The sequence below is a fragment of the Cytobacillus dafuensis genome, from assembly GCF_007995155.1.
Classification (GTDB): Bacteria; Bacillota; Bacilli; order Bacillales; family Cytobacillaceae; genus Cytobacillus; species Cytobacillus dafuensis.
In genome coordinates this window covers 3,802,678-3,860,348 of record NZ_CP042593.1, presented here as the reverse complement: position 1 = coordinate 3,860,348, position 57,671 = coordinate 3,802,678, and the positions used below count along the sequence as shown (strand labels likewise).

The following is a 57,671-nucleotide window of genomic DNA, read 5'->3' as shown; positions in this document are numbered from 1 at the left end:
TCAACCGTGCTAGTAACTCTGCAGCCACTTTTTGCTTTTATTGGAACTTATTTTTTCTTTAAAGAAAAGTTTTCGTGGAAAGCCATTTTAAGCGGAATTATTGCTGTATTTGGAAGTGTCATAATTAGCTGGGGAGATTTTAAAATTAGTGGTTCAGCTTTATTTGGAGATATCTTAGCCTTGATCGCTTGTGCGTTAGTAACCGCATATTTGATGTTCGGCCAGACAGTCAGAAAAAGATTATCTCTTATTACTTACACTTTTGTTGTATACAGTATCAGTACCATTACACTATTTATTTATGTATTGATAAAACAGGAACCGCTGCTTCCATACGGTACGAGCGACTGGGTATACTTTATCCTTCTTGCTCTCATCCCGACATTATTGGGCCATACCATTTTTAATTGGTCTTTAAAATGGTTAAGTACCTCTACAATTTCTATGGCAATTCTTTTTGAACCAGTAGGTGCGGCTGTTCTCGCGTACTATTTATTACAAGAATCAGTAGTTTGGACACAGCTTCTTGGAGGAGGGATTATCATCATTGGAGTATCTCTTTTCTTACTTGATGAAAGAAGTGTAAGGATGAAGGAAATGAAGAAAAGAAAAGTTTCAGATCAAACTCGTTTAAACTAACGAGAATCATTAGGGAGTGAAGATAATGCACTTTGAAAAAACTTTTGTTGAGTTTCCTGAATTGGAGACAGAAAAAGTTATTTTACGTAAGCTTCAAATGAGTGATGCTCCTAGAATGTTTAGTTATTTTTCAAAGGACGAAGTGACGAAGTTCTATGATCTTGACACGTTTACTTCTGAAAAACAAGCTTCTGATCTAATTGAAAGACTTTTAAATAGATACAATGAAAGAAAACAAATTCGTTGGGCAATCGTTTTAAAAGAAACAGGTCTGTTTATAGGTACTTGCGGATTTCATGCGATTGAAGAGGAACATTGGAAGGCTGAGATTGGTTATGAGCTTCATCCTGACAATTGGGGTCAAGGAATTATGACTGAAGTGATTGGTGCAGTTATTCAATACGGATTTAATGAAATGAAGTTAAATAGAATTGAAGCATTTTATGATCCAAAGAATATTTCCTCTGGCAGAGTTCTTGAGAAAAATGGATTTGTCTATGAAGGGTTATTAAAGAAAAGGTTTTTTGAAAAAGGAAAATTTGTTGATGCAGCCATATCTGCCATTATTAAAGACAATTTTTAAGGAATCCTCTAAAGTTAAGGGGATTCCTTTTCTTTTAGATAAATACATAAGTCAATCCTGAGAAAATAAAACCAGATGTTACTGAAAATATGAAAGTGCCTCCATATATTTTCCCTTCAGAATTTGCTATTTTTATACCTTCTACGTATGCATAAGAGAATAGGTATACTGCCATAAATACTGATAGATATAGTGCAGCTGTTTCCAGTAAGATTCACACCTTTCTCCAAAAGCTAGTGTTAATAGATAGTATGAATTAAATAAGGGTACTATTCCTTATTATTTTTAGTTATTTTCAATTTAGGGCTGTGTATAACTTTGGATTTCTCGCAGTAACTGTGGGTAAAGTGTACAAATTTATCCACAACTTGTGGAAAAGTCAGTGGATTACTTTCGTTTTAATATTTATTTTGTTAATAAGTTTGTGGATGTGAAATAAAAATAGCAATATGTATGGTTTATTCTAGAAATCTTAATTTCTTATCACATATTGAATTTTATATAGCTAAATGATCATCCTGTAGCCCTTTAAGAAAGTTCAGAGGGAGCAATTATTGAAAAATCCCTTGAAGTAACTCTTCTTTTATACACATGTAATGTATCATGAGGACCTAGGGGAGTATAATAGTGTAATTTCTTTATTTGAAGGAAAATGGTGTTTTTTTTTAAATTGAAGCAATTTTATACTATTGTTAGGAAGTGTATTAAGATACTTTAATGCTAAATCTTTTCAAAATAAAATTCTTTATTACTTATAATCCCAAATGACATCATTAACTAATAAAAACTATAGTAGGGAATAGGAAGAAATTATAAAGAAAAAAATAAAAATTATATTGCAAACATTTTTTCTGCATGTTATATTAGAACTCGTCCTCAGGAAATAACTTAAATACGGAAAAAGATTTTCAAAAAAAGTTATTGACTAGTAATGAGGTAATGTGGTAAATTAATAAAGTCGCTTCTGAGCGATAAACAAGAAAAACATTGTTCTTTGAAAACTGAACGAACAAAAACGTCAACGTTAATTCTAAGTCTTTTTATAAGACATTTTTAAGAGCTAATCTTACTCTTTATTGGAGAGTTTGATCCTGGCTCAGGACGAACGCTGGCGGCGTGCCTAATACATGCAAGTCGAGCGGACTTGTGAGAGCTTGCTCTCGCAAGTTAGCGGCGGACGGGTGAGTAACACGTGGGCAACCTGCCTGTAAGACTGGGATAACTTCGGGAAACCGGAGCTAATACCGGATAATTCTTTTCTACACATGTAGGAAAGCTGAAAGATGGCTTCGGCTATCACTTACAGATGGGCCCGCGGCGCATTAGCTAGTTGGTGAGGTAACGGCTCACCAAGGCAACGATGCGTAGCCGACCTGAGAGGGTGATCGGCCACACTGGGACTGAGACACGGCCCAGACTCCTACGGGAGGCAGCAGTAGGGAATCTTCCGCAATGGACGAAAGTCTGACGGAGCAACGCCGCGTGAGTGATGAAGGTTTTCGGATCGTAAAACTCTGTTGTTAGGGAAGAACAAGTACCGTTCGAATAGGGCGGTACCTTGACGGTACCTAACCAGAAAGCCACGGCTAACTACGTGCCAGCAGCCGCGGTAATACGTAGGTGGCAAGCGTTGTCCGGAATTATTGGGCGTAAAGCGCGCGCAGGTGGTTCCTTAAGTCTGATGTGAAAGCCCACGGCTCAACCGTGGAGGGTCATTGGAAACTGGGGAACTTGAGTGCAGAAGAGGAAAGTGGAATTCCACGTGTAGCGGTGAAATGCGTAGAGATGTGGAGGAACACCAGTGGCGAAGGCGACTTTCTGGTCTGTAACTGACACTGAGGCGCGAAAGCGTGGGGAGCGAACAGGATTAGATACCCTGGTAGTCCACGCCGTAAACGATGAGTGCTAAGTGTTAGGGGGTTTCCGCCCCTTAGTGCTGCAGCTAACGCATTAAGCACTCCGCCTGGGGAGTACGGCCGCAAGGCTGAAACTCAAAGGAATTGACGGGGGCCCGCACAAGCGGTGGAGCATGTGGTTTAATTCGAAGCAACGCGAAGAACCTTACCAGGTCTTGACATCCTCTGCCAACCCTAGAGATAGGGCGTTCCCCTTCGGGGGACAGAGTGACAGGTGGTGCATGGTTGTCGTCAGCTCGTGTCGTGAGATGTTGGGTTAAGTCCCGCAACGAGCGCAACCCTTGATCTTAGTTGCCAGCATTCAGTTGGGCACTCTAAGGTGACTGCCGGTGACAAACCGGAGGAAGGTGGGGATGACGTCAAATCATCATGCCCCTTATGACCTGGGCTACACACGTGCTACAATGGATGGTACAAAGGGCTGCGAGACCGCGAGGTTAAGCGAATCCCATAAAACCATTCTCAGTTCGGATTGCAGGCTGCAACTCGCCTGCATGAAGCCGGAATCGCTAGTAATCGCGGATCAGCATGCCGCGGTGAATACGTTCCCGGGCCTTGTACACACCGCCCGTCACACCACGAGAGTTTGTAACACCCGAAGTCGGTGGGGTAACCGTAAGGAGCCAGCCGCCTAAGGTGGGACAGATGATTGGGGTGAAGTCGTAACAAGGTAGCCGTATCGGAAGGTGCGGCTGGATCACCTCCTTTCTAAGGATATATAGAAGTATTTCATACTTCTTAAATAAGACGTTTCTTGTTCGTTCAGTTTTGAGAGAATAATCTCTCAAAACTTTTGTTCTTTGAAAACTAGATAATGAAATGAAGAAGAATAACCGAGTAATCGCCATTTTAGTTTTCTCTCTTATTTATTCATTGAGTAAGAGTACAAACCATGAGGACAACGTTAATCGTTGGCCGAAGTAGGTTAAGTTAGAAAGGGCGCACGGTGAATGCCTAGGCACTAGGAGCCGATGAAGGACGGGACTAACACCGATATGCTTCGGGGAGCTGTAAGTAAGCTTTGATCCGGAGATTTCCGAATGGGGGAACCCCCTATCCGTAATGGGATAGGATCTTTACCTGAATACATAGGGTATTGAAGGCAGACCCGGGGAACTGAAACATCTAAGTACCCGGAGGAAGAGAAAGCAAACGCGATTCCCTGAGTAGCGGCGAGCGAAACGGGATTAGCCCAAACCAAGAGGCTTGCCTCTTGGGGTTGTAGGACACTCTACACGGAGTTACAAAGGAACGAGGTAAATGAACAGGTCTGGAAAGGCCGGCCATAGAAGGTAAAAGCCCTGTAGTTGAAACTTCGTTCCCTCCAGAGTGGATCCTGAGTACGGCGGGACACGTGAAATCCCGTCGGAAGCAGGGAGGACCATCTCCCAAGGCTAAATACTCCCTAGTGACCGATAGTGAACCAGTACCGTGAGGGAAAGGTGAAAAGCACCCCGGAAGGGGAGTGAAAGAGATCCTGAAACCGTGTGCCTACAAGTAGTCAGAGCCCATTAACGGGTGATGGCGTGCCTTTTGTAGAATGAACCGGCGAGTTACGATTACATGCGAGGTTAAGTTGAAGAGACGGAGCCGCAGCGAAAGCGAGTCTGAATAGGGCGAATGAGTATGTGGTCGTAGACCCGAAACCAGGTGACCTACCCATGTCCAGGTTGAAGTCCAGGTAACACTGGATGGAGGACCGAACCCACGCACGTTGAAAAGTGCGGGGATGAGGTGTGGGTAGCGGAGAAATTCCAATCGAACTTGGAGATAGCTGGTTCTCTCCGAAATAGCTTTAGGGCTAGCCTCATGTAGTAAGAGTCTTGGAGGTAGAGCACTGTTTGGACTAGGGGCCCTCATCGGGTTACCGAATTCAGACAAACTCCGAATGCCAAAGACTTATCCATGGGAGTCAGACTGCGAGTGATAAGATCCGTAGTCAAGAGGGAAACAGCCCAGACCACCAGCTAAGGTCCCAAAGTATACGTTAAGTGGAAAAGGATGTGGAGTTGCTTAGACAACCAGGATGTTGGCTTAGAAGCAGCCACCATTTAAAGAGTGCGTAATAGCTCACTGGTCGAGTGACTCTGCGCCGAAAATGTACCGGGGCTAAACGTATCACCGAAGCTGTGGATTGACATCTACGATGTCAGTGGTAGGAGAGCGTTCTAAGGGCGTTGAAGCTAGACCGTAAGGACTGGTGGAGCGCTTAGAAGTGAGAATGCCGGTATGAGTAGCGAAAGATGGGTGAGAATCCCATCCACCGAATGCCTAAGGTTTCCTGAGGAAGGCTCGTCCGCTCAGGGTTAGTCGGGACCTAAGCCGAGGCTGAAAAGCGTAGGCGATGGACAACAGGTTGATATTCCTGTACCACCTCTTTACCGTTTGAGCAATGGGGGGACGCAGGAGGATAGGGTAAGCGCGCTGCTGGAATAGCGCGTCCAAGCAGTTAGGCTGCAAGCGAGGCAAATCCCGCTTGCATAAAGGCTGAGCTGTGACGGCGAGGGAAATAAAGTACCGAAGTTCCTGAATCCACACTGCCAAGAAAAGCCTCTAGCGAGGGAAAAGGTGCCCGTACCGCAAACCGACACAGGTAGGCGAGGAGAGAATCCTAAGGTGAGCGAGAGAACTCTCGTTAAGGAACTCGGCAAAATCACCCCGTAACTTCGGGAGAAGGGGTGCTCATTTGGGTGAATAGCCCGGATGAGCCGCAGTGAATAGGCCCAGGCGACTGTTTAGCAAAAACACAGGTCTCTGCGAAGCCGTAAGGCGAAGTATAGGGGCTGACGCCTGCCCGGTGCTGGAAGGTTAAGAGGAGGGGTTAGCGCAAGCGAAGCTCTGAATTGAAGCCCCAGTAAACGGCGGCCGTAACTATAACGGTCCTAAGGTAGCGAAATTCCTTGTCGGGTAAGTTCCGACCCGCACGAAAGGCGTAACGATCTGGGCACTGTCTCAACGAGAGACTCGGTGAAATTATAGTACCTGTGAAGATGCAGGTTACCCGCGACAGGACGGAAAGACCCCGTGGAGCTTTACTGTAGCCTGATATTGAATTTCGGTACAGCTTGTACAGGATAGGTAGGAGCCTTGGAAGCCGGAGCGCTAGCTTCGGTGGAGGCATCGGTGGGATACTACCCTGGCTGTATTGAAATTCTAACCCGCACCCCTGATCGGGGTGGGAGACAGTGTCAGGTGGGCAGTTTGACTGGGGCGGTCGCCTCCTAAAAAGTAACGGAGGCGCCCAAAGGTTCCCTCAGAATGGTTGGAAATCATTCGAAGAGTGTAAAGGCATAAGGGAGCTTGACTGCGAGACCTACAAGTCGAGCAGGGACGAAAGTCGGGCTTAGTGATCCGGTGGTTCCGCATGGAAGGGCCATCGCTCAACGGATAAAAGCTACCCCGGGGATAACAGGCTTATCTCCCCCAAGAGTCCACATCGACGGGGAGGTTTGGCACCTCGATGTCGGCTCATCGCATCCTGGGGCTGTAGTCGGTCCCAAGGGTTGGGCTGTTCGCCCATTAAAGCGGTACGCGAGCTGGGTTCAGAACGTCGTGAGACAGTTCGGTCCCTATCCGTCGTGGGCGCAGGAAATTTGAGAGGAGCTGTCCTTAGTACGAGAGGACCGGGATGGACGCACCGCTGGTGTACCAGTTGTTCTGCCAAGAGCATCGCTGGGTAGCTATGTGCGGAAGGGATAAGTGCTGAAAGCATCTAAGCATGAAGCCCCCCTCGAGATGAGATTTCCCATAGCGTCAAGCTAGTAAGACCCCTGAAAGATGATCAGGTTGATAGGTTTGAGGTGGAAGCGTGGTGACACGTGGAGCTGACAAATACTAATCGGTCGAGGACTTAACCAAATTGATTACTCGAATTCTTCTTCTACATTATCTAGTTTTGAGAGAATAAAAAATTTCTCTTGAAAAAATTTAAAAAGACGATATAATAAATATTGTCTTTAAAAAATAGTCTGGTGGCGATAGCGAGAAGGTCACACCCGTTCCCATCCCGAACACGGAAGTTAAGCTTCTCAGCGCCGATGGTAGTTTGGGGCTGTCCCCATGTGAGAGTAGGACGTCGCCAGGCGTAAACGGAGGATTAGCTCAGCTGGGAGAGCACCTGCCTTACAAGCAGGGGGTCGGCGGTTCGATCCCGTCATCCTCCACCATATTTGTAATGCCGGCCTAGCTCAATTGGTAGAGCAACTGACTTGTAATCAGTAGGTTGGGGGTTCAAGTCCTCTGGCCGGCACTCTTGAGCAATCATTTTATTATGAGCCATTAGCTCAGTCGGTAGAGCATCTGACTTTTAATCAGAGGGTCGAAGGTTCGAGTCCTTCATGGCTCACCATTTAAATAATGCGGGTGTGGCGGAATTGGCAGACGCACCAGACTTAGGATCTGGCGCCGCAAGGCGTGGGGGTTCGACTCCCTTCACCCGCACCATTTAAATAATGCGGAAGTAGTTCAGTGGTAGAACACCACCTTGCCAAGGTGGGGGTCGCGGGTTCGAATCCCGTCTTCCGCTCCAAAAGTGCCGGGGTGGCGGAACTGGCAGACGCACAGGACTTAAAATCCTGCGGTAGGTGACTACCGTACCGGTTCGATTCCGGTCCTCGGCACCATTTATATTAATAATGCGCCCGTAGCTCAATTGGATAGAGCGTCTGACTACGGATCAGAAGGTTATGGGTTCGACTCCTTTCGGGCGCGCCATAATATCATAAAAAACGGGAAGTAGCTCAGCTTGGTAGAGCACTTGGTTTGGGACCAAGGGGTCGCAGGTTCGAATCCTGTCTTCCCGACCATCTAAAACAATGGGGCCTTAGCTCAGCTGGGAGAGCGCCTGCCTTGCACGCAGGAGGTCAGCGGTTCGATCCCGCTAGGCTCCACCATTAAATAAATATATACAATCATTTGGCGGTGTAGCTCAGCTGGCTAGAGCGTACGGTTCATACCCGTAAGGTCGGGGGTTCGATCCCCTCCGCCGCTACCAAATGTAATATCTATTGCTTAAATATGATGCAATTATGGACCTTTAGCTCAGCTGGTTAGAGCAGACGGCTCATAACCGTCCGGTCGTAGGTTCGAGTCCTACAAGGTCCACCATATTGTTTTTATTCGGAGGAATACCCAAGTCCGGCTGAAGGGATCGGTCTTGAAAACCGACAGGCGGGTCAAACCGCGCAGGGGTTCGAATCCCCTTTCCTCCTCCATTGTTAAATATTTTATTGTCGCGGGGTGGAGCAACGAAGCGTTACTTCACTGAATAAACTGCGAGTTGTACCGATCGAATTGCTGCTTGAATCAGCTTTCTGAGATCGGGACAGTCCTACTACTATTTAGTAGCATAGGATAAATCTTATAAATATTATTGTCGCGGGGTGGAGCAGTCCGGTAGCTCGTCGGGCTCATAACCCGAAGGTCGCAGGTTCAAATCCTGTCCCCGCAATATGGTCCGGTAGTTCAGTTGGTTAGAATGCCTGCCTGTCACGCAGGAGGTCGCGGGTTCGAGTCCCGTCCGGACCGCCATTATTATATTATTTGGCTCAGTAGCTCAGTCGGTAGAGCAAAGGACTGAAAATCCTTGTGTCGGCGGTTCGATTCCGTCCTGAGCCACCATTTATTTTGCCGTTAATTCATACAGCTAATGATGGCGATTGTGGCGAAGTGGTTAACGCATCGGATTGTGGTTCCGACATTCGTGGGTTCGATTCCCATCAGTCGCCCCATATAGATTTGCGGGTGTAGTTTAGTGGTAAAACCTCAGCCTTCCAAGCTGATGATGAGGGTTCGATTCCCTTCACCCGCTCCATAATGTGGGCCTATAGCTCAGCTGGTTAGAGCGCACGCCTGATAAGCGTGAGGTCGATGGTTCGAGTCCATTTAGGCCCACCATTTTTATATATAATTATTCCGCAGTAGCTCAGTGGTAGAGCTATCGGCTGTTAACCGATCGGTCGTAGGTTCGAGTCCTACCTGCGGAGCCATTATGGGGAAGTACTCAAGAGGCTGAAGAGGCGCCCCTGCTAAGGGTGTAGGTCGCGTAAGCGGCGCGAGGGTTCAAATCCCTCCTTCTCCGCCATATTATTGGCCCGTTGGTCAAGCGGTTAAGACACCGCCCTTTCACGGCGGTAACACGGGTTCGAATCCCGTACGGGTCATATAAAAGAGCTGTCAACAATATTGTTGGCAGCTCTTTTATTATAGATTTTTAATATTTCACGATTGTAGCTGATCTAAATGAGCAATTATAATAATTTTGTGGTCCTCAATCAAACTTCTGATCTTTTTCAAGCAGCTTCCTGCCTGGATTTTCTAAATCAAATTCAGATGTAATTCCCGTAGAAGGTCCTCGGAATATTTCACCAGTGGCCATTATTTTTCCATCTGGAGGTCCAAATACAGGAATTTTTATTTCGTTTTTCGTTGCCTCTTTAATTAAAAAATCTTCTTCCCTATTACTCAAATTACTATTCCTCCTTTATATATTTATTATTCCTTTATTCTAATTTGTCATTAAATGCAATAAATTATGTCGAAACGGCGAGATTCATTTTGAATATTTTCGATTATTATCATATCTTCAAAACTGTTGTCAAAATCTTTAGAAAATCTTTACGAGGTCTTTTCTGTAAACAAGCGAATATAATCATGGAAGTGTGGTTTAAAGGAGAGGATTTACATGAATACTGTATCTCCAACCGATTATGAGATGCATTTATTCCATGAAGGTACTTTATATGAAGGTTTTCGACTCTTTGGTTCTCACGTCATTAAGCAGGAGGATAAAGTTAGTACAAGGTTTTGTTTGTGGGCACCAAACGCAGAAATTATCAGATTAGTCGGTGATTTTAATGATTGGAATGGAGAGGGCTATCCCTTACATAGAGTTAATAATGAGGGTATTTGGGTGATCGATATAGATCACAATTTACAAGGAGCGTTATATAAATATGAAATCTTTACAAAAGAAGGTAATCGTTTTTTGAAATCAGATCCCTTTAGTTATTATTCAGAAATTAGACCAGGTACAGCATCTATTGTCTATTCCCTTGAAGATTATAAATGGAATGACCATATTTGGATGCAGAAAAGAGAGAAGAAAAATTTGCTTGCAGAACCTGTTGCGATTTATGAAGTTCATTTAGGCTCTTGGAGGAAACGGGCAGATGGATCATTTCTATCATATAAGGAGTTGGCACATACATTAATTCCTTACGTCGTGGAGCATGGCTTTACACATATTGAATTATTACCCCTTATTGAGCATCCGCTCGACGAATCGTGGGGCTATCAAGGAACTGGATACTATTCTGTTACAAGCAGGTACGGAACTCCGCATGATTTTATGTTTTTTATTGATCAATGCCATCAAAAAGGCATTGGGGTTATACTCGATTGGGTTCCTGGCCATTTTTGCAAGGATGCGAATGGATTACACCAGTTTGATGGTTCATATTTATATGAATATGAAAACGAGTGGGATCGGGAAAATATGATTTGGGGTACGGCAAATTTCGATCTTTCAAAAAACGAAGTGCAAAGCTTTCTAATTTCGAATGCAATTTTTTGGATGGAATATTATCATATCGATGGTTTTCGGTTAGATGCAGTGGCAAATATTTTATTTTGGCCGAATCGTTATGAAAAAAGTGAGAGCCCATTTGGTATTCAGTTTTTGCAAAAATTAAATCAGGTCGTTTACGATCGAGACCCATCCTTCCTTTTGATGGCCGAGGATTCGACTGACTGGCCACAGGTTACGTTTCCTACACAATATGGCGGATTAGGCTTCCATTACAAATGGAATATGGGGTGGATGAATGATGTTCTATGCTATATGGAAACTAGCCCAGAATCAAGGTCTCATGCTCATGGGAAAATGACTTTTTCGTTGTTATATGCGTTTAAAGAAAACTTTGTTCTCCCGCTTTCTCATGATGAAGTTGTTCATGGAAAAAAATCTCTTTTAAACAAAATGCCTGGTGATTACTGGGAAAAGTTTGCACAGATGCGTTTGCTTCTTAGTTATATGATTGCACACCCAGGAAAAAAGCTCCTATTTATGGGGTCTGAATTAGGGCAATTTGCAGAATGGAAGGATAAGGAACAGCTTGATTGGCATTTATTAGATTATGAAATGCATCAAAAAATGAATGTTTTTGTTAAAGAGCTTCTCAAACTATATAGTCGTTCTAGGCCGTTTTATGAATTAGATTTTCTACAGGATGGATTCGAATGGATTGATGTAAATAATTATCAGCAATCAATCTTTTCTTTTATCCGCTTTGGAAAAAGAGAGGATGAGCACCTTGTAGTGATCTGTAATTTTAAAGATCAAGCTTATGATGAATATCAAGTAGGTGTGCCAAAATACGGATCCTATCGGGAAATTTTTAATAGTGACCGAGAAGTATTTGGCGGTTCAAATTGTATTAATAAAAAAGTCTTAAAGACAGAAAATCAAGCGTATCATGGGAAGCCATACTCAGTAAAAATGACAATCGCACCATTTAGCGTATCCATATTACGTCCTGTTAAACATAGGAAGGAGAGGAAGGGAAATGGCAAAGAAAAAGTGTGTAGCCATGTTACTGGCAGGGGGAAAGGGAAGCAGGCTTCATTCATTGACACAAAATCTAGCTAAGCCAGCAGTGCCTTTTGGAGGTAAATATCGAATCATTGATTTTACCTTAAGCAATTGCACGAATTCTGGCATTGATACTGTTGGTGTCCTCACCCAATATCAGCCACTTGTCTTAAATTCCTATATAGGAATCGGCAGTGCATGGGATTTGGATCGTAGAAACGGTGGTGTTACTGTCTTACCCCCATATAGTGAATCGTCTGAAGTAAGGTGGTATACGGGAACAGCAAGTGCGATCTATCAAAATTTAAATTATTTAAAGCAATACGATCCAGAATATGTATTGGTTTTATCAGGTGATCATATTTATAAAATGAATTATGAGCTGATGCTTGATTATCACATAGAAAAAGGGGCAGATGCGACGATCTCGGTCATTGAAGTTCCGTGGGAGGAAGCAAACAGATTTGGCATTATGAACACAAGCGATGATATGAAAATAATCCAATTTGAGGAGAAGCCCACTGGACCGAAAAATAATCTAGCTTCGATGGGAATATATATATTTAATTGGAGGCTCTTAAAAGAATATTTAGAAATAGATGCCTTAAATCCAGATTCAAGTCATGATTTTGGCAAGGATATCATTCCTATGTTGTTAGAAGAAAAGAAACATTTATTTGCCTATCCATTTAAAGGGTATTGGAAGGATGTAGGGACGGTAAAAAGCCTATGGGAAGCAAATATGGATTTATTAGATGAAAAATGTGAATTAAACCTATTTGATTATGACTGGCGGATTTACTCCGTTAACCCTAATCATCCGCCTCAATATATATCCACTGAAGCACGAGTAAAGTGTTCCTTAATCAATGAAGGCTGCACAGTGGAGGGGGAGGTTGAAAAATCCGTCCTCTTTCAAGGGGTAATGATTGGCAAAGGATCGTTTATACGTGAAACAGTCATCATGCCAAATGCAAAAATAGGCCAAAATGTTTTTATCGAAAATGCGATTATTCCATCCAATATGAGTATACCAGATGGAATGGTTATTAGAGGCTCTGAGGAGAAGGATAAGATTGTATTAGTTTCTAATGAAATGCTGCAAAAATTTGTTTCATAAAGTGAAACTTCCATCAGTGGGGGTTTTTCGACGCACAGGACGTGCTAGTGCCGACGTTGCCACAGGACGTGGCGTTCTTAGTCGGCTTCATCCCCACTGATGGTTAGTTGAACCAATCACGCTCAAAACACCACGTCCTGTGTCTTTCGCCTGACTAGGACATCGTGTCAGTCGTCGGGCCTTTACGGGCAGTTGATCCCCAACTTAGGTTTCTTTGATTCTCTCACAACCTTGAAGTAGGGGTCTTACTGCCCGTTAATCTGCGATAAATTTCCCTAAATATACTTTAATAGGCTAGCAGTTTTCTTCTATGCTAGCCTCTAATTCTGACTTCTAAAAATTTACCATCGTTTCTAATAGGAGGGGTTTTGTTTGAAGAATCGTTTGCTTGGTGTAATTGATGCGACAACCTATCATGAAGAATTAGGAGAATTAATGATCCATAGGTCACTTGCTGCACTTCCCTTTGCTGGCAGGTACCGGCTCATTGATTTTGTCCTCTCTAATATGGTGAATTCTGATATTGAAAGTGTTGCGATTTTCCCGAAATTTCAATATCGATCCTTAATGGATCATTTAGGGTCAGGGAAAAACTGGGACCTTAATCGAAAAAGAGATGGCCTCTTCTTTTTTCCCTCTCCAATTGTTGATGGAGAGAAGCATGGAATCGGTTCCTTCAGTCATTTTGCAGCCAATCTCGATTATTTCAAAAAAAGCAGACAGGAATATGCACTCATTTCCAATTGCTATACAGTTTTTAATATGGATTTCAGGCCTGTACTAGACAGGCATATTCAAACAGGCTGTGATATTACGGAAATCCGCAAACATGGAAGATCATTAGAAATGTATTTAATTAAAACATCCTTGCTTATTGAGTTGATTCTAAAGAGGGATATGACCGGCTATTCTTGCATGCATGATGTCGTGTCAAGTTATCATCATTCCTATCAAATATGTACATATGAATATGAAGGCTATGCTGAAATGATTGATACGATTAATAAATATTTCACTATAAACCTAGATCTTCTTCAGCCCCATATATGGAAAAGTTTATTCTTAAGGGATCAGCCCATCTATACAAAGGTGAAAGATGAACCTCCTACAAGGTATTTAAAGGAGGCTTCTGTTCATCATTCAATGATAGCAAATGGATGTCAAATTGAAGGAACAGTTGAAAATTGCATCATTTCACGAGGTGTTAAGATCGGGGTAGGCTCAGTGGTAAGGAATTGCATTATTATGCAAAAGAGCCAAATTGGAGAGAATTGCCGTCTGGATTCAGTCATTTTAGATAAGGATGTCAAGGTGGAATCAGGCACACTGCTAAAAGGCTCAAACGAATCACCCTATGTCATTCGAAAAGGAACGATACAAGGAGCTCTGATGAATTCGTGAAAGTATTATTCGTTGTTTCAGAATGTGTTCCATTTGTTAAATCTGGTGGACTCGCTGATGTTGCTGGTTCTTTGCCAAAGGAGATTATTAAGCAGGGGACTGATATCAGGGTTATACTGCCGAAATATGGGTTGATTTTAAACGAATTTAAATCAAAAATGACTAAAAAAGCAGAATTTACAGTTAAGGTAGGATGGAGAAACCAATACTGCGGGATTGAAGAGATAAAGTATGAAGGGATTACCTATTATTTTATAGATAATGAATATTATTTTAATCGAGAAAAATTGTACGGAGATTACGATGATGGCGAGCGATTTGCTTTTTTTAACAGGGCTGTTTTGGATGCTCTTCCGTATATTCCGTTCTACCCTGATGTTATTCATTGTCATGATTGGCATACAGGGATGATTCCCTTCCTGTTAAGAGTTGAATATCAAGCAAAAAAAGGATATGAATTCATTCGAACTGTATTTACGATTCATAATCTGAAATTTCAGGGAATCATGCCGAAGGAAGCACTAGCTGATTTATTATGTCTTAGTGACCGTCATTTTCATGTTGATCAACTTGAGTTCTATGGCAATATTAACTTTATGAAGGGTGCGATTGTGGCAGCTGATAAAATTACAACAGTCAGCCCCACTTATAAGAATGAAATACAAATGGAGCATTATGGTGAAAATCTGCATCTTCTATTACAGCATCGGTCTTCTGATTTGGAAGGGATATTAAATGGCATTGATGAGACCATTTATAATCCTGAAAACGATTATTTTCTAACCGAAAGCTACCATCATAAAAATTTAAAAAAGAAATCGGCAAATAAGCTACATATACAAGAACAATTTGCTCTTCCGAAAGCTGCTAATATTCCTCTTATTGCCATGGTCACTAGACTGACAGAGCAAAAGGGGCTTGACCTCTTACGCTGTGTTTTTCAAGAGTTGATGTCAGATAACATACAGATGATGATTCTAGGTACAGGTGATGACCAATATGAACAATTTTTTAAAGAGATGGAGTTAGCCTATCCGAATAAATTTAGAGCATATATTGGCTTTGACGAAGGGCTTGCCCATCAGATTTATGCAGCAGCCGATCTTTTTCTGATGCCTTCAAAATTCGAGCCTTGTGGACTCGGTCAGATGATCGCAATGAAATACGGGGCCATTCCAATCGTTAGAGAAACGGGGGGACTGAATGATACAGTTCAGTCATTCAATGAAGGTACAGGGAAAGGAAACGGCTTTTCATTCAAGCATTTTAATGCTCACGATATGCTTTTTACGATACAAAGAGCACTTAGTTTTTATAGGGATGAATCCTGCTGGAACATGATTGTGAAAAATGCGATGACGATGGATTACAGCTGGGCACAGTCTGCTTATCAATATAACAGTCTTTACGCAGAAATCATCTCTAGGAGTGAAAGTCATGTTTTCTAATAAAGAAAATTTTAAACAAGCCTTTTTACAAAAGCTTGAGATGATGTGTGGAAAAAGCTTTGGAGAAAGTACAAAGCGTGATCAATTTTCTACCCTAGGAAATATGGTTAGGGAATATATTAGTACAGAATGGATTAACACAAATGAGTGTTACCGAACTTCAAAAGGAAAGCAGGTTTATTATTTTTCGATTGAATTTTTGCTTGGAAGGCTTCTCTATCATAATTTATTAAATTTAGGGATAGAGGATGTCGTAAAGGATGGCTTAAAGGATTTAGGGATTGATTTATGTGCTCTAGAGGAAATAGAGTCTGATGCTGGGTTAGGAAACGGGGGGCTTGGAAGACTTGCTGCTTGTTTTATGGACTCTTTAGCCTCGTTGAATTTACCGGGACATGGGTGCGGAATTCGCTATAAGCATGGATTGTTTGAGCAAAAAATTGTGGATGGCTACCAAGTAGAGCTGCCTGAGCAGTGGCTTCGGCATGGGCATGTGTGGGAAGTGAGAAGGGAAGATTTAGCAGTAAAGGTACCTTTTTGGGGAAGTGTTGATTGCAAGGAGGAAAATGGGGAGCTTCTTTTTCGCCATATAGATGCTGAAACAATTACAGCTGTTCCTTATGATATGCCGATTGTCGGGTATAAAACGGAAACTGTCAATACGCTTAGGTTATGGAATGCAGAGCCCTCTGCCTATCCAGTGCATAAAGATATATTAAAATATAAGAGAGATACAGAGTTAGTTTCAGAATTTTTATATCCTGATGATACGCATGACGAAGGAAAAATTCTGCGGTTAAAACAGCAGTATTTTCTTGTGTCTGCAAGCCTTCAGTCTATTATCCTCTCCTATAAAAAGCAGCATCAATGCTTACATGCTTTTCATGAGCACATAAGTATTCACATTAACGATACTCACCCCGTTCTTGCAATCCCAGAACTTATGCGAATACTGCTTGATGAGGAGGGCATGGGATGGGATGAGGCCTGGCATATAACTGTAAATACAATTTCCTACACAAATCATACTACATTATCAGAGGCATTAGAAAAATGGCCAGTCCGAATTTTTCAACCATTATTGCCGCGAATTTATATGATTGTAGATGAAATAAATGAGAGATTTTGCCAGCATCTGTGGGAGAAGTATCCTGGGGAGTGGAAGCGAATTGAGAGTATGGCCATTATTGCCCAAGATCAGGTGAAAATGGCTCATCTCGCACTTGTAGGAAGCTATAGTGTGAATGGTGTAGCTGCACTTCATACAGATATTTTAAAAAAGAGGGAAATGAATTCTTTTTATCAGATTTTTCCTGGAAAATTTAATAATAAAACGAATGGCATTACCCATAGAAGATGGCTGTTAAAAGCGAATCCACTTTTAGCAAGCCTTATTTCAGAGGGAATTGGGGATGATTGGATTTGGGAACCGAATAAGCTAATTCAATTAAGAAAATATGAGGAGGATCGCTCCTTTCTACAGCAGCTTTTCCAAGTGAAGCAGCAAAATAAGACAAGGCTAGCTAGTAGGATTAAGGAAAAGACTGGACTTGTAGTGGATACTGCCTCTATTTTTGATATCCACGTGAAAAGGCTTCACGCTTATAAAAGGCAGCTTTTAAATATTTTACATGTAATGTATTTATATAATAGGTTGAAAGAGGACTCAAGCTTCCAAATGCATCCACGCACGTTTATATTCGGTGCTAAAGCTTCACCAGGGTATTATTATGCCAAGAAAATTATTAAGCTCATTAACACTGTAGCAGATAAAGTTAATGAAGATGTGATGACTAAAGAAAAATTAAAGGTTGTATTCCTAGAAAATTATCGGGTTTCATCAGCTGAGGAAGTGTTTCCAGCAGCAGATATTAGCGAGCAAATATCAACTGCTAGTAAAGAAGCATCAGGAACTGGGAATATGAAATTCATGATGAATGGTGCTTTGACTGTTGGGACACTTGATGGAGCAAATGTTGAAATGATGGAAAAGGTAGGATCCGACCATTTATTTATCTTTGGCCTAACTGCAGAAAAGGTAATGGAATATGAACAGCAAGGCGGTTACCATTCACTGGATTATTACCATCATGACAAAAGGATACGTCAAGTAGTAGATCAATTAATAAATGGCTTCTTTTCTGATGTAGATGGTGAGTTTGAGCCAATTGTTGATTCATTGCTTATGGAAAATGATCAATATTTTGTACTTCGTGACTTCGATTCGTATGTAAATATTCAAAAACAGGCAGAAAGAACTTACGAAAATCAAGACCAATGGCTAAAGATGAGCTTAAGAAATATTGCTGCATCTGGCTATTTTTCCAGTGATCGTACAATACGTGAATATGCAGAAGACATCTGGAAAATAAAATCAATTTAGAGGCTTATTGAAAAAGCGGTTTTCGTCTTTGATGACTTTGTTCCTTTAAAATCGGGGTTTATGGTAATCAAAAGGCATCTTTGATGCCCGTCTCATGAAGAAAATGGGGTAGGCGGTAATCAAAAGCGATCATTGATGCCCGTTTCATGAAGAAAATGGCGCTCACGGTCATCAACACTATTCAATTGAAATTTTTATATAATAGTCCTAGAACATGGAACAACAATCTCTTAGGAAAGAGACATTATAAAAGAGCACCAATACTAAGGTGCTCTTCGTTCATTTATTCATTTTCTTCTACATATCCATCTGTTCGTCGATAATGTACATCTCCGAATGGTGTATCGCTGCCAACTTCATCAAGCATGGCTTCGTATTCTTCGTGTTTTTTCGAAGGAAAAATCATTCTTTCTGTCCCTTCTATGTTATTGGCGATGAATGTTTCATAATCCTCTGTGAAGCCTTCATCATCATGTCCTTCATTGTAAAGGGAGTTGTAGTCCTCATAATCGCCTCTTAAGTCAGATGGTGTTTCAGATGTTCCGTATCGCGCAACCTCTTGAAAGCTATCCTCATTATCAATGACTTCCCTGAATTGATGGTGCTGAAAGGCATTTCCATGAGCAGGCTCAAGGACATCTTCTTCTACTGGACGATCGCCCGGAACTCTTTGTTCTTGGCTATGTTCCTTACAATATAAAGTATAAGGAAGAGCTTCTAGGCGCTCAAAGGGAATATCATTGCCACACACTTTGCATTTTCCATATGAACGATCCTCCATTGCTTGGAGTGCCGCATTTACTTTATTGAGCTCGGAATCATGATGTTCTTCTAAGGCAAAATCCTTTGTTCTGTCATATAATTCAGAGCCCATATCTGCAGGGTGATTATCATAAATAGATAGCTCTCCAACTGTCTCGCGGGCATTTACTCCTTGAAGGCTGCCTTCTTTATTTCCATGTAGCTGTGATTCTAAAGAAGCTTTTTCCTCATTTAATTGCTGCTTAAGTTGGCTTAGTTGTTCTATCGTTAACAAACTAATCACTTCCTCATAAAGATCGTTTCCACTTTATATTGAAATTACATTCTCAGTGGTCATACTTATGAAGTTAGTATGAACCTTATTAATAAAATCATGACAATATAAATTTTTTTAGAAAAAGGCTTTGTAAAAGAATAATGTTGTTATTTGATTTTCTCGAACGGTTGTTCTGTAATAGGTAAACTAAAATTACCGAGAGCGAGTGAGTTTTAATGGTGTTAGCGGACATAATTAACTAAATCAGAAATCTTAGCCGAAGAGACCAGCAGCGATTGAAGGAGTTCTTTACAAACTCATTAGGGAGTGCAGCAGAAACAGAGTCTGTATTCAAAGATGTATCAGAACAGAAACACAAAGACGGCTACACCTGCACTCATTGTCAATCCACTAACGTCATTCGTTTCGGTAAATACCAAGTTAAAACTACAATCAATACCATTGAACGCCAAAGATACCGCTGCAAAGAGTGCTGTAAAACATTCACAGATATGACGAACACTCCTCTTCACAGAACACATATGCCGAGTAAATGACTTCAGTTTATCGAATGTATGATTGAGGGGTATTCCCTTCGAAAATCAGCTAAACTCATTGGTGCTCATTATGTGACGCTTTTTTATTGGAGGCATAAAATTCTAACTGCATTAAAGCAGATGGATTTTGAACTTTTTGAAGGCATAGTAGAAATGGATGAAACCTATTTTCTCTATTCCGAGAAAGGAAAACGGAATATCCAAGGACGAAAACAAGGTTACGCGGTGGGAGTTCAGAGTTAGAGGAATAAGCAAGGACCAAGTATGCGTTCTTGTAGCTAGAGACCGCCAAAAGAGAACGTTTTCCAGAACAATTGGAAAATGGCGGATTATAAAAAAGAGTTTGGACGAAGCGTTAGGTTCCAAGCTATCAATTCAAAATGTTCTATGTACGGATGCTTGGCGGGCGTTTATGACTTATACCAAAGAAAAAGGAATTGAGCATCATCGCTATAAAGCAAATGGTAGGGAGCGAGTTAAGGATTTATCATATCCAGAATGTAAATAGTTATCACAGCCGTTTAAAGAGCTGGATGAGCGTTTTAATGGTGTAGCGACTTATTTGAGCTGGTTCCAATTCTTAGACACCATCAAACATATAAAAGATAACTTTACGATAACCAAAATGGTTTTAGACAGTTGTTCTTTCTCAGTTAACATAACTTATGATAAACTAATGTTATCGGAATTTTCCGAATAATAGGAAGTTTATTGTTCCGTTAAAGGGCAGGTTAATTCAATAATCGGAAGGAAAAAGGTATATAGAAAGGGGACTATTTGATATACCGGATTAAAGGAGAGAAGGCTATGAGTAAATCATTTATTGAACAAGTACATTATATTAGAATTCCTGTAAAAGATTTAGAACTGTCTGCACAATGGTATAGAGATGTATTAGGGCTCAAGTTACTAAAAAATACTGAGGAACTTGCAATTTTAAAAGTAAATGAAGGACCTTTCTTACTTATCTTAGTTCCTACCGAAGATGAAACATTTGCACATTTTACAATTGATAATGAACAAGAATTTAGCATTGGCTTTACAAGTCCAGAATTATCTAAATTTCATCAACACTTAATTGATAATCAAGTTAAGGTCGAGGATATAATAGAAGATAATGGTCATGCATTTTTCCACTTTTATGACCCAAATGGTAATAAACTTCAAGTACACTGGTAAGATTATAATAAATAAATTACCTTATTTCATTAACTGGTGCTTTAACGGAATAAGAACGGGAACGTCCAATTCAGACGTTCCCATATTTTTTGCCTCAACTATTTAACAAAGCCTAGAAAAAAACCCCATGCAAAATGCATGGGATCATTCTAAATCTTATAATAAATATCCTATAAAGAGGCCAATTGATAATAAAAAACCAAAAATAGTGTTTGTCTGTGCTGTTGCCTTCATAGCAGGCATCATCTGTATTGGAACTGTTTTTCCAATAAATCCTTTTGTTGCTTTAATCGCTTTTGGAGCACTTAGAATGACAATTGCCAGCCAAGGTGAAATAATATTCATTGCAATAAGAATGAAAACCCATGCATATGAAATAATAAACATCCCAGCAAGCAAACGTATAGCTCTATTTCGACCTAATAAAATGGCAAGAGTTTTTCTCCCAAATTCCTTATCGCCATCTAAGTCACGGATATTATTCGATAACATAATGGCTCCAACTAGAATTAATATAGGAAAAGAAACTAATATACTTGTAGGTGTTATCGTTCCTGTTTGAATAAAGAAGGAAATCAGTATAATAATCATGCCCATAAAGAAACCAGATACAATTTCACCAAACGGGGTATATGCAATTGGCATTGGGCCGCCTGTATATAAATAGCCAACCAGCATACAAACGAGTCCGACAAGAGCAAGCCACCAGCTGCTGCTCATGCAAATATAAACACCAATTAATAAAGAAATCCCATAAAGGGCTAATGCCAAATTCAAGATCGTTTTTGGTTTAATGCCATCGCGAACAATCGCACCTCCAATTCCGACCGATTCTTCATTGTCGAGCCCATGCTTATAGTCATAGTATTCGTTGAACATATTAGTTGCTGCTTGAATAAGAAGACTAGCAATTAACATGGCAAATAATAATCCAAAATGGATTTCCGCTTCTTGAAGGGCTAAGGCCGTTCCAAGCAGGACTGGTACAAAAGAAGCAGTAAGAGTATGAGGTCTTGTTAATTGCCACCAAACCTTCCAGTTTTTCAAATTGGAAGGTGGAATATTTGTATGCATTTGTGTTTGCATAGAACTCTCCCCTCGTCGTCTATATTAAATATAAAATATGAATCCATAAGTGCTTTTCTTTGTCTAGCTCCAGCGCCTACCCCCTCGAGGTCACAAGCCAATCCTCTCATAAAGGTAAAGAGCACCTTTATGAGAGGCTCGTCTTGTGCTTGTCGGGGGTGAGCAAGGCGCTTCCGCTTTTCTATTTATCAAACCTATTTATTATAATGGATAAGGCTTGTAATGTCAAAATTGATGTATAGTTCTTCCCAACGATAAGTGTAAGTTGAGAGAAGCAACGTGTCAATGGTACGGAATAACAAAACATAATTTTAGTAAGATAACTTGTCTTAAATATGACTAGCTTTGACATATGAATGTAGTGAGGAGTATGTTAAAATAAGCTTGGAATATGTTTATCGCAGGTTAACGAGCAGTAAGTCCCCCATGTTAAAAAGTTTTTAGAAACAAAAATTCTTGGTGGGGAACCAACAGCCCGTAAAAGCCCGACGACGGACAGGATGTCCTAGTCAGGCGAAAGCCTCAGGACGTGGCGCTTTGAGCGTGATCAGTTCAACTAACAATCAGCAGGGATAAAGGCAGACCTAAAAACTAGACGGATTGTCACAAAGTTTGCACCAGTACGTAAATTGAGCTGGTAACTCCCACTGATTGAAGTTTCACTTTATCAGTGTTTTTGGAGGGATTTTTTTGGTTACGAAACAAGAAACGGAACTAAAAGAAGGGATCCTGGAAGCTATTGATAGGGCAAAAGCCTTATCTAAACCAGTTTTAGTTAGTGAAGTGCAGCAGATTAATCATATAGATCCTCTTACTTTTTTTACAGCAGGAGTAGAAGGCTTTTTTGGTGAGCGTTTTTTCTGGAAAGACCCTTCAGAGGAAACCTTTATCATCGGAATGGGAATATGTAACCAAATTCAATCGGATCAGGCAGCTGGCCGCTTTTTTCATGTAGAAAAAGAGTGGAAGCGCTTTATTAAAGATGCCATCATTTTTAATCGATTTAACTTGAATGGTATAGGTCCACTTATGTTTGGTGGATTTTCCTTTGATCCATTAAAAGAGAAAACCAAGCTTTGGTCTAAATATTCCGATTCGCTATTCCATATTCCTACTTTTATGTATAGTGTCATACAAGGAAAAGCCTTTTTAACAACAAATATCATTTGTACTCAACATGATGATTACACGCTTGTTGAGATCATTAATAAGGAAAGAAAAGCACTTTTTTCATCTATAATAAATGCCAAGAAACAAGATGGGCATCAACTAGTAAAAGAGATTGAAATCAATCCCGCGGAATGGAAAGAAACTGTTTCATCTGTTGTAAAGGAATTAAAACAAGGTCCATTAGAGAAGGTTGTTCTTGCTAGAGAAACTAGATTAATTTTTGACAAACAAGTGAAAGTGGAAAATGTCCTTGAACTATTGTTGAAGCAGCAGCAAGACAGCTTTATTTTTGCCTTTGAATCGAATGGGGATTGCTTTATTGGCGCCTCTCCGGAACGGCTAGTGAAAAAGACGGGGAATAACCTCTTTACTACCTGTCTTGCAGGATCGATTGCGAGGGGTAAAACAAAAGACGAGGATCAAATGCTTGGAGAAGAATTATTGAATGATCCCAAAAATTTAATCGAGCACCAATATGTTGTGAAGATGATAAAAGAGGCTATGGAAGAGGTTTGTGAGGAAGTCTCCTTACCTAAGGAGACTAATTTGCTGAAAATGAGAGATATTCAGCATCTTTATACACCGGTGGCAGGAGTAGCTAAAGAAGATACTTCTTTGCTTTTATTAGTTGACCGTCTCCACCCAACTCCTGCATTAGGAGGGCTGCCAAAGCAAGAAGCAGTAGAGAAAATCCGTGAAGTAGAGGAGCTCGATAGAGGATTTTATGGCGCCCCACTTGGTTGGATGGATTATCAGGACAATGGAGAGTTTGCTGTATCTATTCGGTCAGGCCTTATTCAGAAGGATGAAGCTTCTATCTTTGCCGGTTGCGGAGTTGTAAAGGATTCAAATGCAGACAGTGAGTACATTGAAACAAAAATAAAATTCCGACCGATGTTGACGGCTCTTGGAGGTAATCATAAATGAATCATCAAGAAATATTAACCTCTTATATCGCTGCTTTTGTATCAGAATTAGTAAATATCGGGGTAGAGGATGTTGTGGTGAGTCCTGGTTCAAGGTCTACCCCTATGGCAATGGTAATGGCTGAGCATCCTGAGCTTCGTGTACATATTCATGTGGATGAGCGTTCGGCTGCCTTTTTTGCTTTAGGAATGGCAAAGGCCTCTAAAAGGCCTGTCGCTATTCTATGTACATCAGGGACAGCAGCAGCAAACTACTTCCCTGCTATTGTGGAAGCAAATATTGCAAGAGTGCCACTCATTGTTTTAACAGCTGATCGCCCTCATGAATTAAGAGATGTTGGTGCTCCACAAGCCATTGATCAAGTTCACTTATATGGAAATCATGTTAAATGGTTTGTTGAAATGGCGCCGCCAGAGAATTCTAAAGACATGATTCGGTACGTGCGTACGATTTGTGCTAGGGCAGCTTCTACAGCTAAACGTTCTCCAGCAGGGCCAGTACATTTGAATTTTCCTTTTAGAGAGCCATTAATTCCGCAATTGGACACGGCGGACCTTTTTGAGTTAACTGAGCGCTCGGCCGGATATGTCAGCATTCAAGCTGGAGAATATAAGCTAACAAATGAGGAGTACAGAGAAATTGGAGAAAGCCTCCGTTCCTATAAAAGAGGAATTATTGTTTGTGGATCAATTGAGGCGGAAGGCTTTAATGATGCAGTCATCGCCTTAGCAGAAAGGCTTCAATTCCCTATTCTTTCTGACCCGCTATCTCAATTAAGAAGTGGAAGCCATAGTGGAACATATATTATTGATACATATGACACCTTTTTAAAAAATGAAAAAGCAAAGCAATTTTTAAAGCCAGATGTTGTCATTCGCTTTGGTGCAGTGCCAGTGTCTAAGCCTTTAACCATTTTTCTAAAAGAAAATAGTGATGTACGACAATTTGTCATTGATGGTGGAGCTGGATGGAGAGATCCAGGAATGGTGTCTTCAGAAATGGTTTATTGTCATGAAACAGATTTTTGCCGTTCGATTATTTCTTATATTAATAAAGACAACAGTCTTTCCTATTTTGAAAAGTGGGAAAAAATAAATCAATTAACGCGAAAGAATTTAGCAAAAGTTAATGAAATAGATGTATTAAGTGAAGGAAAACTATTTTATCAGCTGACTGAAAGACTGCCTGAAGGTGCTACATTATTTGTTGGAAACAGCATGCCGATTCGAGATTTGGATACTTTTTTTCATTTTAATCATAAATCAATAAGAATTATGGCTAATCGTGGAGCGAATGGAATTGATGGTGTCATTTCAACTGCTTTGGGTGCGGGGACATTCTTACAGCCGCTTTATTTAGTATTAGGGGATCTTACATTTTTCCACGATCAGAACGGTTTAATCGCAGCGAAGCAATTTGGAATCGATATTAATATCCTTTTAATCAATAATAATGGCGGAGGAATATTCTCGTTTCTGCCGCAAGCAAGCCATCCAAAAAACTTTGAACAGCTTTTTGGGACACCATTGGATTTAAAATTCCAGTCTGTCGTAGAAATGTATGGCGGACATTATGAGTTAATAACTAGCTGGGAGCATCTTTCTTCCTCAATAAATGCAAATAAAGAAAAGCCAGGTTTAAAAGTAATGGAAATTACAACAAACCGAGATAATAATATTCAAGAGCATCGAGAATTATGGGACGCGGTTTCCCGGGAAATAAGTCAATTATTGGATGGCAAATGCTGATGAATTTTGTCATCAACGGCATTCGCTATCATGTTGAAATATGGGGAAATCCTATAGGCCGACCTTTATTGTTGCTTCATGGGTTTACAGGTAATGGAGCATCTTGGCGTGAGTTTGAAACGCAATGGCAAGATTATTCCTATCTCATTTCTGTTGATATTATCGGTCATGGAAAAACGGACTCACCTAAAGAATTACATAAATATGAAATTGAATCAGCAGCAAGCGATTTATACACTCTGTTAGAAGAAATGAAGATTGAGCAGACGGATTTGCTTGGCTATTCGATGGGTGGCAGGCTAGCTTTAACTTTTGCTTTACTATATCCTGAAAAGGTAAGAAAACTAATACTAGAAAGCTCTTCACCAGGTCTTGAAACGGATATGGAAAGAGAAGCACGTCGACTTCAGGATGAGAAGCTGGCAAATCGTATTCAAGTGCAAGGAATCGAGGAGTTTGTCGATTATTGGGAAAACATTCCCCTTTTTGAAAGCCAAAAGAGGCTACCTGAAATGATCCGTCGTAAATTAAGAATGGAAAGATTAATGAACTCAACAGTTGGGTTAATGAACAGTCTTAAAGGTATGGGTACTGGCTCACAGCCATCCTGGTGGGGGAAACTCGAAAAATTGACAGCACCAGTCCTATTCATCACTGGAAGTATTGATGAAAAGTTTTGCCGAATTGCAGAGAGAATGCAAAAAGAAGTAAAAAATGGCGAATGGATTACAGTTGATGATTGTGGACATGCAATTCATGTGGAGAAACCCAAAATATTTGGTACAATAGTAAGAGAATTCTTGTCACATGAAATAGGGAAGAAGATTTCATCCACTTATCATGAGTGATGAGAATTAGTGATCTAACCTATATAGGTTATGATACATATAGAATACATATAAAGGAGGATTCCGTAATGTCAGCAGTAGAATGGGTTGCAGGACGTAAATATGAAGAGATTATGTATGAAACATACAACGGAATTGCTAAGATTACTATCAATCGTCCAGAAAAGCATAATGCTTTCACACCAAGAACGGTTATGGAATTGATTGATGCTTTCGCTTATGCGCGAGATGATTCGAATGTTGGAGTAATTATCCTAACAGGTGCAGGAGATAGAGCGTTCTGTTCAGGTGGAGATCAGTCAGTACGTGGCCATGGCGGCTATGTTGGTGATGATCAAATTCCACGATTGAATGTTCTTGATTTACAGCGATTAATCCGTGTTATTCCAAAACCTGTTGTTGCAATGGTTAAAGGATATGCTATCGGTGGAGGGCATGTACTCCATATTGTTTGTGATTTAACAATCGCTGCAGATAATGCAGTATTTGGACAAACTGGTCCGAAGGTTGGAAGCTTCGATGCAGGTTATGGATCAGGCTATTTAGCAAGAATCGTTGGTCACAAAAAGGCGCGCGAAATTTGGTATTTATGCCGTCAATATAATGCTCAGGAAGCATTAGATATGGGTCTTGTAAACACTGTTGTTCCTCTTGATAAGGTGGAAGAGGAGACAATTAAGTGGTGTGAAGAAATGCTTGACAAGAGTCCGACAGCTCTTCGTTTCTTAAAGGCAGCCTTCAATGCGGATACAGATGGCCTTGCAGGTATTCAGCAATTTGCTGGTGATGCAACATTACTTTATTATACAACTGATGAAGCGAAGGAAGGCCGTGACGCATTTAAAGAGAAGCGTAAGCCTGATTTTGGTCAATTCCCTCGTTTTCCTTGATTAACTCGTTTACTAGAAACAGGTATTAAAATGAACAGCTTGGTGGTTATACCATCAGGCTGTTTTTATTTAATTCAATATATAATAAAATAAATATACGCTTAAGCTTTTCAATGTCTAGCTCCAGCGCCTACCCCCGACGTACAGGACGTACTAGTGTCGGCAATGCGACAGGACGTCGCGTTTTTGTCGACCTCGAGGTCAAAAGCCAATCCTCCCAGAAAGGTAAAGAACACCTTTCCGAGAGGCTCGTCTTGTGCTTGTCGGGGGTGACCAAGGCGCTTGCGCTTTTCTAAGCTAATCGGAAAGTTAAGTTTATTAACGTGCTGAAGGATATATGAATTCATAGATTGAATATCTGCAATTATTATCGCATAAGAAAAACTAAGGCATTCCCCAAAAAAAGACTTGGCGAACGCCAAGTTTTTCTAACTTTCGAGGTGTTAATATTGAACGATCAGATGATGCAAAATTTCTTACTTAAAAGAGCCTCTTTAACTCCAGATAGACCTGCGATTTATTTCGCAGATCAAACGTATACATTTTCAGATGTGTTTGATAAAGCCTTTCATATTGCTGGGCAATTAACAAGTCTTGGGTTAAAAAGGGGGCAGTTTGCTGGAGTACTTCTTGCTAATCATGCAGATTCTGCTTTTATTTACTTAGCTTTTCAGTTATTAGGGGTTAAGGCTGTTATTTTAAATAACCGTTTAACTGCTCATGAGCTTGCATGGCAAATGGAAGATTCAGATTCTCTTTTTTTGATAACAGAGGAGCTATTCACTCTTAAGAGCAAAGAAATGGAGAAGAGCCTTCCAAACGTAACCATTATTAATAAAGAAGATTTGTTCAATTCACCGTTTGTAGAACCTATCGTTGTGAATGAAATGAATCTTAATGAAGTTTGTACAGTCATGTATACGTCTGGGACGACAGGATTTCCAAAAGGGGTTCTACAAACCTATGGAAATCATATGTGGAGTGCTATTGGCTCTGCCTTAAATCTTGGTCTGACTGAACAAGACTGCTGGCTTTGTGCGGTACCTTTATTTCATATTAGCGGATATTCAATCCTCATGCGCAGCATTATTTATGGAATGAAAATGGTGATTCTTGATTCATTTCATGAGAAGAAAGCAATTGATTTGATTGAAAATGAAAAAGTAACCATTATGTCCGTTGTTAGTACCATGCTAACTCGAATAGAAGAGGAATTAGGGGATCAAAGGCTTCCAGAGCATTTCCGCTGCATGCTGCTTGGTGGTGGACCTGCACCTAGGGGACTGCTTGAAAAATGTATGTTCAAACTGATCCCTGTCTACCAAACATACGGCATGACTGAAACTTCGTCTCAAATTGTTACTCTTTCTCCAGAATATAGCATTAGCAAGCTCGGATCTGCAGGTAAGGCTTTATTTCCTTCTCAGTTAAAAATAATAGTCTCTAATGGTAAGGACGCAAAACCAAATGAAGCGGGCGAAATCCTTGTTAAGGGACCAAATATAACGATTGGTTATTTGAATAGAGAAGAGGAAACAGCTAAAAGAATTGTAGATGGCTGGTTATCAACAGGTGATATAGGATATTTGGACTCTGATGGATTTTTATTTGTATTAGACCGCCGTTCTGATTTAATCATTTCTGGAGGAGAGAATATATACCCAGCAGAAATTGAAGGGGTACTTGTTTCCCATCCAAATATATCGGATGCAGGAGTCATCGGTATGAAGGATGAAAAATGGGGGGAGGTTCCCATAGCTTTTGTAACGATTAAAAAAGATATGAAGGAAGAGGAAATGATTCAATATTGCTTAGAAAAATTAGCTAAATACAAGGTTCCTAAAAAAATCTATATCATTGATGAAATTCCGAGAAATGCAGCAAAGAAGATTTTGCGGAGAAATTTACGCTTATTGTTAAATAAAAATATGAAGAGATAAGGTGTCCCAAAAGTAAGGTGTCTGGCACCACGAACAATATCTAGTATCAATAAGCGAGAGAGATTCTAGATAAAGTGTATTAAGTGGATGCCAGACACCTTATGGGACAACCCTATTTCTTCACTTTTAAAATCAAGAAGGTTCAAAGGTTTTACAATCGGTTTCCTTGCTGTTATCTGCTGTATTTCCCTTATGGCTCACAACATAAATTTGTTCAGCAGCACATTTATTTCCTTTTGCCCAATATGAACAATTGTTGACTTCACATAAAACGTCTTTAGCCATTGCGCAGCACTCCTTAAAATTTCTATAAATGATAGGGCTTAGAACCCTATTATAGGTTTTGTATAGACAATATCCTTCATTCGTGCCAATAGAAGGAAGTCAAATACGATTAATGAAAGCGAAAAAACCTCTCAAATGAGAGGCTTTAATTTAATGCTTTTTCAAGTGCTTGCAAATTATCTTTCATAATAGAAAAATAGTCGGCATTATTTTTAATGTCATTATCTGTTAAAGTTGATAAATTATGCAGTACTAGCGGTTCGGCACCGATTTCTTTTTGTATAATTTCTGTTAGCTTTGAGCTTACATTTTGTTCAAAAAATACGTATTTTAAATCGTGCTCTTTTGCTACATTGATGATTTTTTCAAGCTGCTTTTGTGATGGTTCATTTGATGTATTAAGACCTGAAACACCGATTTGCTTTATTCCATATCTTTTCTCCCAATATCCATAAGCAGAATGGGAAACGATAATTTCTTTATGCTTCGCATGATTTGCCACTTGCTCGAAATCTGCATTTAGTTGATCGAGCTCTTTTATTAATTCATCATAATTTGCGATAAATTCATCTTTATGTTCAGGCATTTCTTCAAGAAGTGCATCTTTAACAGCTTCTGCAAGCTCCTTTGCATAAACAGGATCAATCCATACATGCGGATCGATGCCACCATGGTTGTGGCCGTCATCTTCATGATGTTCCCCATCCTCATGATGTCCATCTTCTGCTGCAGTTGAATCTAAATGAACATTGTCTCCTGCTGAAATTAGTTTAACATGTTCGTTTTTCAATGTTTTTTTTGACTTTTCAACAAAACCTTCTAATCCAAGTCCAATGTAAATAAATAGGTCTGCATCAGCTAATTTAATCATATCTTTTTGAGTGGGCTCAAATGTATGTTCATCAGCACCTGGTGGATATATAGAATGGGTTTCTACATAGTCACCGCCAATGCGTTCAGTAAAATATTGTAATGGATAAACAGTTGTATAAACCGTTAATTTATTGTCATTTTTTTTCGGACTCTCTTTTTTAGTGGTACACCCTGTTAAAATCAGATTAAAAATAAATAAAAAAAGTAATAATTTCTTCATTTCTCTTTCTCCCCTCCAATCAAAAACGTATTCATTACGATTTGAAGTTTAAAAAAATTTCTAAATCTTTTGCAATTCGTAATCATTACGATTCCAAATGTAATTTTACATAAGAAATAAATAAAAATCAAGAATAAAATTTGTCTATTAAATGTTTATTTTGTATCCTTGTATTAGTAAAAAATTTTAATAGGAGATCATGCATATGAAATTACTAGATGAAATTTTACAATTTAATAATGAATTTGTAGAAGAAAAAAGATATGAAGAATTTACAACAACCAAATTTCCAAATAAACGTATGGTTTTATTGACATGTATGGATACACGATTAGTTGAACTGCTTCCGCGAGCAATGAATATTCGAAATGGCGATGTCAAGATTGTAAAAACTGCAGGTGCTCTTGTTACACATCCATTTGGAAGTATTATGAGAAGCCTACTTGTTGCCGTTTATGAGCTTCAAGCAGAGGAAGTTTTTATCATTGGGCATTATGATTGCGGAATGAGTGGAATGAAGCCTGATAGCATGTTGGAAAGCATGAGAAAGCGGGGAAAATCAGAAGAGGCGCTTGACACGTTTACCTATTCAGGTGTTGATGTTAGGGAATGGCTTAAAGGCTTTGATAATGTCGAGGAAAGTGTTGTGCATAGTGTCCACATGGTAAAAAAACATCCATTAATGCCTAATGATGTTCCAGTACATGGATTAGTCATTGAACCGAGTACAGGAGAATTGAAAGTTGTAGTAAACGGATACGATGATTAACCGATAAGAATTTGGATAGAAAAAAACTTGTCATGAACCAATTGTATTTGGCAAATGACAAGTTTTATCGCAGATTAACGGGCAGTAAGACACCCACTTCAAGTTTGCGAGAGAATCAAAGAAACCTAAGTGGGGGCTCAACTGACCGTAAAGGCCCGACGACGGACACGATGTCCTAGTCAGGCGAAAGCCACAGGACGTGGCGTTTTGAGCGTGATTGGTTCAACTAACCATCAGTGGGGATGAAGCCGACTAAGAACGCCACGTCCTGTGGCAACGTCGGCACTAGCACGTCCTGTGCGTCGAAAAACCCCCACTGATGGAAGTTTCACTTTATTCTTTATTCCTTTTTTCTGGTACAGGGTCAAACCCACCTGGGTGAAAAGGATGGCATTTTAAAATCCTTTTAATCGCGAGCCATCCTCCTTTAATGGCTCCAAATCGTTTGACGGCTTCAAGCCCGTAATGTGAACATGTCGGATAAAAACGGCAAGTAGGCGGTTTAAGTGGAGAAATCACAATTTGATAAAAGCGAATGAAGGCAATCAAAGCTTTTTTTAGCATTTCATCATTCCGTTCTTAGTATCATGTATTATTGATAAAAAGATAGCATATTATTGAAAAATAGTCGAAAGAGAAATGTTTTGATTAAATACAATAAATTTGATGAATATACTCGGAATATGAGTTACAATGGAAGAAATAGTCAAGGAGTGATGAAGATGCCTTCAGTTGAAAGCTTTGATTTAGATCATAATGCAGTTAAGGCACCGTATGTTAGACATTGTGGAATTCATAAAGTTGGATCAGATGGAGTGGTCAATAAATTTGATATTCGATTTTGCCAGCCTAATAAACAAGCAATGAAGCCAGATGCTATTCACACATTGGAACATCTTCTCGCATTTAATATTCGTAAGCATTCAGAGAAATATGACCATTTTGATATTATTGATATTTCCCCAATGGGATGTCAAACCGGTTTTTATTTAGTTGTAAGTGGTGAACCATCAGTAGAGGAAATCATTGATTTGCTTCATGATACAATGAAAGATGCAGTAGATATTACTGAAATTCCAGCAGCCAATGAAAAACAATGTGGCCAAGCGAAGCTCCATGATCTAGACGGCGCCAAGAGGCTAATGCGTTTCTGGCAAGAACAATCCAAAGAAGATTTAAAGCAAGTATTTGCATAAAATATTGAAAAACCGGACTGAACAATGTCAGCCCGGTTTTATTTATTTCATATAAATTAGACAAGAATGTTAAGAAGTCCTTTTCTCATTATTCAATTCCTCTTGATTCTGATTATCGTGTAAATGATCTATTTGATCTACAGTGTGTTTATATGTATATGCTTTAGATGTTGTCGTCACAGCTAGCACAATAACAATAGCGACAATGAGTACTGAGATGGCTAAAACGATTACCATGCTTACTCCCCCCTTCACACTATTAGTTTACCATGAAAATGGATGTATGGAGATGGGATTTTATCGCTAGTTAAAACTTAAGCAATCCTCTTAATTTAAGTGGTGAATAAGCAGGCAGCCAATTGGACGGTCCTTACGTCAAGCTTCATAACTTCCATTCGTACATAAGCGTAATGGGGATAGGAGAGAAAGGCTTGTCACTTTAATAAGACAAGCCTTTCTAATGAACTAGATATGTAACAAAAAATATTTAATGTATATTCCGATGTGATATATTGGGACTATGCTGCCTTCTGAAATCCTCATTTGCAAACTTTCCTTTTAAACTCTCGATTAAATAAAGGCCCATTAAATCATAAAGCTCTTGGTTATCTAAATCGTGAATCATCTTTAATAAATCCTCTCTCTTCATTTCTTCTAAAAATGCAAAGGCAAGCATATCGATATCTTCTTCATCTCCAGTAAGCTTATGACGATAAAGCTCGTATAGTTCATCAATAATTTTCAATCCTTTCACCTCCAACTAATATTTTTTTATATTTTATACTAATTGAATCCCCTTCATGATAAGAAATATTCATTATTTGCAAAATTAGCTTTTAAAAATTTTTATTTTATGGAATATCTTAAGAATGTTTATATAAATGCATAATTATTAATCGGGTAATGGGAAACCATAAATAATGAAAAATGTGTAAGGAGCTTATTTTAGACGACAAAAAGGGGATGAAATGATGAGTGAAAACAAGAAAGCCTATTATATAAAGGTTGAAACCGGGGAAATCTCGCAAAGTAAAACAGATTCATCATGGGACTTTAAAATTGAAGCAACAGATGACGAGATTATTGAGCTTCGTGATTATTTCAATCAAAATTATTCTACAGAGTGGATGAACTTCTTCAGAGCACATATTCCATTCATCGAATACCACGATGATAAAGATAATGATGCCTATGATTCAACCATTAGGAAAGTGTATGAAATGATCTATCAGCTTGGGGATCAAGAAGCAAGAAGGCATATCCAAAGTATGGGGATATTAGTTGATACAGAATGAAGAAATCGGCTCACTTGCCGATTTCTCCCAATCTAATGTTAAGAAGCGATTATATACTTTTTTATTACATTTCCATTTCTACTGCTGAATCGATGATTTCTTGAGGAACGGTAATGGTATCAACTTTATTATAATCTGAATATTGACCGTTCACTTTTTGCTTCATTACCATGGTTTGACCTTCAGCTGTCATTTCCATCTCCATATCCACAATTACAGCATCTGGATAAAATGTTTCTTTATTAATTAAGAATTCGTAATTTACCTTATTAATTTTCATATTTTTTAACACTTCATTTAGCGCTTCTTCATCTCCTGCCATTTCTGGAGGAAGTGTTTTAGTGGCCACTTCTTTAATAAACTCGCTAAATTTTTCACCTGATGCATTTAATTTAAGTATATAATTTTTTGAATCTTGTTCAAAAGTAAAATCATCTACAAACCCTTGTAATTTTTGGAGTTCTTCACCAGGATTTGCTTGTTGCTGGCCAGATATTTGTAAGAATGCTTCTGTCATATCTTGCGGAAACTTCATCCATTGCTGTCCAGTAGGTTCATAGAAGAACATACCGTCTTCTGAAAAATAACTCTCTGTTTCGAATAATTCTTCTGCCACTGTCATAGCCATTTTTTGATGAAATGCCATTGGCTCAGTAACGACTTTCATATCAATCTCTGATTGTGTTTTCATATTTAATTCTTCTACATCAGAGCTCATATCCATCTCCATATCCATTTTCACAGCAAAACTTTTCAGATTGCTAGAAGCTTCTGTAGATTTCTTAAATACTTCTTCCAATGTTAATTCTGATTGCTTTTCACTTTTTCCGTTATTTTTTGAAGGTTCATTAACAGGCTCGGCTGTTTGATTACATGCCGCTAACATAAAAATAAGAAAAAAGCCTGTTAAAATCGATAATGTTTTTTTCAAAATTTGACACTCCTTTATGTTTATTCACCTATTATATACGGAAAAATTAGGTGCTGGTTTCAAAAATATGAAACTTCATACTTTATTCACAAAAAAATCCAAATAAAATAGGACATTAGCAATAGGAGATTTATCGTAGATTAACGGGCAGTAAGACCCGGCTGATGGAAGAATCACTTTATACAAGTTATAATTGAAATATATTTCCATAGTTGAAAAGAGGGATAATATGGAATCTTTTAAAGATGCAATTGGTGGTTCGGTCCGACTCTCATATAAACCTGGTTCTTTCGATAAACTTCCTGAACATGTTCTGGTCATTTGTAAATTAGGAGATAAATGGCTGCTAACAAACCATTCAAAAAGGGGATTGGAATTCCCAGGGGGGAAGGTTGAGATAGGTGAATCTTTGGAGGAAGCGGCTAGAAGAGAAGTAATGGAAGAAGCCGGTGCCACTATTTCAAAATTACAATTCATTGGTGAATATGAAGTTACCCAAGATGGTACGACATTTGTGAAAGCAATTTTCTATGGAATCATTGATGAAATGGTAAGGAAGGAACATTATTTCGAGACTTCAGGGCCCGTTCTCGTTGAAGGAGATATATTAAAATTAAGATGGGACTCACAGTACAGTTTTATTATGAAGGATAAGGTCATTGAAAAAAGTGTTAGCAAAATAATGGCAGCAAATTAGAAAACGGCATTTTTTTATGCCGTTTTTTTTAAGATCCGTTTTTTATTAATTTTTTCTCAAGCAGTTCAACAAGCTGATACATAACGGTCGCAAAGATGGCGATGACAAGAAGTGACAGCATCACTAGGGTGAAATTAAATACTTGGAAGCCGTAAATGATCATATATCCAAGTCCTTTTGATGAAACGAGAAATTCGCCGACAATGACTCCAACCCAAGATAGCCCGACATTGACTTTTAGTGTAGAAATAATGACTGGAAAGGAAGCTGGTAAGATTGCTTCTTTAAAAATTTGCAGCCGTTTCGCTCCAAAGGTTTGTAACACTTTAATATAATTTGGATCAACTTCTTTGAAGGCAGTGTACACGACAATGGTTGTAATGATGATGGAAATGATGGCACCCATTGCGACAATTGATGTGAAGCTAGGACCTAACGCTACGATTAATATTGGTCCAAGTGCAACCTTTGGCATGGAGTTAAGAACGACTAAATACGGATCTAATATTTTTGAAACAAAAGGTGACCACCATAGGATTGCAGCAAGAAATGTTCCTAAAATGGTACCGAGAATAAAGCCAAATACTGTTTCTGATAATGTAAAGCTTAAATCGATAAACAATGTACCATCCTGAATTTTTGTTAAAAGCAATGTCCAAACCTTTGAAGGAGAACTAAAGATAAGAGGATCGATCCATTGCTTCTGGCTTGCAAGCTCCCAGCCAGATACGAAGAAAAGAAAGATAATAAGTTGGTAGAAGCGAACCCATCTTTTTTCACGTTTCAATGAATGGAGATATCTTTGATGAAGAAGATCAATGTTTGTTTGCGGGCTCAAGGGACTCCAGCTCCTTCCAAACAGTTTGAAATATTCGGGAATAGGCTTCATGGCTTCTTGCCTTGAATGGTGTTTCTTCCCGCAATTCTTTCGGTATAATAAATGTTTTATGAAGCTTTCCTGGGCTTGCAGAGAACAGGAAAACGCGATCGCTCATGGCAATGGCTTCACCAATATCATGTGTAACGAGAATAGCCGTTTTTTTAAAGGATTTTAACGTATTAGATACGAGATCCTCGAGCTTTAATTTTGTTTGATAATCTAAGGCGGAAAACGGTTCATCAAGCATTAACAGCTTCGGTTCAGTTGTTAAGGTTCTTACGAGGGCAACCCTCTGTCTCATCCCACCAGAAAGCTGTTTTGGAAACTGTGACTCTACTCCTTTAAGCCCCATTTGTTCAAGTAAAGTTAGTGCGTACGCTTTTTTAGTGGAATCAAGCTGATTGCTAATTTTAAGACCAAGTAAAATATTTTCCTCAATTGTCTTCCATGGAAAAAGGTAATCCTGTTGGAGCATATAGCCAATGCTCTGTCCTGTTTTTTCTACTTTTTTTCCTTCTAGGATTACGGTACCCTCTGTTGGCTGAAGAAGGCCGGCAATAATGGAAAGCAGGGTTGTTTTTCCGCATCCGCTTGGGCCAAGGAAGGAAACAAATTCTCCTTCCTCGACCGCAATCGAGACATCGGTGAGGGCAGTTGTAGCAGAGTTTTTAGTAAAATAGGTATGATGAATTCCTTGAACGTTTAAGAAATCCATAGAAGCCCTCCTCTTAAAAGGTTTATTCATGACACTATCCAATTTATTTTTTCATGACACTTTTAGCAATATCTGTGTTGACAAGGGTTTTATACTCAACACGCTTAGGAAGTTCCCCGGCTTTATCCATAATGTTTTGCAGATTATCCCATTCTTCATTATCTAGGATTGGATCTGTTGCAAAGGATCCTTGGCTTTTATAGCGATCCACAACCGTTTCAATAAGATCGAGGTCTGTGTTTTCGAAGAATCCTTTTATAACCTCTGCCGTTTCTTTTGCGCTGTGGGAATCGACCCATTGCTGCGCTTTATAAATTGCTTTCGTGAATTTTTCCACAGTATCATTATTTTCTTTTATAAAGCTCTCCTTAGTCATAAAGGTAGTATATGGAATATGCCCAGATTCCGTACCAAAGGAAGCGACGATATATCCTTTGCCTTCTTTCTCAAAAACGCTTGCAGTTGGTTCGAAAAGCTGAACAAATTCACCTGTACCTGAAGCAAATGCAGGTGCGATATTGGCAAAATCAACATTTTGAATCAGATTTAAATCTTTATGAGGGTCAATTCCGTGTTTTTTCAGTACAAATTCACCGGCCATTTGCGGCATTCCGCCTTTGCGCTGACCAAGGAAGGTTTTTCCCTTTAGCTGATCCCATGAGAAATTATCAATTTTGGTACGTGAAACAAGGAAGGTTCCGTCTGTTTGCGTTAACTGGGCGAAATTGATGACTGGATCATTGGAGCCTTGTGCAGAGACATATATTGATGTTTCCGAGCCTACAAGGGCTACATCGATGCTATCGGATAGAAGTGCAGTCATTGTTTTATCTCCACCAGCTGTTGTTGTTAGCGTCACATTAAGCCCTTCCTCTTTAAAAAAGCCTTTCTCAATTGCGACATATTGCGGAGCGTAAAAGATAGATCGAGTTACTTCACCAATCCGTACATTTTTAACCTCATCTTTGCCACAGGCTGCCAATGGTATAATAAGTATTGAAATGAGCAGGAGAGAAAAACTAATCTTTAGCCATTTTTTCATTCAAAAGCCCTCCTTAAAAAAACAAATAATAAGCTTTAAAGCCTACATTATCGTATGAGTGTGCCAAAAATGTGTGAATGCCTATATAAAATTTTTATTTGAGAGAATTGAGCTAGAAAAAAATGGTGTTAGATTTTGAGATATCGGCTAGTTTTAGGGGATATCGGTCAGATTAACGAAATATCGGTCAGATTTTCAATAAATCAGCTTGTTCTCCAAAAGAGCTCAGTTAAAAATTTTCGAATATCCGCCACTTTTAGTAGGATATCCGCTACTTTCGCTAAAATATCCGCCAGTTTCAGTAAGATATCCGCCACATTCGGCAAAATATCCGCCAGTTTCTAAAAAGGAGATGATACTGATTGTTAAGTAAACAGAGATTTCCATCCCCCCATCCAAATATTGAATTATCCATTGTAACTTATGAAGTAAATGGATTAAAAGTAAAGGGACTTCTTGCTGAACCAAAAGATGATCGAATTTATGATGGATTTTTATATTTGCGCGGAGGGATCAAAAACGTAGGGCAGGTAAGACCTGGCCGTATCATTCAATTTGCTTCTGAAGGATTTATTGTGTTTGCCCCATTTTATCGAGGGAATCAAGGGGGAGAGGGCAATGAGGACTTTGCAGGAGAAGATAGAGAGGACGCCTTTTCTGCCTACATGCTTTTGCGATCACATCCGCGTATAAAGGGTGTACATATTTTTGGTTTTTCAAGAGGAGGGGTTATGTCTTTATTAACAGCCATTCAATTTCCTGATGCGAAATCGCTTGTCACATGGGGCGGAGTAAGTGATATGTTTCTTACCTATGTAGAACGACACGATTTACGTAAGATGATGAAGCGGGTTATTGGAGGCACTCCAACTAAATTTCCTGAGCGATATGAATATCGCACTCCTCTTTTTTACTTAGAAAACATACAGGCACCGACGTTAATTATTCACGGTGAAAAGGATGAAAATGTCTCAATAGAACATGCATACCGACTTGAGAAAAGGTTGAAAACGCTTGATAAAAAAGTAGAAAGCTGGTACTTTGAAAACTTCACACACTATTTTCCACCCGCTATAAATCGAAGGGTGGTTAAAGATTTAACTGCTTGGATGAAATCGCAAAGTGATTAAAAAAGTAGTAATGGATAATAATCAGACAATGATTACATATCAGATAGAAAATATGATAATAATGCGCCTAAATATCTGTTTAGGTGCATTTAATTATAACTGAAATAATAGTCGTAATTTTCGAAAATAAACACCTCTTACATACCTCGAATCAAATTTTTCAAATATTGTAATTAAAACTTTTCTATTCCGTCTTATGTATAACAGAAAGGAGGAAAGAAAATGGAAGCTGGCCGGCAAATTGAACAATGGTTTTATCATTACGAAAAAGAGATAACAAGATACCTCGTTTACTATACGGGATCTAAAGATGTCGAAGATCTTGTGCAAGACACCTTTTTAAGAGCGTATCTATCCTATGAACGATTTAGATATGATTCTAATCCGAAAACATGGCTTATTTCAATCGCTCGAAATTCAGCAATTGATTACTATCGAAAAAGAACAGCATGGAAAAACCTAAAAGAAAAATTATTAAAGCAAAGTACCATAGATTCTATTCAAATAGATGAAAGCATCGTCCAAAAATCGGAATTGGTTCAATTATATAAAGCTATTAATCAATTAAAAGCAAATTACCGGGATGTCGTGCTTCTTCGGGGGATTGCGGAGCTTTCAGCAGCGGAGACAGCAGAGGTGCTTGGATGGACAACAAACAAAGTAAACGTGAACTTTTATCGCGCGACAAAAAAGCTAAATTTTCTTATGAAGGAGGCTGTGCAAGGTGACCCATCTTTCAGATAAACAGCTGCTAGAGAAAATGCGAAACTTCCCTGATTATGAATTAACGGGTGATCAGCGGGATAAAGTGATGATGGCAATTAGAGCGAATAAGGAAAATAATAAAAAAGTAAACTTTTATTGGAGAAAAGCTGGGGCTATCTGTGCCATACTTGCTATTTTGATTATTGCACCAATATTGCTTTTAGAAAATCTAAAAGGGGAAAAAGCCAATCAACCCGGGAATTTAATTCCTATGGCAGTCAGTGCTGTTCATTTTCCTTTAATAGATGAAAGCGGAAATCCAACTCGTGCAGAATATAACTTTGGCATACCTAATAAAGTCAGTATCTTAAGCCCTCCCGAATGGGTTGCAGAGGATTATAGGGGTGTAGGCAAATTATTGATCTTTTTATGGGGGGAAAAGGAAAATCTTTTAAATAAAAAATTACAAATCATAGGCATTCATACTGATACAGGCCTTGAGCTTGAAATGACAAATAATCTTATATTGAGTTCAAGTCCATATGATGCCACGGCACATGCTGTAACAAGTTTTAAGGTTTTTCCTCATTCAGGCAACTGGAATTTAAAATTCATGCTTGAAGGAAAGGAATATGCAACGTTTTCGATTTATGTAAAAGAGCCCTATGTACAAGTTGGAGATTCGACGCTCTTAATATCACAAGAAGATTTGCAAATTGGACATTACAAAGATGTCTCTCTAGATATTACTGGCTCTAATCTGCCTGAACAAATTGAAGTGGAGTCATTTAATCTTGAGGATAAAAAGAAAGAGGTTTTTATTTTCAAAGATAAAATGGATTTTATTAGAGCAGATACAATGCAAAATGGATCAATGTATACAGGTGAATTAACCTTAAGGAAAAGCGGAAAATATCGGTTGAAGATATTAGATCATTCAGCCATTGTTGAGGTTAAAAAAGCGGAACCATAATGTAAAAAAAACGAAAAGGGTGCCCAATCGGACACCCTTTTTCAATCATAAAATATTAAGCAACCGGTCCGCCCTTTTCTTCAATTTCAGCAGGGACGTTTGCGAATTTCTTAAAGTTTTCACGGAACTTAGAAGCTAATTCTTTTGCCTTTGCTTCATAAGCAGATTGATCTGCCCATGTTTTGTTTGGTTGAAGCACTTCATCAGGTACACCAGGTACATGTAGAGGAATGTTTAATCCAAAGATTTCATCTTTAACTGTCTCTACATTATTTAGTTCGCCTTCTAAAGCAGATTGTATCATAGCACGAGTGTAAGGAAGCTTCATGCGGTTACCAACACCGTATTCGCCGCCAGTCCAGCCTGTATTCACTAAGAATACTTTTGCGTTATGCTCGTCGATTTTCTTACCAAGCATTTCTGCATACTCAGTTGCAGGAAGCGGTAGGAATGGTGAACCAAAGCAAGTTGAGAATGTTGCTTGTGGTGAAGTAATTCCACGCTCTGTACCAGCTAGCTTAGATGTATAGCCGCTTAAGAAATGGTACATTGCTTGCTCTTTCGATAATTTTGCAATTGGAGGCAATACTCCGAATGCATCAGCTGTTAAGAATACAATTGTATTAGGATGACCGGCGATGCTAGGGTCAACAATATTATCAATCGCTTGAAGCGGATATGCCGCACGCGTATTTTCTGTAAGTGTGTTATCATCATAATCGGCTACACGAGACTCAGAATTAATAACCACATTTTCTAGTACTGAACCAAAACGGATGGCATCAAAAATTTGTGGTTCTTTCTCACGAGTTAAGTTAATGCACTTCGCATAGCAGCCGCCTTCGATATTAAATACACCATTTGGTGACCAGCCATGCTCATCATCACCAATTAAGCGGCGATTTGGATCAGCTGATAAAGTTGTTTTACCAGTTCCAGAAAGACCGAAGAATAAAGCAACATCACCTTCAAGTCCTACATTGGATGAACAGTGCATTGGTAAAATACCATTTTGCGGAAGTAAATAGTTCATAACGGAGAAGATGGATTTCTTAATTTCTCCAGCATATTCTGTTCCGCCAATTAGTACTGTACGGCGTTCGAATGATACAATAATAAATGTTTCAGAAGCAGTACCATCAACTGCTGGATCTGCTTTAAAGTTTGGAGCAGAAATAACAGTAAACTCTGCGTGATGATCTAATAATTCTTCATCTGTTGGACGAATGAACATTTGGTGTGCAAATAGGTTATGCCATGCATACTCATTAATAACTTGAATTGGAAGGCGATGTTTTTTATCAGCACCTGCAAATCCTTTGAAGACAAACACTTCATCTTTATCTTGTAAGTAGTTTAATACCTTCTCATAAAGGTTAGAAAAAACTTCTTCTGAAATGGGTTGATTTACACTGCCCCAATCCACTTTATCTTTCGTAGACGCTTCTTCTACAATGTATTTATCTTTAGGGGAACGACCTGTATATTTTCCGGTAGTTGCACAAACAGCACCGGTTGATGTAAGTGAGCCTTCTTTACGATTTAATACCTTTTCCGCAAGCTGAGGAACGGATAGTTGTACCTGAACATTATTTCCTTTTAATAAAGCGTTTAACTTATTCGGAATGCTAACAGAATTCATCTGATAAATACCTTCCTTTATACAGTATTATTTTGATAGTGATTTCAATTATAAATAGTATAACACATTAAGATGATTAGTCTATACTATTCATGAATTTTTTTCTCTTGCACAGTATTAATATCTTTTTTGAAGAAAACATTAAATTAGGATAAATGTGTTAAACTTTAAAGTATTAATGTTGAAATTAGGAATGATTACATGAAAACGATAGCATTGTACGATAAAACATGCTCCTTATGCAAGGAAACGAAACGAATTTTTAAAAAATTTGATTGGCTTCATAAGGTTGACTGGGTTTCGTTGCAGGAATACGAAAAAAGAGATCAGGCCATCCCGTTTGATTATAACAGTTTACGTACAGAACTTCATATAATTACTTCTGGTAGAAAAGTTCTTACTGGTTTTTATGCTGTAAGGTATTTGCTCACGATTTTTCCTGCTACGGTGGTTATTGGAGCTATTCTGTATATCCCAGGAATGTCGATTTTAGGAACTTTTATCTATAAATGGATAGCAAAGAATAGACATAAAATTCTTAGGAAAAATTGTGATAATGGCAGTTGTTCATTATAATGCGCATCTATTTGAAAAAACACCAAATGAACGTAAGAATTTTATTGACATTTTTTCATTATTTCCTTATGATTTAACCTTGAACGGATACTCTCTTATCCCGAGCTGGCGGAGGGACAGGCCCAATGAAGCCCAGCAACCTGCTAATGTTCTTTAATAGCAAAGGTGCTAACCTGACGCAAGGATTGATTCCTTGAACGATAAGAGTGAAAGGCGCGAATCGATTTGCTTCAACCTTTTCACATGGATGGAAAGGTTTTTTATTTTGCATTTTGATGGAAGGCACTTAAAAAGCGCTTAATAAAAACTCCAAATTTATTTCATACTATTTAGGGAATGAGTTCCGTATCAAACTGAGTTTGCTTATGATGATAATAAAAGTTCAAAAAGGAGAACAAAAAGAGCCGAGAAGTTCGAGGAGCGATAGTCGCGAGGACCGGAGTGTATGAAATTAATACATGAGGACCGGAGAGACAGAGCGACGAAGAAATTCGACAGCTATTTTTCCCGGACTTTTTTGAATATCCTCAAAAAGCAATCTCGATTATTTTATATATAAGGAGGAATATCAGAATGTCAACAAAACGTCGTTTGTTCACTTCTGAATCAGTTACTGAAGGTCATCCGGATAAAATTTGTGACCAAATTTCTGATGCAATTTTAGATGCAATTTTAGCGAAGGATGCGAATGCTCGTGTTGCTGCAGAAACGTCTGTGACAACTGGACTTGTATTAGTTGCAGGTGAAATTACTACATCTACATATGTAGATATTCCAAAAATTGTACGTGAAACAGTAAAAGAAATCGGTTATACTCGTGCAAAATACGGCTTTGATTCAGAAACTTGTGCGGTTTTAACTTCTATTGATGAGCAATCAGCAGATATTGCAATGGGAGTGGACCAAGCTTTAGAAGCTCGTGAAGGTAAAATGAGTGATGAAGAAATCGAAGCAATTGGCGCTGGAGACCAAGGTTTAATGTTCGGATATGCTTGTAATGAAACAAAAGAGCTTATGCCACTTCCTATTTCTCTAGCACATAAATTATCACGTCGCTTGACAGAAGTACGTAAAGAGGAGATTCTTCCTTATCTTCGTCCTGACGGAAAAACTCAAGTAACGGTTGAATATGATGAAAATAACAAGCCTGTTCGTATTGATACAATCGTTATTTCTACTCAGCACCACCCTGAAATTAGCTTAGAGCAAATTCAGCGAAATCTTAAAGAGCATGTCATTAACCCAGTTGTTCCACAAGAACTAATTGATGAGAATACAAAATACTTCATTAACCCAACAGGCCGTTTCGTTATTGGCGGACCTCAAGGGGATGCTGGCTTAACTGGCCGCAAAATCATCGTTGACACTTACGGCGGTTACGCTCGTCATGGCGGTGGCGCATTCTCTGGTAAGGATCCTACAAAGGTTGACCGTTCTGCTGCTTATGCTGCCCGCTACGTTGCGAAAAATATCGTAGCAGCTGGTCTAGCTGATAAAGTTGAAGTTCAGCTTGCCTACGCTATTGGTGTTGCACAGCCGGTATCTATTTCTGTCGATACTTTCGGAACAGGCAAAGTAGAAGAGGATGTACTTGTTGACCTAGTTCGCAAAAACTTCGATCTTCGCCCAGCTGGTATCATTAATATGCTTAACTTACGCCGTCCGATTTATAAGCAAACTGCTGCTTACGGTCATTTCGGACGCACAGATATTGATCTTCCTTGGGAACGTACAGATAAAGCAGATGCATTACGTGCAGAAGCTTTGAAATAATAAGAAAAAAGCGGGAGTTACATACAAAATGTAACTTCCGCTTTTTTTTATTCGTCTTATGATTGAAAGCATTTGAATAGATGATTAGGAAAAAACACTGCTCAATTCCTCACAAAGTTCCCGCTATTACATTCACCTTTAATTAACCAAAGAATCCAACCATGACACCATTCATCTTCAAAAATCTATTATAAAAATACATAAAAAAAGTCTGTGTTAAAGCTGAGTATTGAAAATGCTATTTTGTTGTTGATTGTAGCGGAAGGCGTGAGCTCCTCGAAAATGCTAACGCATTTCCTTCGTGCGGTGATTATTCAAAGCTTATTCAATGTCCTGTGGGAAATGCGTGTCCAGGGGTGACCCCGCAGGAGCGTTAGCGACGAGGAGGCTCCCCGACCGCCCGCGGAAAGCGAACGCCTGCAGCGGAAATCAACAAGGAAGTTTAACATAGACTAAAAAAAGAATTAGAATGGGTGAAAAAAGAATGTGTGGCTTTATTGGATATGTACAGGATCAGGGTCAAGGCGATACGGATAAACAGCTGCTTTTTCAAATGAATAATCTCATGATTCATCGCGGACCTGATGAGGCAGGCTATTATTTCGATGAATATGTTCAATTCGGGTTTAGGCGATTAAGTATTATTGATATTGAACATGGGCAACAGCCTCTTTCATATGAGAACGAACGCTATTGGATTATTTATAATGGGGAAATTTATAATTATGTAGAATTGCGAAAAGAGTTAACAGAAAATGGGCTAACATTTATAACTAGTTCTGACACAGAGGTCATTATCGCTTTATATAGCTTAATAAAAGAAAAAACAGTGGAAAAGCTGAGAGGAATGTTTGCATTTGTTATCTGGGATAAGCAAGAGAAAATTCTGTTTGGGGCGAGAGATCCATTCGGAATAAAACCATTTTTCTATCACGAAAGCGAGAAGGTTACCTTCTTTGCTTCTGAAAAGAAAAGCATTTTAGCTGAGCTTCGTAATGATGTGTTGAATGAGTGCTCCTTGCAGCACTACTTAACCTATCAATTCGTTCCAGAGCCGGATACTATGACGAATGGGATAAAAAAGCTTGAACCAGGTTATTATTTTACGAAGAGAATCGGCTCTCCAATGGAACTGAATCGTTATTGGAAAGCTGTTTTTCAGCCTGTACAGAAACAAGAATCGGCTTTTATACATGAAATAAGAGCTGTTTTATTTGACTCGGTAAAATTGCACATGCGAGGTGATGTCCCGATCGGATCCTTTCTTTCAGGTGGCATCGATTCCACTATTATTGCTTCGATCGCAAAAGAATATCATCCAAATATAAAAACTTTTTCTGTTGGATTTGAGCGAAATGGGTTCAGTGAGGTGGATGTCGCTAAGGGAACTGCAGATTGGCTTGGAATTGATAATATCAGCATTAATATTACACCTGAAGAGTTTATGAATGAGCTGCCAAACATTATGTGGCATATGGATGATCCCCTTGCAGATCCGGCTTGTGTCCCGCTTTATTTTGTTGCGAAGGAAGCAAAGAAGCATGTAAAGGTAGTTTTATCTGGCGAAGGAGCTGACGAATTATTCGGCGGCTATAATATATATCATGAAGTGCACTCTCTAAAGATTTTTAATTATTTTCCTATCTTAATAAAAAAATTCTTGAGTGCCATCACAAAAATGCTGCCTGATGGAATGAAAGGAAAAAGTTTTATTGAGCGTGGGGTTACACCTATAGAGGATAGATATATTGGAAACGCAAAAATATTTTCAGAATTAGAGAAATGCAAGTTCTACAAGCGGTATAAGAAAAGCATACATTTCACCAGCATTACGTCCCCTTATTATAAAGAAAGCCTTAAATATGATGCAATTAACCGAATGCAGTATATTGATATCCATACGTGGATGCGGGGAGATATTTTATTAAAAGCAGATAAAATGACAATGGCTCATTCCCTTGAGCTTAGGGTGCCTTTTTTAGATAAAGCAGTATTTGACCTTGCCTCTCAAATACCAAGCAGTCTTAAAGTTGCGAAAGGTACAACTAAATATATTTTACGAAAAGCGATGGCAGGGATTGTTCCAGATCACGTCTTACATCGAAAAAAACTTGGATTCCCTGTCCCAATTCGATATTGGCTAAAAGATGAAATGTATGATTGGGCAAAACAAACAATTCGCGAAAGTAACACAGATCATTTGTTTATAAAAGATCATTTATATAAGCTGCTTGATGACCACTGCTGTGACAAGGTAGATAATAGCAGGAAAATTTGGACGGTGTTAATGTTTATGGTGTGGTACACAGTTTTTATTGAAAAAGATTATTCAAGAGAATTGGAAACCATATTATTAAATGAAGCTAATCATTAAGAATATTCTTTTTAAAGTTTTTCCATGATGGAAATGGGATAACATTTTATTAGGTAAAATACATCAAAATAATTTTGGAAAGTAAAGAAGCCTAAAATCGGGAATAATTAGCGAAACCAGTCTTCATAAGAGATCATCAAAGATAAAGGAACGCTTCCTTTACAAGCGTTCCTCAATAGTTAGATAGCTCTATTGCTTTTCTTTTTGCAATGATTTGTAGTACTGTCCTTTTTCAGCGTATTCCCTGCTTATTCTTTCCATGTCTATAATATCTTCTGAGGTTAATTCTCGGATGACTTTAGCAGGTCTGCCAAACGCGAGCGTATTTGGCGGAATTTTTTTACCTTGTGGAACAAGGCTGCCTGCTCCAATAAAAGCACCTTCACCGATTTCAGCATTGTCAAGAATGATTGAACCCATACCAATTAATGCTTTACGGCGAATGACACAGCTATGTAAAATGACTTGATGACCGACTGTAACCTCATCTTCGAGTATGAGTGGATTATTTGGACTTTGATGAAGAACTGAATTATCCTGGATATTAACCTTATTGCCGATAATCGTAGGGGCTACATCCCCTCTAATCACAGTATTGAACCAAACACTTGATTCATCTCCGATGACAACGTCACCTGTAACTGTGGCATAATCGGCAATAAATGCTGACTCGGATATTTGAGGATTCTTTTCTTTATATGGATAAATCATTTTTTTCTTCTCCTTTAAATGTTGGTAGTGTTTAACTCGATTTTAACATAGAAGATTTCAACAAGTTATTATCTAATTCATGATTAGTATTTAAATTAAATAGAAAATAATAAGAGTATATCCTGTGAAGTAATAATATAACTACGCTATAATTTAATTTATTGAGCTAAAAATAATAATGCGCTGAACAAAATGGTTAGGAGGATAGATGATGTGGAAATGGGAAGCTGAAGGAGAAGCTAAAGCAGTCATTGTCATGGTCCATGGTGCAATGGAGCACCATCGCCGCTATGGTTGGCTAATTGAAAAATGGCGTTTATCTGGCTTTCATGTCATAATGGGCGATCTTCCGGGCCAAGGGATGACAACAAGATCACGGCGTGGTCATATTGATTCATTTGATGAGTATATTTTTGAAGTGAAGGATTGGATACAAGCAGCTTATAAATTTGAACTTCCTGTATTTCTGTTAGGGCATAGTATGGGAGGCTTGATTTCGATTCGTCTTTTGCAAGAGGAAAGATTGAAATTAGCTGGAGTTATTCTGTCCTCACCTTGTCTTGGTTTAATAAAGAGACATTCCAAAATACTTGATATGCTTTCTCTTGGCTTAAACATGATTGTCCCAAGCTTAAGAATGAATTCTGGGCTTACGGTTGATATGGCAACTAGAAATCAAGATGTTAGGGATGCTGACTTGAATGACACTTTATATGTGACGAAAGTGTCGATTAGATGGTACCGTGAGCTAATAGCTGCGATTAAGCTCGGTTTTGAAGAACTTGAAAAAATACAGAATGTCCCACTGCTTGTTATGCAAGGAGGAGAGGATTTAATTGTTAATAAGAAAACAGTAAATGACTGGTTCAATTTTGCACCTTTTTCAGAAAAACGGTTTAAAGAATGGCCAAAATGCTATCATGAAATATTTAATGAGCCTGAAAGGGAAGAAGTATTTGAATATGCAAAGGATTTCGTAAATAGCCAGTTAAAGGCAATTGGTTATATTGTTTAGGAGTGAGTTGTTTCATGGGTGTTCCTACCATGCCAATCAGTTTAATGTCTAAAGTTTATAGAAAAGTATTGCCTCTCGTACATAAGGAATTAGATTTCTGGAGGAAAAGGGCAGAGGCGATTCCAGATCCAGAGCTTAAAAAACAAGCTTTGGCAAGCATCAAGCATAAAACCTTTCATTGTGAAGGCGGAAGCATAATGGCATTAATGGCAAAAGATAATTATCGGAAGGCAATAAAATTTATTGTTGCCTACCAAACCATCAGTGATTACTTAGATAATCTATGTGATCGCAGCACCTCATTAGATCCAGAGGATTTTGCTGCTCTACATGAGTCAATGACAGATGCATTATCAATAGATGCCACATCAAAAAATTATTATCGATTAAGAAGTGAACAGGATGATGGAAATTATTTAGCTGATCTTGCTGCGACCTGCAGGGGAGTTCTATCTGAACTCGGAAATTACGAAGAAATTAAGGATCAATTAATGGAATTATGCAGTTATTATTGTGACTTGCAAATTCATAAGCACGTAAAAGTAGAGGAGCGTGTTCCGCGGCTTCAAGATTGGTTCGATGAAAATAAGGAACAGATTCCTGACATGGAATGGTATGAATTTTCGGCTTGTTCTGGATCAACATTAGGGATTTTCTGTTTGGTGTCGTATGCAATGAGAAACGATTTTCAACAAGATGATGCTATTAATATTCGTAATGGTTATTTTCCTTACATACAAGGACTGCATATCTTACTTGATTATTTTATTGATCAGGAGGAGGACCGTGTTGGAGGAGATTTGAATTTTTGCTTTTATTATGAAAATGAAGAAAAGCTATTCGATAGGCTGAGACATTTTGTTGTAGAAGCGGACAAGCATACCGACCGCCTCCCTCATAAACGCTTTCATCAATTGATAAACCGAGGTTTATTAGGCATCTATTTATCAGATGAAAAAGTCAGAAAGCAAAAAAATGTTAAGAAACTAGCAAGAGGGATGATAAAAACGGGAGGAATGGTAAGCTATTTCTTTTATTGGAATGGCAGAGCATACAGGACAATGCAAAAATGGATGCCCAAAAGTATAATGTCCACTATCGGTTCATGGAACCGATAATGGGCATTTTTCACTAACATCGCACAACCAAAAGGGACGATTTGTCGCAGATTAACGGGCAGTAAGACTCCCACTTCAAGGTTACGAGAGAATCAAAGAAACCTAAGTGGGGGATCAACTGCCCGTAAAGGCCCGATTGGTTCAACTAACCATCGGTGGGGGATGAAAGAAAAACCCCACTGATGGAAGTTTCACTTTATCCTTTTAACGCTTTTCAATAGCAATAATAAAGGGCGGGTCGTTCTGCTGATTAATAAATTGATATTGAAGCACATGGGACTTATTCTGGTCTAATTGTTTTACATATTGAAGGAGGGTATCACGCTCGACTTTACCCTCATCATGACCATGGTAAATGACAAGCACAATGATTCCCTCAGGCGCCATTATTTCTAATAGCTGCTCAATAGCTGAAATTGTCGTTGTTGGAATCGTTACAATCGTTTTGTCGCCGCCTGGCAAATAGCCTAAATTAAATATCGCTGCTTTAATTTTTCCATGATTTTCAGGGGGGATTTTGGTTAAAATATGTTCATGCCCGCTATGGAATAAATTAACGTGGTCAGAAAGTAAGTGCTCTTCAAGACGTTTTGTTGTCTTAACAACTGCTTCATTCTGAATATCAAATCCGAACACTTTACCTGAATGGCCGACCAATTTTGCAAGAAACAATGTATCATGTCCATTTCCTAAAGTAGCATCGACAACGATATCACCAGGCGCTACGGCTTTTTCAATTAATTTTCGTGCAAAAGGCAGGATACCGTCGAGCTTCATGTTGTTGCCTCCAATTGACTTTGCTTGTAGAACTTACCTTGCCAGCTGTTTCGACGTTTCAGTTCTGCATCTATTCCATTTAGAACTTCCCATTTATTTACACTCCACATTGGGCCAATCATCAATTCAATTGGACCATCCCCGGTAATCCGATGAATAATTATTTCCGGTGGTAAAATTTCTAATTGATCACAAACTAAGCTTACATATTGATCAAATGGCAAAAACTCAAGTAAACCTTTTTCATATTGCTTTACCATAGGTGTTCCTTTTAAAAGGTGAAGTAAATGTATCTTAATTCCTTGTACATCTAACTTAGCAACCTCTTTTGCCGTTTCCATCATCATATCAGGTGTTTCAAGGGGGAGTCCATTTATGATATGTGAACAAACCCGAATACCATGCTTCCGAAGCTTATTTATTCCTTCGACATAGCATTTGTAATCATGAGCCCGATTGATAAGCAGTGCTGTTCTTTCATGGACGGTTTGCAAACCAAGCTCGACCCATAAGTACGTTTTTTCATTCAGTTCAGCTAAATATTCGACAACATCATCTGGAAGACAGTCGGGCCTAGTGGCAATAGAGAGTCCAACTACTCCTTCTTGCATTAAAACTTTTTCATACATATCTCTTAGTACATCTACAGGAGCATGTGTATTCGTAAAGGCTTGGAAATAAGCCATATACTTGCCGTCTTTCCATTTTAGATGCATTTTTTCTTTTATCTCTTTAAATTGAGTTTCGAGATCATCTGCACGGTTTCCTGCAAAGTCTCCCGAGCCGGCTGCACTGCAAAATGTACAGCCCCCATGTGCAACCGTGCCATCACGGTTTGGACAATCAAATCCGCCATCAAGTGCCACTTTAAAAACCTTATGACCGAATTCATTTCTTAAATGATAATTCCATGTATGATAGCGTTTATCATCAGACGCAAATGGAAATGGATTTGCTGGAGTCAAATCAAATACCTCCAATTTTTATTTTCAAAATATCGCATAAAACTTATCGCAGATTAACGGGCAGTAAGATCCCTACCCCAATGATTGAAGATTCACTTTATCCCGCATTAACGGGCAGTAAGACCCCCACCTCAAGATTGAGAGAGATGCGAGGAAGATAGGTGGGGGACAACTGCCCGTAAAAGCCCGTAAAATGAACACAGACTAAAAGCGCCACAACGTGTGGCAACGTCTGCGTGACCCACTTCCTGTGGGCCGCAACTAACCATCAGTGGGGGATGAAAAAAACCCCCACTGATGGAAGTTTCACTTTATCTTATCATGAAGTATGAATGTAATCCAAAGCTAAATTTGCCAGTAAATTGTCTAGATAGGAAAAAGAAATATGAACAAACTAATGATGAAGCAATTTGCTTCTGAAAAGACCCATTCTTTATCGCAGATTAACGGGCAGTAAGACCCCACTACAAGGTTGCGAGAAAATCAAAGAAACCTAAGTGGGGGATCAACTGCCCGTAAAGCCCTATAAAATGAACACAGACTAAAAGCGCCACATCGTGTGGCAACGTCTGCGTGACCCACTTCGTGTGGGCCGCAACTAACCATCAGTGGGGGATGAAAGTAAACCCCCAATGATGGAAGTTTCACTTTATCAGGAGGGGATTTGATGGCAACCCGTGAATCAATGGATAACTTGATCCAGCAATGTGAGGATGCAATACGATTTGCCAATGATCAGCTGCAAGAAGGAAGGATGCAACAGCATTATGATGATCTTGGCTATACAGATGCTCTCCAATCTCTTGAGGCTGCTTACAATGACTTATCAAAGCTTGCTCTTAGTTCGAATGCCCAACAGCGTGAGCAACTTCATCGAATGAGGCTGCAACTGCAGCAGCTCCAAAACCAAATGATTAATATTCCCCATTAAGGAGTGAGGGTATTGGCTAAAAAACGATCGAAGCAGAGAAACCCAGAACAGAAAAACCGTAATGGGATCAATAATCAAGATACAGAGCTTGGAAATGACTATGATATCGTCAAACAAGCAAAAAAGAAATATGAAATGAAGGGACAGTCAGTTAAATCAAAATTTCATCCTGAATAATCAATCTTAAAGGCCCCAATGCTTTGTGCATTGGGGCCATATTTATTTTTAAGGACTATTTGATCTCCACTGATTAAAGTTTCGCATTATTTCGATCGTTTTCCTGTTACATTGCATTTTAGTTCATGTTCACAAGTTGGTAAATAACAAACGAAAAAAGTGTGATTTGAATCACAGATAGACATTCGTTGAAATGGTTTAAATAGGGTAGGGTAAATATTTTTTCCAAATAGGGTCCTATCGAATCAAAATTGGAATATTCTTACAAAAATAAATGTGAAAATGTTCACAAAATAGTCAAGTTTTCAAATGAAACGCCCTAAATGCGTTATTTAAACAAAGGCTTAGTGAAATAGAAAGGGTGTAAAAAATGAAAAAAATTATTCTGTCTTGGATATGGATAGCTTTCCTCGTACTAAGCTTTCCGAGAAATTTCTTTGCTGAAACACAAAACCCAATCTTAAAACTGGAGGAATTAAACATACAAGTAATGCCAGAATATGCTTTGCACCCTAAGGATAAAGAAAAATCAACTCCTTCCTTGTTAATTGGCTATCATGGAACTTTAAAAAATACGACAGAAAACCCGCAGAAGGGACAGATTGAAATTCCGCTGCCAGTGAATGAAAAGAATTTTCGTATTGGCTTTGTAGCTGACTACAATCGTGACTTATCTGAAATGAATGAAATTGATTATAAAATCGATAAGAAAGCAGGCATCATTTCTTGGGAAACGAGTGAGGATATTCAACCACAGGAAGCTTATAAATTTGTAATTGAATATTATTCAGACCAGATTAAAACAGATGAAGATAAAAAATCACTGTCTTATCATTTTAAAAGCTTCACTGATATCGGGCTAGTAAGTGTGATTTTTCTAGAACCATTAAAAACCGAAAACTTTACATTGACTCCTGCGGCAGATTCGCATCAAGAAAATGGATACGGGATGAATATGTTTTTGTATCAATATCAGGGGATGAAGCTTAATGAGGAAAAGGAGTTTAAGCTCGAATATAATCGTTCAGAAGCGAAGACAACAATAGAATTAATGGAAGAAATGGCTGGAAATTCTCCTCATGGAGAAGGAGCAGTTAAAAAAAATGAAACTCTTCCCATAGGAGTAACCATTTCTGTTGTTGGGGGCATAAGCATACTTTCAGCGATCCTTCTCGTTATTTTTTTTAAAAAAAGGAAGAAGAAACCAAATGTAAAGAAAAATGAAACGAATAAAGTAAATGAATTTGAGCTTAAGAAGTCAAGATTAAGAACGATGCTCCTCGAAGGAAGCATTACAGAGGAAGAATACAAAGAATTATTAAAGAAAATAGGAGGATAAAAAATGTCTAAAAATAAAAAAATTATGTTTGGTTTATCACTTGCAGCAGTAGCCATTATGATCATGTTTTTTTCAACAATGCCAAGTGCTGGTAGTAAAGAAGTTTCAATCGAGGAATTAATGACAAAAAAAGACATTTACCAAGATGAATATGTATTAACTCAAGGATTATTAAAAGAGGATTCAATTAAATGGAATGCAGACAAAATTGAGCTGAAATTTGAAATTTTTGAAGAAGGAAAAACAAAATATCTCCCTATAAGATACGAAGGAGTCAAGCCTGATAATTTTTCTGATGATGTGATTGTTATTGTAGAGGGCTTTTTAAGGGAAGATGGAGTATTTGAAGCGGAAAAGGTCCAGACAAAATGCCCTTCCAAATATGAAGGCGAAGATCCAAATAATTATGATGCAGGAATGCATAAAAAAATGAATGAAAATAAGCAGGACTAATTAGACAGGCTGGTGACAACATGTATTTAATTGGTAATATTGCTCTCATCTTAGGAATCGTCATATCTTTATACTCATTAGCTGCTAACATAGTCGGACTGAAAAGAAAAGATAGAAGGTGGCTTGAAAGTGCAAGAGGAGGGATCATGTCCCTTGCTTTTGTAACGAGTATTGCAGCCTTTCTATTATTCTATATTCTAGGTACAAGTCAGTTTCAATATCAGTATGTAGCTGCATATACAAATAGTCAGCTGCCTTTAATCTATAAGTTAGCCGCATTTTGGGCTGGAAATGCAGGGTCATTATTGCTTTGGACCTTTTTGTTAAGCATCTATGCAGCGATTATCGTTTTTAATAAGAAAAAACAAAACAGTATGATTCCCTATGTATCCATTATTTTATTGCTAAATATGCTATTTTTCTATATTGTGATGGTTTTCAATGCAAATCCATTTGAAATGACAGATACAATACCTGCTGATGGTAAGGGATTAAATCCAATGCTCCAAAATCCTGGTATGGTTATCCATCCACTTACGCTCTATATGGGTTATGTTGGATTAGCTGTTCCATTCGCATATGCCATCGCAGCTTTACTCATGAAAAAGATGGACGCACAGTGGATTAAATTAACGAGACGTTGGACTTTAACTGCATGGCTATTCTTAACACTTGGCAATATCATAGGCGGCTGGTGGGCCTATCTTGAATTAGGCTGGGGCGGCTATTGGGCGTGGGACCCAGTGGAAAATGCTTCCTTCTTGCCTTGGCTAACTGTTTCAGCTTTTCTGCACTCCGTTATGATACAAGAGCGAAAAGGAATGCTTAGAACATGGAATTTAAGCTTGATTATTTTATCTTATATCCTTTCCTTGTTTGGGACATTTTTAGTGCGAAGCGGAATTTTAACAAGTGTTCATGCTTTTGGAGACAGTAACCTTGGCACTTACTTCTTAGTATTTATGGCATTTATGATGCTCTTTGCGATTTATGTTGTAGCAACTCGCTATCAGCTTATTAAAAAAGAGAGTAAACCAATCGAAGCCTATTTTTCTAAGGAAAGCAGCTTTCTTTTGAATAACTTTATCCTTGTTGCAGCTGCTTTTGCAGTGTTTTGGGGTACGATGTATCCATTAATTTCAGAAACGATTACAGGCACAAAAGTAAATGTTGGTGCACCATATTTTAATAAAGTAATGGCACCGATTATGCTGGCACTAATCCTTTTGATGGCCATTTGTCCTTTAATAGCATGGCAAAAGGCAGTATTTGATCGATTCATTAAAAACATGCTGGCTCCTTTATTAACAGCAATTGCTTTTGCTATCATCCTTGTCGCAATCGGAGTAAAGGGCTTATACGCCATTATCGGCTTAACCGTTACGGTATTTATGTTTGCTGTTCACTTAACAGAATTTTGGCGTGGAATTTGTGCACGCAGGAAAGCGACGAAAGAAGGCTTTTTGAAAGCAGCCATACAATTGACTCGAAAAAATCAGCGCAGATATGGAGGCTACATCGTTCACATCGGCATTGCCATTATTGCGGTTGGCGTCATTTCTTCCCAGGCTTATTCTCAAGAGGTAATGAAAACAGTAAATAAAGGTGAGACCTTTAAGGTTGGTCATTATGACCTTACTTTCAAGAATCTTGCGGAAACAAATAAAAATGGGAATGGAATCGTTTATGCAAATCTTGATATTACCTATAAAGGAAAAGACGATGGCAGCATTAAACCAGAAAAGATATTTTATGCTACATGGCCAGAGCCTTCAACAGAAGTAGCCATTAAATCCAACTGGAAAGAGGATTTATACGTTGTTCTCAGTTCTTGGGAAAGTAAGGATAAGGTCACATTCGTCGTAAAAATAAACCCATTCGTTAGCTGGATTTGGGCAGGAGGAATCATAATGCTAATAGGAACTGCTATTGCATTACTTGGAGGCAAAACAACCTCCTCCTTAAGAGTAAAAAGTCAGCAGGCTGGGGGGCAAAAATGAGAACAATCTCGAGAAGAAAGCTAATAAAATATTCATCTGTGCTGCTTGTCTCGTTTGTATTCCTCCAACTAGGAATAAATGTAAATACAATAAGTGCAAAATCAACCTACACCTATAATTCTAAAGAGTTTCACTCTGTTATAAACAAGCTTGATATGCAAGGACATGCAGACCATGATATTTCAACATGCACAATCAAAAAGGTCTACTATGATGAAGTGTTAGAGGCACTGAATGAAGGGACCTCAGAAAAAGAAATTTTGCAGTCATATGTTGACGAGTACGGTCAAGCTGCATTAAGAGCCCCTGGAACTGAAGGAAGTGGCATGATTGCCTGGATCATGCCAGTAATTGGTTTCATATTAGGTGGCATTGGTGTTGGATACGGAATTAAGAAACTAACAAATAAAAATGCAAGTACAGAGACGTTATTAACAAATGAACTACCGGAAACTGAAATGAAAATTATTGAACAAACATTTGAAGAGGAAAGGCGAAGGCATTTTTAAAAGGGAGGGATTTATATGGACTATGTGTTTCTTATTGTCGGTTCGGCGATTGTTATAAGTTGTATTTATTTTATTATTTCCCCCTTTTTTAACAATGAAAAAATGGTATTAGCTGAGGGAAACGAAGAAGAAATGCCATTGGAAATGATTTATGCAG

48 protein-coding genes, 21 tRNA genes, 3 rRNA genes, 1 pseudogene and 1 riboswitch (2 of these 74 only partly in view) are annotated in these 57,671 nt (G+C 38.8%); of the genes and pseudogenes, 57 read left to right on the top strand and 16 right to left on the bottom strand.

Annotated features, from left to right (window positions below; all coding sequences use genetic code 11):
• The 26 genes from FSZ17_RS18490 to FSZ17_RS18360 all read left to right on the top strand — a co-directional run.
• Positions 1–639, top strand: the 3' portion of a protein-coding gene (locus FSZ17_RS18490) for a DMT family transporter (RefSeq protein ID WP_057776959.1). The gene continues 288 nt to the left of window position 1, outside the view; only the last 639 of its 927 coding nucleotides appear in the window; the start codon falls outside the window, past its left edge; it ends in the stop codon at positions 637–639.
• Between the two features lie 25 nt (positions 640–664).
• Complete coding sequence (locus FSZ17_RS18485) at positions 665–1,222, top strand: GNAT family N-acetyltransferase (RefSeq protein ID WP_057776960.1); 558 nt, start codon at positions 665–667, stop codon at positions 1,220–1,222.
• A 1,073-nt stretch (positions 1,223–2,295) separates the two neighbouring features.
• Positions 2,296–3,846: ribosomal RNA gene (locus FSZ17_RS18475) — 16S ribosomal RNA — on the top strand.
• A 215-nt stretch (positions 3,847–4,061) separates the two neighbouring features.
• Positions 4,062–6,996, top strand: a 23S ribosomal RNA gene (locus tag FSZ17_RS18470).
• Between the two features lie 109 nt (positions 6,997–7,105).
• Positions 7,106–7,222: ribosomal RNA gene (rrf, locus tag FSZ17_RS18465) — 5S ribosomal RNA — on the top strand.
• Together the 16S, 23S and 5S rRNA genes with 21 tRNA genes alongside form the textbook arrangement of a ribosomal RNA operon.
• A 6-nt stretch (positions 7,223–7,228) precedes the next feature.
• Positions 7,229–7,304, top strand: a tRNA-Val gene (locus FSZ17_RS18460).
• Positions 7,305–7,314: 10 nt separating this feature from the next.
• Positions 7,315–7,387, top strand: a tRNA-Thr gene (locus tag FSZ17_RS18455).
• A gap of 23 nt (positions 7,388–7,410) precedes the next feature.
• Positions 7,411–7,486 (top strand) — tRNA-Lys (locus FSZ17_RS18450).
• A 10-nt stretch (positions 7,487–7,496) separates the two neighbouring features.
• Positions 7,497–7,581: transfer RNA gene (locus FSZ17_RS18445), tRNA-Leu, on the top strand.
• 10 nt (positions 7,582–7,591) lie between these two features.
• A tRNA-Gly gene (locus FSZ17_RS18440) sits at positions 7,592–7,666 on the top strand.
• A gap of 5 nt (positions 7,667–7,671) precedes the next feature.
• Positions 7,672–7,760: transfer RNA gene (locus FSZ17_RS18435), tRNA-Leu, on the top strand.
• A 14-nt stretch (positions 7,761–7,774) separates the two neighbouring features.
• Positions 7,775–7,851 (top strand) — tRNA-Arg (locus FSZ17_RS18430).
• Between the two features lie 15 nt (positions 7,852–7,866).
• Positions 7,867–7,943: transfer RNA gene (locus FSZ17_RS18425), tRNA-Pro, on the top strand.
• An 11-nt stretch (positions 7,944–7,954) separates the two neighbouring features.
• Positions 7,955–8,030 (top strand) — tRNA-Ala (locus tag FSZ17_RS18420).
• A 24-nt stretch (positions 8,031–8,054) separates the two neighbouring features.
• Positions 8,055–8,131, top strand: a tRNA-Met gene (locus FSZ17_RS18415).
• Between the two features lie 36 nt (positions 8,132–8,167).
• A tRNA-Ile gene (locus FSZ17_RS18410) sits at positions 8,168–8,244 on the top strand.
• Positions 8,245–8,258: 14 nt separating this feature from the next.
• Positions 8,259–8,351: transfer RNA gene (locus FSZ17_RS18405), tRNA-Ser, on the top strand.
• Positions 8,352–8,513: 162 nt separating this feature from the next.
• Positions 8,514–8,587: transfer RNA gene (locus tag FSZ17_RS18400), tRNA-Met, on the top strand.
• 3 nt (positions 8,588–8,590) lie between these two features.
• A tRNA-Asp gene (locus FSZ17_RS18395) sits at positions 8,591–8,667 on the top strand.
• A gap of 14 nt (positions 8,668–8,681) precedes the next feature.
• Positions 8,682–8,757: transfer RNA gene (locus tag FSZ17_RS18390), tRNA-Phe, on the top strand.
• A gap of 34 nt (positions 8,758–8,791) precedes the next feature.
• Positions 8,792–8,867: transfer RNA gene (locus tag FSZ17_RS18385), tRNA-His, on the top strand.
• A gap of 9 nt (positions 8,868–8,876) precedes the next feature.
• Positions 8,877–8,950: transfer RNA gene (locus FSZ17_RS18380), tRNA-Gly, on the top strand.
• 6 nt (positions 8,951–8,956) lie between these two features.
• A tRNA-Ile gene (locus FSZ17_RS18375) sits at positions 8,957–9,033 on the top strand.
• A gap of 17 nt (positions 9,034–9,050) precedes the next feature.
• Positions 9,051–9,125, top strand: a tRNA-Asn gene (locus FSZ17_RS18370).
• A 4-nt stretch (positions 9,126–9,129) separates the two neighbouring features.
• Positions 9,130–9,220, top strand: a tRNA-Ser gene (locus FSZ17_RS18365).
• A gap of 7 nt (positions 9,221–9,227) precedes the next feature.
• A tRNA-Glu gene (locus FSZ17_RS18360) sits at positions 9,228–9,299 on the top strand.
• A 107-nt stretch (positions 9,300–9,406) separates the two neighbouring features.
• Here the strand turns inward: FSZ17_RS18360 and FSZ17_RS18355 are convergent.
• The gene (locus tag FSZ17_RS18355) at positions 9,407–9,604 is read right to left on the bottom strand and encodes a hypothetical protein (protein WP_057772322.1); all 198 of its coding nucleotides are present in this window, start codon (positions 9,602–9,604) and stop codon (positions 9,407–9,409) included.
• 216 nt (positions 9,605–9,820) lie between these two features.
• Here FSZ17_RS18355 and glgB point away from each other — a divergent pair, with 216 nt between their 5' ends.
• From glgB to FSZ17_RS18330, 5 genes are all read left to right on the top strand, one after another.
• Positions 9,821–11,785 carry a 1,4-alpha-glucan branching enzyme gene (gene glgB, locus FSZ17_RS18350; RefSeq protein ID WP_185150643.1) on the top strand — a complete coding sequence of 655 codons (1,965 nt, stop codon included), beginning with the start codon at positions 9,821–9,823 and terminating at the stop codon, positions 11,783–11,785.
• Entirely contained in the window at positions 11,703–12,848 is a 1,146-nt protein-coding gene (locus FSZ17_RS18345; protein ID WP_146846520.1) for a glucose-1-phosphate adenylyltransferase, read from the top strand. Before glgB ends, FSZ17_RS18345 begins: the two co-directional genes overlap by 83 nt.
• 372 nt (positions 12,849–13,220) lie before the next feature.
• The gene (locus FSZ17_RS18340) at positions 13,221–14,249 is read left to right on the top strand and encodes a GlgC family sugar phosphate nucleotidyltransferase (RefSeq protein WP_057772318.1); all 1,029 of its coding nucleotides are present in this window, start codon (positions 13,221–13,223) and stop codon (positions 14,247–14,249) included.
• On the top strand, positions 14,246–15,697 hold the full coding sequence (gene glgA / locus FSZ17_RS18335) for a glycogen synthase GlgA (protein ID WP_057772316.1): 1,452 nt from the start codon (positions 14,246–14,248) through the stop codon (positions 15,695–15,697). Before FSZ17_RS18340 ends, glgA begins: the two co-directional genes overlap by 4 nt.
• The gene (locus tag FSZ17_RS18330) at positions 15,687–18,080 is read left to right on the top strand and encodes a glycogen/starch/alpha-glucan phosphorylase (protein ID WP_057772314.1); all 2,394 of its coding nucleotides are present in this window, start codon (positions 15,687–15,689) and stop codon (positions 18,078–18,080) included. Before glgA ends, FSZ17_RS18330 begins: the two co-directional genes overlap by 11 nt.
• 283 nt (positions 18,081–18,363) lie before the next feature.
• Here the strand turns inward: FSZ17_RS18330 and FSZ17_RS18325 are convergent, their stop codons facing one another.
• A complete protein-coding gene (locus FSZ17_RS18325; RefSeq protein ID WP_057772312.1) occupies positions 18,364–19,116 on the bottom strand; it encodes a TraR/DksA C4-type zinc finger protein in 753 nt (250 codons plus the stop codon).
• A gap of 245 nt (positions 19,117–19,361) precedes the next feature.
• Here FSZ17_RS18325 and FSZ17_RS18320 point away from each other — a divergent pair.
• Positions 19,362–20,355 (top strand): annotated as a pseudogene (locus FSZ17_RS18320) (IS1595 family transposase).
• Between the two features lie 107 nt (positions 20,356–20,462).
• Positions 20,463–20,834, top strand: a complete 372-nt coding sequence (locus tag FSZ17_RS18315; protein WP_057772310.1) for a VOC family protein — start codon at positions 20,463–20,465, stop codon at positions 20,832–20,834.
• A 156-nt stretch (positions 20,835–20,990) separates the two neighbouring features.
• On the opposite strand, the gene FSZ17_RS18310 is transcribed toward FSZ17_RS18315, so the two are convergent.
• The gene (locus FSZ17_RS18310; protein WP_057772308.1) at positions 20,991–21,920 is read right to left on the bottom strand and encodes a 1,4-dihydroxy-2-naphthoate polyprenyltransferase; all 930 of its coding nucleotides are present in this window, start codon (positions 21,918–21,920) and stop codon (positions 20,991–20,993) included.
• A 690-nt stretch (positions 21,921–22,610) separates the two neighbouring features.
• On the opposite strand from FSZ17_RS18310, the gene FSZ17_RS18305 reads away from it, so the two are divergent.
• The 5 genes from FSZ17_RS18305 to FSZ17_RS18285 all read left to right on the top strand — a co-directional run bounded on the left by FSZ17_RS18305 (position 22,611) and on the right by FSZ17_RS18285 (position 29,443).
• Positions 22,611–24,017 carry an isochorismate synthase gene (locus tag FSZ17_RS18305; RefSeq protein WP_057772306.1) on the top strand — a complete coding sequence of 469 codons (1,407 nt, stop codon included), beginning with the start codon at positions 22,611–22,613 and terminating at the stop codon, positions 24,015–24,017.
• Positions 24,014–25,765, top strand: coding sequence for a 2-succinyl-5-enolpyruvyl-6-hydroxy-3-cyclohexene-1-carboxylic-acid synthase (gene menD, locus FSZ17_RS18300; protein WP_057772304.1), 1,752 nt, complete (start codon positions 24,014–24,016; stop codon positions 25,763–25,765). The genes FSZ17_RS18305 and menD overlap by 4 nt, the downstream gene beginning before the upstream one ends.
• A complete protein-coding gene (gene menH / locus FSZ17_RS18295) occupies positions 25,765–26,613 on the top strand; it encodes a 2-succinyl-6-hydroxy-2,4-cyclohexadiene-1-carboxylate synthase (RefSeq protein ID WP_057772302.1) in 849 nt (282 codons plus the stop codon). Before menD ends, menH begins: the two co-directional genes overlap by 1 nt.
• A 68-nt stretch (positions 26,614–26,681) precedes the next feature.
• Positions 26,682–27,503, top strand: a complete 822-nt coding sequence (gene menB / locus FSZ17_RS18290) for a 1,4-dihydroxy-2-naphthoyl-CoA synthase (protein WP_057772300.1) — start codon at positions 26,682–26,684, stop codon at positions 27,501–27,503.
• A 461-nt stretch (positions 27,504–27,964) separates the two neighbouring features.
• Positions 27,965–29,443 (top strand): o-succinylbenzoate--CoA ligase, encoded by a 1,479-nt coding sequence (locus FSZ17_RS18285; protein ID WP_057772363.1) that lies wholly within the window; start codon positions 27,965–27,967, stop codon positions 29,441–29,443.
• 132 nt (positions 29,444–29,575) lie between these two features.
• Here the strand turns inward: FSZ17_RS18285 and FSZ17_RS18280 are convergent, their stop codons facing one another.
• Positions 29,576–29,728, bottom strand: coding sequence for a DUF1540 domain-containing protein (locus tag FSZ17_RS18280; protein WP_082625252.1), 153 nt, complete (start codon positions 29,726–29,728; stop codon positions 29,576–29,578).
• A 145-nt stretch (positions 29,729–29,873) separates the two neighbouring features.
• Entirely contained in the window at positions 29,874–30,821 is a 948-nt protein-coding gene (locus FSZ17_RS18275; protein ID WP_057772298.1) for a metal ABC transporter substrate-binding protein, read from the bottom strand.
• 205 nt (positions 30,822–31,026) lie between these two features.
• On the opposite strand from FSZ17_RS18275, the gene FSZ17_RS18270 reads away from it, so the two are divergent.
• On the top strand, positions 31,027–31,590 hold the full coding sequence (locus FSZ17_RS18270) for a beta-class carbonic anhydrase (protein ID WP_057772297.1): 564 nt from the start codon (positions 31,027–31,029) through the stop codon (positions 31,588–31,590).
• Between the two features lie 333 nt (positions 31,591–31,923).
• Here FSZ17_RS18270 and yidD read toward each other — a convergent pair whose 3' ends face one another.
• Entirely contained in the window at positions 31,924–32,154 is a 231-nt protein-coding gene (yidD, locus tag FSZ17_RS18265; protein WP_057772295.1) for a membrane protein insertion efficiency factor YidD, read from the bottom strand.
• Between the two features lie 158 nt (positions 32,155–32,312).
• Here yidD and FSZ17_RS18260 point away from each other — a divergent pair, with 158 nt between their 5' ends.
• Complete coding sequence (locus FSZ17_RS18260) at positions 32,313–32,786, top strand: S-ribosylhomocysteine lyase (RefSeq protein WP_057772293.1); 474 nt, start codon at positions 32,313–32,315, stop codon at positions 32,784–32,786.
• Between the two features lie 69 nt (positions 32,787–32,855).
• Here the strand turns inward: FSZ17_RS18260 and ytzI are convergent, their stop codons facing one another.
• Together ytzI and FSZ17_RS18250 are read right to left on the bottom strand one after the other, a co-directional pair.
• The gene (gene ytzI, locus FSZ17_RS18255) at positions 32,856–33,023 is read right to left on the bottom strand and encodes a YtzI protein (protein ID WP_082625251.1); all 168 of its coding nucleotides are present in this window, start codon (positions 33,021–33,023) and stop codon (positions 32,856–32,858) included.
• 250 nt (positions 33,024–33,273) lie between these two features.
• Positions 33,274–33,531, bottom strand: coding sequence for a DUF6154 family protein (locus tag FSZ17_RS18250; RefSeq protein WP_057772291.1), 258 nt, complete (start codon positions 33,529–33,531; stop codon positions 33,274–33,276).
• Positions 33,532–33,757: 226 nt separating this feature from the next.
• Between FSZ17_RS18250 and FSZ17_RS18245 the strand changes: the two genes are divergently transcribed.
• The gene (locus FSZ17_RS18245) at positions 33,758–34,081 is read left to right on the top strand and encodes a hydrolase (RefSeq protein WP_146846516.1); all 324 of its coding nucleotides are present in this window, start codon (positions 33,758–33,760) and stop codon (positions 34,079–34,081) included.
• A gap of 64 nt (positions 34,082–34,145) precedes the next feature.
• Here FSZ17_RS18245 and FSZ17_RS18240 read toward each other — a convergent pair whose 3' ends face one another.
• Positions 34,146–35,012 carry a DUF6612 family protein gene (locus FSZ17_RS18240; protein WP_057772287.1) on the bottom strand — a complete coding sequence of 289 codons (867 nt, stop codon included), beginning with the start codon at positions 35,010–35,012 and terminating at the stop codon, positions 34,146–34,148.
• A gap of 229 nt (positions 35,013–35,241) precedes the next feature.
• On the opposite strand from FSZ17_RS18240, the gene ytkD reads away from it, so the two are divergent.
• On the top strand, positions 35,242–35,709 hold the full coding sequence (gene ytkD / locus FSZ17_RS18235) for an RNA deprotection pyrophosphohydrolase (RefSeq protein WP_057772285.1): 468 nt from the start codon (positions 35,242–35,244) through the stop codon (positions 35,707–35,709).
• A gap of 28 nt (positions 35,710–35,737) precedes the next feature.
• On the opposite strand, the gene FSZ17_RS18230 is transcribed toward ytkD, so the two are convergent.
• The 3 genes from FSZ17_RS18230 to FSZ17_RS18220 are packed head-to-tail and all read right to left on the bottom strand — an operon-like array spanning position 35,738 to position 38,346.
• The gene (locus FSZ17_RS18230) at positions 35,738–36,547 is read right to left on the bottom strand and encodes an ABC transporter permease (RefSeq protein WP_057772283.1); all 810 of its coding nucleotides are present in this window, start codon (positions 36,545–36,547) and stop codon (positions 35,738–35,740) included.
• On the bottom strand, positions 36,525–37,304 hold the full coding sequence (locus tag FSZ17_RS18225; protein WP_057772281.1) for an ABC transporter ATP-binding protein: 780 nt from the start codon (positions 37,302–37,304) through the stop codon (positions 36,525–36,527). Before FSZ17_RS18225 ends, FSZ17_RS18230 begins: the two co-directional genes overlap by 23 nt.
• 43 nt (positions 37,305–37,347) lie before the next feature.
• Positions 37,348–38,346 carry an ABC transporter substrate-binding protein gene (locus FSZ17_RS18220; RefSeq protein WP_057772280.1) on the bottom strand — a complete coding sequence of 333 codons (999 nt, stop codon included), beginning with the start codon at positions 38,344–38,346 and terminating at the stop codon, positions 37,348–37,350.
• A 362-nt stretch (positions 38,347–38,708) separates the two neighbouring features.
• Here FSZ17_RS18220 and FSZ17_RS18215 point away from each other — a divergent pair, with 362 nt between their 5' ends.
• The 3 genes from FSZ17_RS18215 to FSZ17_RS18205 all read left to right on the top strand — a co-directional run bounded on the left by FSZ17_RS18215 (position 38,709) and on the right by FSZ17_RS18205 (position 41,154).
• Positions 38,709–39,476 carry an alpha/beta hydrolase family protein gene (locus FSZ17_RS18215; protein ID WP_057772278.1) on the top strand — a complete coding sequence of 256 codons (768 nt, stop codon included), beginning with the start codon at positions 38,709–38,711 and terminating at the stop codon, positions 39,474–39,476.
• A 222-nt stretch (positions 39,477–39,698) separates the two neighbouring features.
• Positions 39,699–40,220 (top strand): RNA polymerase sigma factor, encoded by a 522-nt coding sequence (locus tag FSZ17_RS18210; protein ID WP_057772276.1) that lies wholly within the window; start codon positions 39,699–39,701, stop codon positions 40,218–40,220.
• Positions 40,201–41,154 carry a hypothetical protein gene (locus FSZ17_RS18205; protein WP_057772274.1) on the top strand — a complete coding sequence of 318 codons (954 nt, stop codon included), beginning with the start codon at positions 40,201–40,203 and terminating at the stop codon, positions 41,152–41,154. The genes FSZ17_RS18210 and FSZ17_RS18205 overlap by 20 nt, the downstream gene beginning before the upstream one ends.
• A gap of 55 nt (positions 41,155–41,209) precedes the next feature.
• On the opposite strand, the gene pckA is transcribed toward FSZ17_RS18205, so the two are convergent.
• Entirely contained in the window at positions 41,210–42,796 is a 1,587-nt protein-coding gene (gene pckA / locus FSZ17_RS18200) for a phosphoenolpyruvate carboxykinase (ATP) (protein WP_057772272.1), read from the bottom strand.
• A gap of 201 nt (positions 42,797–42,997) precedes the next feature.
• On the opposite strand from pckA, the gene FSZ17_RS18195 reads away from it, so the two are divergent.
• The 3 genes from FSZ17_RS18195 to asnB all read left to right on the top strand — a co-directional run bounded on the left by FSZ17_RS18195 (position 42,998) and on the right by asnB (position 47,519).
• On the top strand, positions 42,998–43,372 hold the full coding sequence (locus FSZ17_RS18195) for a thiol-disulfide oxidoreductase DCC family protein (protein WP_057772270.1): 375 nt from the start codon (positions 42,998–43,000) through the stop codon (positions 43,370–43,372).
• Between the two features lie 92 nt (positions 43,373–43,464).
• A riboswitch (SAM riboswitch) is annotated at positions 43,465–43,579 on the top strand.
• A gap of 366 nt (positions 43,580–43,945) precedes the next feature.
• Entirely contained in the window at positions 43,946–45,145 is a 1,200-nt protein-coding gene (gene metK, locus FSZ17_RS18190; RefSeq protein WP_057772268.1) for a methionine adenosyltransferase, read from the top strand.
• 484 nt (positions 45,146–45,629) lie between these two features.
• Positions 45,630–47,519 (top strand): asparagine synthase (glutamine-hydrolyzing), encoded by a 1,890-nt coding sequence (gene asnB, locus FSZ17_RS18185; RefSeq protein ID WP_057772361.1) that lies wholly within the window; start codon positions 45,630–45,632, stop codon positions 47,517–47,519.
• Between the two features lie 189 nt (positions 47,520–47,708).
• On the opposite strand, the gene FSZ17_RS18180 is transcribed toward asnB, so the two are convergent.
• Positions 47,709–48,230, bottom strand: a complete 522-nt coding sequence (locus FSZ17_RS18180) for a gamma carbonic anhydrase (protein WP_057772266.1) — start codon at positions 48,228–48,230, stop codon at positions 47,709–47,711.
• A 211-nt stretch (positions 48,231–48,441) separates the two neighbouring features.
• On the opposite strand from FSZ17_RS18180, the gene FSZ17_RS18175 reads away from it, so the two are divergent.
• The gene (locus tag FSZ17_RS18175) at positions 48,442–49,245 is read left to right on the top strand and encodes an alpha/beta hydrolase (RefSeq protein ID WP_057772264.1); all 804 of its coding nucleotides are present in this window, start codon (positions 48,442–48,444) and stop codon (positions 49,243–49,245) included.
• Between the two features lie 14 nt (positions 49,246–49,259).
• The gene (locus FSZ17_RS18170; RefSeq protein ID WP_057772262.1) at positions 49,260–50,363 is read left to right on the top strand and encodes a tetraprenyl-beta-curcumene synthase family protein; all 1,104 of its coding nucleotides are present in this window, start codon (positions 49,260–49,262) and stop codon (positions 50,361–50,363) included.
• 204 nt (positions 50,364–50,567) lie between these two features.
• Here FSZ17_RS18170 and FSZ17_RS18165 read toward each other — a convergent pair whose 3' ends face one another.
• Both FSZ17_RS18165 and FSZ17_RS18160 read right to left on the bottom strand, forming a co-directional pair.
• Positions 50,568–51,140 (bottom strand): tRNA 5-(aminomethyl)-2-thiouridylate-methyltransferase MnmM, encoded by a 573-nt coding sequence (locus tag FSZ17_RS18165; RefSeq protein WP_057772260.1) that lies wholly within the window; start codon positions 51,138–51,140, stop codon positions 50,568–50,570.
• The gene (locus FSZ17_RS18160; protein WP_057772258.1) at positions 51,137–52,105 is read right to left on the bottom strand and encodes a tRNA modification radical SAM protein MnmL/YtqA; all 969 of its coding nucleotides are present in this window, start codon (positions 52,103–52,105) and stop codon (positions 51,137–51,139) included. The genes FSZ17_RS18165 and FSZ17_RS18160 overlap by 4 nt, the downstream gene beginning before the upstream one ends.
• Positions 52,106–52,772: 667 nt before the next feature.
• On the opposite strand from FSZ17_RS18160, the gene FSZ17_RS18155 reads away from it, so the two are divergent.
• The 7 genes from FSZ17_RS18155 to FSZ17_RS18125 all read left to right on the top strand — a co-directional run.
• On the top strand, positions 52,773–53,036 hold the full coding sequence (locus tag FSZ17_RS18155) for a YtzC family protein (RefSeq protein ID WP_057772256.1): 264 nt from the start codon (positions 52,773–52,775) through the stop codon (positions 53,034–53,036).
• 12 nt (positions 53,037–53,048) lie between these two features.
• On the top strand, positions 53,049–53,213 hold the full coding sequence (locus FSZ17_RS18150) for a hypothetical protein (protein WP_057772254.1): 165 nt from the start codon (positions 53,049–53,051) through the stop codon (positions 53,211–53,213).
• Positions 53,214–53,583: 370 nt separating this feature from the next.
• The gene (locus FSZ17_RS18145) at positions 53,584–54,552 is read left to right on the top strand and encodes a hypothetical protein (protein WP_057772252.1); all 969 of its coding nucleotides are present in this window, start codon (positions 53,584–53,586) and stop codon (positions 54,550–54,552) included.
• Positions 54,553–54,555: 3 nt separating this feature from the next.
• Positions 54,556–55,005, top strand: coding sequence for a cytochrome c maturation protein CcmE (locus FSZ17_RS18140; RefSeq protein ID WP_057772250.1), 450 nt, complete (start codon positions 54,556–54,558; stop codon positions 55,003–55,005).
• A 20-nt stretch (positions 55,006–55,025) separates the two neighbouring features.
• Positions 55,026–57,005 (top strand): heme lyase CcmF/NrfE family subunit, encoded by a 1,980-nt coding sequence (locus FSZ17_RS18135; protein ID WP_057772248.1) that lies wholly within the window; start codon positions 55,026–55,028, stop codon positions 57,003–57,005.
• Positions 57,002–57,514: a cytochrome c-type biogenesis protein CcmH gene (locus FSZ17_RS18130; protein ID WP_057772245.1), complete on the top strand. Its 513-nt coding sequence runs from the start codon at positions 57,002–57,004 to the stop codon at positions 57,512–57,514. Before FSZ17_RS18135 ends, FSZ17_RS18130 begins: the two co-directional genes overlap by 4 nt.
• 15 nt (positions 57,515–57,529) lie before the next feature.
• Positions 57,530–57,671: the 5' portion of a hypothetical protein gene (locus tag FSZ17_RS18125; protein ID WP_057772243.1), read on the top strand. It continues 224 nt past the right edge of the window; only the first 142 of its 366 coding nucleotides appear in the window; its start codon is at positions 57,530–57,532; its stop codon lies off the right edge, out of view.

Excerpts from the sequence above, each read along its gene's own strand:
- FSZ17_RS18485 (WP_057776960.1), top strand. The coding sequence starts at position 665 with ATGCACTTTGAAAAAACTTTTGTTGAGTTTCCTGAATTGGAGACAGAA.
- glgB (WP_185150643.1), top strand. The coding sequence starts at position 9,821 with ATGAATACTGTATCTCCAACCGATTATGAGATGCATTTATTCCATGAA.
- FSZ17_RS18345 (WP_146846520.1), top strand. The coding sequence starts at position 11,703 with ATGGCAAAGAAAAAGTGTGTAGCCATGTTACTGGCAGGGGGAAAGGGA.
- FSZ17_RS18330 (WP_057772314.1), top strand. The coding sequence starts at position 15,687 with ATGTTTTCTAATAAAGAAAATTTTAAACAAGCCTTTTTACAAAAGCTT.
- FSZ17_RS18315 (WP_057772310.1), top strand. The coding sequence starts at position 20,463 with ATGAGTAAATCATTTATTGAACAAGTACATTATATTAGAATTCCTGTA.
- FSZ17_RS18310 (WP_057772308.1), bottom strand. The coding sequence starts at position 21,920 with ATGCAAACACAAATGCATACAAATATTCCACCTTCCAATTTGAAAAAC.
- menD (WP_057772304.1), top strand. The coding sequence starts at position 24,014 with ATGAATCATCAAGAAATATTAACCTCTTATATCGCTGCTTTTGTATCA.
- menH (WP_057772302.1), top strand. The coding sequence starts at position 25,765 with ATGAATTTTGTCATCAACGGCATTCGCTATCATGTTGAAATATGGGGA.
- menB (WP_057772300.1), top strand. The coding sequence starts at position 26,682 with ATGTCAGCAGTAGAATGGGTTGCAGGACGTAAATATGAAGAGATTATG.
- FSZ17_RS18285 (WP_057772363.1), top strand. The coding sequence starts at position 27,965 with ATGATGCAAAATTTCTTACTTAAAAGAGCCTCTTTAACTCCAGATAGA.
- FSZ17_RS18280 (WP_082625252.1), bottom strand. The coding sequence starts at position 29,728 with ATGGCTAAAGACGTTTTATGTGAAGTCAACAATTGTTCATATTGGGCA.
- FSZ17_RS18275 (WP_057772298.1), bottom strand. The coding sequence starts at position 30,821 with ATGAAGAAATTATTACTTTTTTTATTTATTTTTAATCTGATTTTAACA.
- FSZ17_RS18270 (WP_057772297.1), top strand. The coding sequence starts at position 31,027 with ATGAAATTACTAGATGAAATTTTACAATTTAATAATGAATTTGTAGAA.
- yidD (WP_057772295.1), bottom strand. The coding sequence starts at position 32,154 with ATGCTAAAAAAAGCTTTGATTGCCTTCATTCGCTTTTATCAAATTGTG.
- FSZ17_RS18260 (WP_057772293.1), top strand. The coding sequence starts at position 32,313 with ATGCCTTCAGTTGAAAGCTTTGATTTAGATCATAATGCAGTTAAGGCA.
- ytzI (WP_082625251.1), bottom strand. The coding sequence starts at position 33,023 with ATGGTAATCGTTTTAGCCATCTCAGTACTCATTGTCGCTATTGTTATT.
- FSZ17_RS18245 (WP_146846516.1), top strand. The coding sequence starts at position 33,758 with ATGAGTGAAAACAAGAAAGCCTATTATATAAAGGTTGAAACCGGGGAA.
- ytkD (WP_057772285.1), top strand. The coding sequence starts at position 35,242 with ATGGAATCTTTTAAAGATGCAATTGGTGGTTCGGTCCGACTCTCATAT.
- FSZ17_RS18225 (WP_057772281.1), bottom strand. The coding sequence starts at position 37,304 with ATGGATTTCTTAAACGTTCAAGGAATTCATCATACCTATTTTACTAAA.
- FSZ17_RS18220 (WP_057772280.1), bottom strand. The coding sequence starts at position 38,346 with ATGAAAAAATGGCTAAAGATTAGTTTTTCTCTCCTGCTCATTTCAATA.
- FSZ17_RS18210 (WP_057772276.1), top strand. The coding sequence starts at position 39,699 with ATGGAAGCTGGCCGGCAAATTGAACAATGGTTTTATCATTACGAAAAA.
- pckA (WP_057772272.1), bottom strand. The coding sequence starts at position 42,796 with ATGAATTCTGTTAGCATTCCGAATAAGTTAAACGCTTTATTAAAAGGA.
- FSZ17_RS18195 (WP_057772270.1), top strand. The coding sequence starts at position 42,998 with ATGAAAACGATAGCATTGTACGATAAAACATGCTCCTTATGCAAGGAA.
- metK (WP_057772268.1), top strand. The coding sequence starts at position 43,946 with ATGTCAACAAAACGTCGTTTGTTCACTTCTGAATCAGTTACTGAAGGT.
- asnB (WP_057772361.1), top strand. The coding sequence starts at position 45,630 with ATGTGTGGCTTTATTGGATATGTACAGGATCAGGGTCAAGGCGATACG.
- FSZ17_RS18180 (WP_057772266.1), bottom strand. The coding sequence starts at position 48,230 with ATGATTTATCCATATAAAGAAAAGAATCCTCAAATATCCGAGTCAGCA.
- FSZ17_RS18175 (WP_057772264.1), top strand. The coding sequence starts at position 48,442 with ATGTGGAAATGGGAAGCTGAAGGAGAAGCTAAAGCAGTCATTGTCATG.
- FSZ17_RS18170 (WP_057772262.1), top strand. The coding sequence starts at position 49,260 with ATGGGTGTTCCTACCATGCCAATCAGTTTAATGTCTAAAGTTTATAGA.
- FSZ17_RS18165 (WP_057772260.1), bottom strand. The coding sequence starts at position 51,140 with ATGAAGCTCGACGGTATCCTGCCTTTTGCACGAAAATTAATTGAAAAA.
- FSZ17_RS18155 (WP_057772256.1), top strand. The coding sequence starts at position 52,773 with ATGGCAACCCGTGAATCAATGGATAACTTGATCCAGCAATGTGAGGAT.
- FSZ17_RS18145 (WP_057772252.1), top strand. The coding sequence starts at position 53,584 with ATGAAAAAAATTATTCTGTCTTGGATATGGATAGCTTTCCTCGTACTA.
- FSZ17_RS18140 (WP_057772250.1), top strand. The coding sequence starts at position 54,556 with ATGTCTAAAAATAAAAAAATTATGTTTGGTTTATCACTTGCAGCAGTA.
- FSZ17_RS18135 (WP_057772248.1), top strand. The coding sequence starts at position 55,026 with ATGTATTTAATTGGTAATATTGCTCTCATCTTAGGAATCGTCATATCT.
- FSZ17_RS18130 (WP_057772245.1), top strand. The coding sequence starts at position 57,002 with ATGAGAACAATCTCGAGAAGAAAGCTAATAAAATATTCATCTGTGCTG.